56 protein-coding genes and 1 tRNA gene (1 of these 57 running past the window's edge) are annotated in these 57,671 nt (G+C 34.6%); 39 read left to right on the top strand and 18 right to left on the bottom strand.

The window, feature by feature from the left end; translation table 11 throughout:
• The 3 genes from GTR01_RS04665 to GTR01_RS04655 form a co-directional block, all read left to right on the top strand.
• On the top strand, positions 1 to 861 hold the end of the coding sequence (locus GTR01_RS04665) for a cation:proton antiporter (RefSeq protein ID WP_160136706.1). Its footprint begins 1,422 nt before the window's first position; 861 of the gene's 2,283 nt are visible here — the last part of the coding sequence; its start codon lies beyond the left edge, outside the window; it ends in the stop codon at positions 859 to 861.
• A 94-nt stretch (positions 862 to 955) separates the two neighbouring features.
• A complete protein-coding gene (locus GTR01_RS04660) occupies positions 956 to 1,432 on the top strand; it encodes a hypothetical protein (RefSeq protein WP_160136705.1) in 477 nt (158 codons plus the stop codon).
• A gap of 44 nt (positions 1,433 to 1,476) precedes the next feature.
• Positions 1,477 to 1,998 carry a hypothetical protein gene (locus GTR01_RS04655; protein WP_228452160.1) on the top strand — a complete coding sequence of 174 codons (522 nt, stop codon included), beginning with the start codon at positions 1,477 to 1,479 and terminating at the stop codon, positions 1,996 to 1,998.
• 128 nt (positions 1,999 to 2,126) lie between these two features.
• Here GTR01_RS04655 and GTR01_RS04650 read toward each other — a convergent pair whose 3' ends face one another.
• A complete protein-coding gene (locus GTR01_RS04650; protein WP_160136703.1) occupies positions 2,127 to 2,777 on the bottom strand; it encodes a hypothetical protein in 651 nt (216 codons plus the stop codon).
• 198 nt (positions 2,778 to 2,975) lie between these two features.
• Between GTR01_RS04650 and GTR01_RS04645 the strand changes: the two genes are divergently transcribed.
• The 18 genes from GTR01_RS04645 (at position 2,976) to GTR01_RS04560 (ending at position 19,653) form a co-directional block, all read left to right on the top strand.
• Complete coding sequence (locus tag GTR01_RS04645) at positions 2,976 to 4,001, top strand: LysM peptidoglycan-binding domain-containing protein (protein ID WP_160136702.1); 1,026 nt, start codon at positions 2,976 to 2,978, stop codon at positions 3,999 to 4,001.
• A gap of 1 nt (position 4,002) precedes the next feature.
• Positions 4,003 to 4,848 (top strand): PAAR-like protein, encoded by an 846-nt coding sequence (locus GTR01_RS04640; RefSeq protein WP_160136701.1) that lies wholly within the window; start codon positions 4,003 to 4,005, stop codon positions 4,846 to 4,848.
• 18 nt (positions 4,849 to 4,866) lie between these two features.
• Positions 4,867 to 7,956, top strand: a complete 3,090-nt coding sequence (locus tag GTR01_RS04635) for a hypothetical protein (protein ID WP_160136700.1) — start codon at positions 4,867 to 4,869, stop codon at positions 7,954 to 7,956.
• 2 nt (positions 7,957 to 7,958) lie between these two features.
• Entirely contained in the window at positions 7,959 to 8,921 is a 963-nt protein-coding gene (locus GTR01_RS04630) for a tetratricopeptide repeat protein (RefSeq protein ID WP_160136699.1), read from the top strand.
• A gap of 23 nt (positions 8,922 to 8,944) precedes the next feature.
• Positions 8,945 to 9,550, top strand: a complete 606-nt coding sequence (locus tag GTR01_RS04625) for a hypothetical protein (RefSeq protein ID WP_160136698.1) — start codon at positions 8,945 to 8,947, stop codon at positions 9,548 to 9,550.
• Positions 9,551 to 9,640: 90 nt separating this feature from the next.
• Complete coding sequence (locus GTR01_RS04620; RefSeq protein WP_160136697.1) at positions 9,641 to 10,243, top strand: TIGR02594 family protein; 603 nt, start codon at positions 9,641 to 9,643, stop codon at positions 10,241 to 10,243.
• Entirely contained in the window at positions 10,218 to 11,444 is a 1,227-nt protein-coding gene (locus GTR01_RS04615; RefSeq protein ID WP_160136696.1) for a hypothetical protein, read from the top strand. The genes GTR01_RS04620 and GTR01_RS04615 overlap by 26 nt, the downstream gene beginning before the upstream one ends.
• A gap of 43 nt (positions 11,445 to 11,487) precedes the next feature.
• Complete coding sequence (locus tag GTR01_RS04610; protein ID WP_160136695.1) at positions 11,488 to 11,940, top strand: hypothetical protein; 453 nt, start codon at positions 11,488 to 11,490, stop codon at positions 11,938 to 11,940.
• A gap of 24 nt (positions 11,941 to 11,964) precedes the next feature.
• A complete protein-coding gene (locus GTR01_RS04605) occupies positions 11,965 to 13,101 on the top strand; it encodes an SH3 domain-containing protein (RefSeq protein ID WP_160136694.1) in 1,137 nt (378 codons plus the stop codon).
• Between the two features lie 13 nt (positions 13,102 to 13,114).
• Entirely contained in the window at positions 13,115 to 13,753 is a 639-nt protein-coding gene (locus GTR01_RS04600; RefSeq protein WP_160136693.1) for a hypothetical protein, read from the top strand.
• Between the two features lie 14 nt (positions 13,754 to 13,767).
• On the top strand, positions 13,768 to 14,376 hold the full coding sequence (locus tag GTR01_RS04595; RefSeq protein ID WP_160136692.1) for a hypothetical protein: 609 nt from the start codon (positions 13,768 to 13,770) through the stop codon (positions 14,374 to 14,376).
• A 110-nt stretch (positions 14,377 to 14,486) separates the two neighbouring features.
• The gene (locus GTR01_RS04590; protein WP_160136691.1) at positions 14,487 to 15,629 is read left to right on the top strand and encodes a hypothetical protein; all 1,143 of its coding nucleotides are present in this window, start codon (positions 14,487 to 14,489) and stop codon (positions 15,627 to 15,629) included.
• Between the two features lie 24 nt (positions 15,630 to 15,653).
• Positions 15,654 to 16,298, top strand: a complete 645-nt coding sequence (locus tag GTR01_RS04585) for a hypothetical protein (RefSeq protein ID WP_160136690.1) — start codon at positions 15,654 to 15,656, stop codon at positions 16,296 to 16,298.
• 201 nt (positions 16,299 to 16,499) lie between these two features.
• Positions 16,500 to 17,207: a hypothetical protein gene (locus GTR01_RS04580; protein WP_160136689.1), complete on the top strand. Its 708-nt coding sequence runs from the start codon at positions 16,500 to 16,502 to the stop codon at positions 17,205 to 17,207.
• Positions 17,152 to 17,667: a hypothetical protein gene (locus tag GTR01_RS04575; protein ID WP_160136688.1), complete on the top strand. Its 516-nt coding sequence runs from the start codon at positions 17,152 to 17,154 to the stop codon at positions 17,665 to 17,667. The genes GTR01_RS04580 and GTR01_RS04575 overlap by 56 nt, the downstream gene beginning before the upstream one ends.
• A gap of 38 nt (positions 17,668 to 17,705) precedes the next feature.
• The gene (locus GTR01_RS04570) at positions 17,706 to 18,185 is read left to right on the top strand and encodes a hypothetical protein (RefSeq protein WP_160136687.1); all 480 of its coding nucleotides are present in this window, start codon (positions 17,706 to 17,708) and stop codon (positions 18,183 to 18,185) included.
• 14 nt (positions 18,186 to 18,199) lie between these two features.
• On the top strand, positions 18,200 to 18,643 hold the full coding sequence (locus GTR01_RS04565) for a DUF5991 domain-containing protein (RefSeq protein ID WP_160136686.1): 444 nt from the start codon (positions 18,200 to 18,202) through the stop codon (positions 18,641 to 18,643).
• Between the two features lie 167 nt (positions 18,644 to 18,810).
• Positions 18,811 to 19,653, top strand: coding sequence for a prephenate dehydrogenase (locus GTR01_RS04560; RefSeq protein ID WP_160136685.1), 843 nt, complete (start codon positions 18,811 to 18,813; stop codon positions 19,651 to 19,653).
• 148 nt (positions 19,654 to 19,801) lie between these two features.
• On the opposite strand, the gene GTR01_RS04555 is transcribed toward GTR01_RS04560, so the two are convergent.
• Positions 19,802 to 20,479, bottom strand: a complete 678-nt coding sequence (locus tag GTR01_RS04555; RefSeq protein WP_160136684.1) for a hypothetical protein — start codon at positions 20,477 to 20,479, stop codon at positions 19,802 to 19,804.
• A gap of 169 nt (positions 20,480 to 20,648) precedes the next feature.
• On the opposite strand from GTR01_RS04555, the gene GTR01_RS04550 reads away from it, so the two are divergent.
• From GTR01_RS04550 to GTR01_RS04540, 3 genes are read left to right on the top strand one after another with little or no spacing between them, the layout of a single operon-like run.
• Positions 20,649 to 20,921: a DUF2089 family protein gene (locus GTR01_RS04550; protein ID WP_160136683.1), complete on the top strand. Its 273-nt coding sequence runs from the start codon at positions 20,649 to 20,651 to the stop codon at positions 20,919 to 20,921.
• Positions 20,922 to 20,947: 26 nt separating this feature from the next.
• Positions 20,948 to 21,529 (top strand): YIP1 family protein, encoded by a 582-nt coding sequence (locus tag GTR01_RS04545; protein WP_160136682.1) that lies wholly within the window; start codon positions 20,948 to 20,950, stop codon positions 21,527 to 21,529.
• A gap of 6 nt (positions 21,530 to 21,535) precedes the next feature.
• Positions 21,536 to 23,188 (top strand): serine hydrolase domain-containing protein, encoded by a 1,653-nt coding sequence (locus tag GTR01_RS04540; RefSeq protein WP_160136681.1) that lies wholly within the window; start codon positions 21,536 to 21,538, stop codon positions 23,186 to 23,188.
• 128 nt (positions 23,189 to 23,316) lie between these two features.
• Here the strand turns inward: GTR01_RS04540 and GTR01_RS04535 are convergent, their stop codons facing one another.
• The 7 genes from GTR01_RS04535 to GTR01_RS04505 form a co-directional block, all read right to left on the bottom strand.
• Complete coding sequence (locus GTR01_RS04535; RefSeq protein WP_160136680.1) at positions 23,317 to 24,735, bottom strand: L-serine ammonia-lyase; 1,419 nt, start codon at positions 24,733 to 24,735, stop codon at positions 23,317 to 23,319.
• A gap of 176 nt (positions 24,736 to 24,911) precedes the next feature.
• Positions 24,912 to 26,255 (bottom strand): ammonium transporter, encoded by a 1,344-nt coding sequence (locus GTR01_RS04530; RefSeq protein WP_160136679.1) that lies wholly within the window; start codon positions 26,253 to 26,255, stop codon positions 24,912 to 24,914.
• A 102-nt stretch (positions 26,256 to 26,357) separates the two neighbouring features.
• Complete coding sequence (locus tag GTR01_RS04525) at positions 26,358 to 27,005, bottom strand: alpha/beta hydrolase (RefSeq protein WP_160136678.1); 648 nt, start codon at positions 27,003 to 27,005, stop codon at positions 26,358 to 26,360.
• A gap of 203 nt (positions 27,006 to 27,208) precedes the next feature.
• Complete coding sequence (locus tag GTR01_RS04520; protein ID WP_160136677.1) at positions 27,209 to 27,835, bottom strand: YceI family protein; 627 nt, start codon at positions 27,833 to 27,835, stop codon at positions 27,209 to 27,211.
• A gap of 78 nt (positions 27,836 to 27,913) precedes the next feature.
• Positions 27,914 to 28,480, bottom strand: a complete 567-nt coding sequence (locus tag GTR01_RS04515; RefSeq protein ID WP_160136676.1) for a YceI family protein — start codon at positions 28,478 to 28,480, stop codon at positions 27,914 to 27,916.
• Between the two features lie 142 nt (positions 28,481 to 28,622).
• Positions 28,623 to 29,672, bottom strand: coding sequence for a glucokinase (locus tag GTR01_RS04510; RefSeq protein WP_160136675.1), 1,050 nt, complete (start codon positions 29,670 to 29,672; stop codon positions 28,623 to 28,625).
• A 116-nt stretch (positions 29,673 to 29,788) separates the two neighbouring features.
• Positions 29,789 to 30,352 (bottom strand): hypothetical protein, encoded by a 564-nt coding sequence (locus GTR01_RS04505; protein WP_160136674.1) that lies wholly within the window; start codon positions 30,350 to 30,352, stop codon positions 29,789 to 29,791.
• 557 nt (positions 30,353 to 30,909) lie between these two features.
• On the opposite strand from GTR01_RS04505, the gene GTR01_RS04500 reads away from it, so the two are divergent.
• Complete coding sequence (locus tag GTR01_RS04500; protein ID WP_160136673.1) at positions 30,910 to 32,289, top strand: DUF1800 family protein; 1,380 nt, start codon at positions 30,910 to 30,912, stop codon at positions 32,287 to 32,289.
• Between the two features lie 38 nt (positions 32,290 to 32,327).
• Positions 32,328 to 33,512, top strand: coding sequence for a DUF1501 domain-containing protein (locus tag GTR01_RS04495; RefSeq protein ID WP_160136672.1), 1,185 nt, complete (start codon positions 32,328 to 32,330; stop codon positions 33,510 to 33,512).
• A 299-nt stretch (positions 33,513 to 33,811) separates the two neighbouring features.
• Here GTR01_RS04495 and GTR01_RS24490 read toward each other — a convergent pair whose 3' ends face one another.
• From GTR01_RS24490 to GTR01_RS04485, 3 genes are all read right to left on the bottom strand, one after another.
• Positions 33,812 to 33,949: a hypothetical protein gene (locus GTR01_RS24490; protein WP_185155091.1), complete on the bottom strand. Its 138-nt coding sequence runs from the start codon at positions 33,947 to 33,949 to the stop codon at positions 33,812 to 33,814.
• Between the two features lie 128 nt (positions 33,950 to 34,077).
• The gene (locus tag GTR01_RS04490) at positions 34,078 to 35,097 is read right to left on the bottom strand and encodes a helix-turn-helix transcriptional regulator (protein ID WP_160136671.1); all 1,020 of its coding nucleotides are present in this window, start codon (positions 35,095 to 35,097) and stop codon (positions 34,078 to 34,080) included.
• A 23-nt stretch (positions 35,098 to 35,120) separates the two neighbouring features.
• Positions 35,121 to 35,456 carry a HopJ type III effector protein gene (locus tag GTR01_RS04485; protein ID WP_185155090.1) on the bottom strand — a complete coding sequence of 112 codons (336 nt, stop codon included), beginning with the start codon at positions 35,454 to 35,456 and terminating at the stop codon, positions 35,121 to 35,123.
• A 163-nt stretch (positions 35,457 to 35,619) separates the two neighbouring features.
• Between GTR01_RS04485 and GTR01_RS04480 the strand changes: the two genes are divergently transcribed.
• The 3 genes from GTR01_RS04480 to GTR01_RS04470 all read left to right on the top strand — a co-directional run bounded on the left by GTR01_RS04480 (position 35,620) and on the right by GTR01_RS04470 (position 39,177).
• Complete coding sequence (locus GTR01_RS04480) at positions 35,620 to 37,002, top strand: RtcB family protein (RefSeq protein WP_160136670.1); 1,383 nt, start codon at positions 35,620 to 35,622, stop codon at positions 37,000 to 37,002.
• Positions 37,003 to 37,115: 113 nt separating this feature from the next.
• Positions 37,116 to 37,228 (top strand) — tRNA-OTHER (locus GTR01_RS04475).
• Positions 37,229 to 37,422: 194 nt separating this feature from the next.
• The gene (locus GTR01_RS04470) at positions 37,423 to 39,177 is read left to right on the top strand and encodes a hypothetical protein (protein ID WP_160136669.1); all 1,755 of its coding nucleotides are present in this window, start codon (positions 37,423 to 37,425) and stop codon (positions 39,175 to 39,177) included.
• 107 nt (positions 39,178 to 39,284) lie between these two features.
• On the opposite strand, the gene cobC is transcribed toward GTR01_RS04470, so the two are convergent.
• From cobC to cobT, 3 genes are read right to left on the bottom strand one after another with little or no spacing between them, the layout of a single operon-like run.
• Complete coding sequence (cobC, locus tag GTR01_RS04465) at positions 39,285 to 39,839, bottom strand: alpha-ribazole phosphatase family protein (RefSeq protein WP_160136668.1); 555 nt, start codon at positions 39,837 to 39,839, stop codon at positions 39,285 to 39,287.
• Positions 39,824 to 40,606, bottom strand: coding sequence for an adenosylcobinamide-GDP ribazoletransferase (locus tag GTR01_RS04460; protein ID WP_160136667.1), 783 nt, complete (start codon positions 40,604 to 40,606; stop codon positions 39,824 to 39,826). Before GTR01_RS04460 ends, cobC begins: the two co-directional genes overlap by 16 nt.
• The gene (gene cobT / locus GTR01_RS04455) at positions 40,607 to 41,629 is read right to left on the bottom strand and encodes a nicotinate-nucleotide--dimethylbenzimidazole phosphoribosyltransferase (RefSeq protein ID WP_228452167.1); all 1,023 of its coding nucleotides are present in this window, start codon (positions 41,627 to 41,629) and stop codon (positions 40,607 to 40,609) included. It lies immediately after the preceding gene.
• A 238-nt stretch (positions 41,630 to 41,867) separates the two neighbouring features.
• On the opposite strand from cobT, the gene GTR01_RS04450 reads away from it, so the two are divergent.
• The 3 genes from GTR01_RS04450 to GTR01_RS04440 all read left to right on the top strand — a co-directional run bounded on the left by GTR01_RS04450 (position 41,868) and on the right by GTR01_RS04440 (position 44,496).
• Complete coding sequence (locus GTR01_RS04450) at positions 41,868 to 42,617, top strand: DNA polymerase beta superfamily protein (protein ID WP_160136665.1); 750 nt, start codon at positions 41,868 to 41,870, stop codon at positions 42,615 to 42,617.
• Positions 42,618 to 42,626: 9 nt separating this feature from the next.
• Positions 42,627 to 43,256, top strand: a complete 630-nt coding sequence (locus tag GTR01_RS04445) for a hypothetical protein (protein WP_160136664.1) — start codon at positions 42,627 to 42,629, stop codon at positions 43,254 to 43,256.
• A 169-nt stretch (positions 43,257 to 43,425) separates the two neighbouring features.
• Complete coding sequence (locus GTR01_RS04440) at positions 43,426 to 44,496, top strand: DNA polymerase beta superfamily protein (RefSeq protein WP_160136663.1); 1,071 nt, start codon at positions 43,426 to 43,428, stop codon at positions 44,494 to 44,496.
• A gap of 97 nt (positions 44,497 to 44,593) precedes the next feature.
• Here GTR01_RS04440 and GTR01_RS04435 read toward each other — a convergent pair whose 3' ends face one another.
• The gene (locus GTR01_RS04435; RefSeq protein ID WP_160136662.1) at positions 44,594 to 44,938 is read right to left on the bottom strand and encodes a TfoX/Sxy family protein; all 345 of its coding nucleotides are present in this window, start codon (positions 44,936 to 44,938) and stop codon (positions 44,594 to 44,596) included.
• 143 nt (positions 44,939 to 45,081) lie between these two features.
• Here GTR01_RS04435 and GTR01_RS04430 point away from each other — a divergent pair, with 143 nt between their 5' ends.
• From GTR01_RS04430 to GTR01_RS04405, 6 genes are all read left to right on the top strand, one after another.
• The gene (locus tag GTR01_RS04430) at positions 45,082 to 45,600 is read left to right on the top strand and encodes a DUF2975 domain-containing protein (RefSeq protein WP_160136661.1); all 519 of its coding nucleotides are present in this window, start codon (positions 45,082 to 45,084) and stop codon (positions 45,598 to 45,600) included.
• Positions 45,601 to 45,602: 2 nt separating this feature from the next.
• Positions 45,603 to 45,806: a helix-turn-helix domain-containing protein gene (locus tag GTR01_RS04425; RefSeq protein WP_045494476.1), complete on the top strand. Its 204-nt coding sequence runs from the start codon at positions 45,603 to 45,605 to the stop codon at positions 45,804 to 45,806.
• 198 nt (positions 45,807 to 46,004) lie between these two features.
• Positions 46,005 to 46,877, top strand: coding sequence for an ABC transporter ATP-binding protein (locus GTR01_RS04420; RefSeq protein ID WP_160136660.1), 873 nt, complete (start codon positions 46,005 to 46,007; stop codon positions 46,875 to 46,877).
• A 2-nt stretch (positions 46,878 to 46,879) separates the two neighbouring features.
• Positions 46,880 to 50,047 (top strand): ABC transporter permease/M1 family aminopeptidase, encoded by a 3,168-nt coding sequence (locus GTR01_RS04415; RefSeq protein ID WP_160136659.1) that lies wholly within the window; start codon positions 46,880 to 46,882, stop codon positions 50,045 to 50,047.
• A gap of 170 nt (positions 50,048 to 50,217) precedes the next feature.
• Positions 50,218 to 50,658 (top strand): MarR family winged helix-turn-helix transcriptional regulator, encoded by a 441-nt coding sequence (locus tag GTR01_RS04410; protein WP_160136658.1) that lies wholly within the window; start codon positions 50,218 to 50,220, stop codon positions 50,656 to 50,658.
• Between the two features lie 5 nt (positions 50,659 to 50,663).
• Entirely contained in the window at positions 50,664 to 53,078 is a 2,415-nt protein-coding gene (locus GTR01_RS04405) for an outer membrane beta-barrel family protein (protein WP_160136657.1), read from the top strand.
• Positions 53,079 to 53,292: 214 nt separating this feature from the next.
• Here the strand turns inward: GTR01_RS04405 and GTR01_RS04400 are convergent, their stop codons facing one another.
• Positions 53,293 to 55,551 carry a polyribonucleotide nucleotidyltransferase gene (locus GTR01_RS04400; RefSeq protein ID WP_160136656.1) on the bottom strand — a complete coding sequence of 753 codons (2,259 nt, stop codon included), beginning with the start codon at positions 55,549 to 55,551 and terminating at the stop codon, positions 53,293 to 53,295.
• 441 nt (positions 55,552 to 55,992) lie between these two features.
• Between GTR01_RS04400 and GTR01_RS04395 the strand changes: the two genes are divergently transcribed.
• On the top strand, positions 55,993 to 57,408 hold the full coding sequence (locus GTR01_RS04395; protein ID WP_228452159.1) for a sugar MFS transporter: 1,416 nt from the start codon (positions 55,993 to 55,995) through the stop codon (positions 57,406 to 57,408).
• Between the two features lie 45 nt (positions 57,409 to 57,453).
• Here the strand turns inward: GTR01_RS04395 and GTR01_RS04390 are convergent.
• A partial coding sequence (locus GTR01_RS04390) for an integrase core domain-containing protein (protein ID WP_160136654.1) occupies positions 57,454 to 57,671 on the bottom strand: 218 nt, incomplete at its 5' end.

The raw sequence follows: 57,671 nt of genomic DNA, 5'->3' as shown, positions 1-57,671 counted from the left end.
GCAGATCCGGCCAACGATTCAAAATATCGGGTATTGCTTTCTTTTGATAACCCTGAATCCGGAAGCACTTTATTAAAATTGGCTCACGATTTCACCCATAAAATGAATGGCAACAAAAGCATCACCGCCATGAATATTGCTCCTGTAGATGAAATACATGCCTATGATATTGACGAGTATGAAGAGTCTCAATTCCAGAACGTCATTGAAAAATCACATGAGCTGAATCTTGAAATCACCACTCTTTTTAAAGCCTCTACAGATATAGAAAACGATCTGACCAGTATTACCAACAAAGGGCATTATGATCTTTTGCTCATCATGCTTGGAAAATCGATGTATGAAGGAAGTTTATTAGGCAGACTGTTAGGTTTCACCACCAAGATCATTAACCCTGAAAAGCTTTTAAATACAGTAAAAGGTAAAGGAAATATTTTCAACAATTCTCCTTTTGACGATTTTACACTCCAGATTCTTGATAAAACCAATATTCCTGTAGGAGTTTTGGTAGAAAAGGACTTTAGTGCTGCAGATAAGGTATTTGTTCCGATCTTCAACCTGAGTGATTTTTATCTTCTTGAATATGCGAAAAGGCTGATTAACAATAATAATTCTCAGATTATCATTCTGGATGCAGCAGGACAGATCCGCAACAATATCGAAGTAAAAGAACTCATCAGAAGCATTGAGCAAGTGGCTCCTAATCACATTACTTTGTATAACGAGAAAAAAATTGAAAAAGAGTTCCTTAATTCTCAGGATCTGATGCTCATCAGCAGCAAAAGCTGGAAAAACCTGATCGATACGAAGAGTCTTTGGCTCTCCGATATTCCATCAACATTAATTATATCAAATCCGTAACACCGATATTTTCTATTTCTACTAGAAGCTGTAAATATTATTCGTTGTCTGTAAAGAAAAAACGGGTATATTTATAGCTTCAATTTTTTTGAATATGCTGATTAATAATGAAAATGGCACCCTGGAATTGAATGATTTCAACACTCAAATAAGTAGAAAAATGCCGCTGGATCAGCTGAAACAGACTGATTTTTATAAGGAAAAATATCAGAATATGTGGGATGTAAAAACCGGATATTTTTGGTATTATTTCAAAGCTATAGAAATTGAAAGCTACCAACTTTCTTTCAGTCTTTGCTTTTTGGGAGATCAGCTGCATAGTATTCAAATGAATACATGGGAAAGTTCTGATGCCAAAGATTGGAATGAATGGACAGAAGAAAAGGAAATGCAGGTATTTCACCGGAATAATAAATTTCTATCCTTAATTTTAGGCATACCACCCACCCGGAAAAAGAAAACACCTTATCCAAGCTGTACGTTTAATTTTCCTTGGGGAAATGTATGGTCGGTCTATGATCCGAGAAGTGCCAGCAGTTTTATGGGAATCAGCTATGAAGAGAAAAAATAATTAATAACGATAAAAACAAAAGATTAACTATGTGCCGATATGCCATGATGGTTTATAAATGTCATTATGCTTGTTTCAACTGTCAAAAAACATTCAAACGTCGCGTTTTAAAAGATGTAGACAGAGATGCTCAGATCTCCGTGGAAGCCAAATGCCCCGAATGTGGGAATCTTATGGCCAATATGGGTCTTGACTTTGAATCGCCAGCAAAAAATGATCATAAACAATGGGCACATATCCGTGATCTCTATACTGTAGGGATTACCTTTCACTCTTGTGGATGTTCCGGGCCGGGATATATTCCGCAGGATCGTAAAGCCATTATCTCTTATCTTGAAAAAATCCGTGCAGAATATATGCACTCACTGGTGTATTGGAGATACCGTATAGAGCCGGAAACAAAAAGGGAACGTGAAATTGAGTATCAAAAAAACAGATCTGAACTATGGATCGTGAACCGCAATGCATTTAAAGAAACTGTAACAAACCAGGAAGGAATTAATTACTGGATCAGTAAGATCAAAGAGGTTGAGGAACGCCTTAGCCTTATTAAAGACATGAAATAAGGATGGAAGCTGGAGGTTACTTTTTGTCTTACCATTACTTGAAGTCATATACATCAACTTGCTTTCAGAGTACTTATTTTTAATCTATGTAGTAAAAATAAAATACCCCATAAATCTACCTAAAATATTTAATTTTCTTTCTCCAACTTTAAAAGTCTTTTAAAATCATCTTTTAAACTTTTATCCTGTTCTGTCATATAATCTCCACTGAAGGGAGCTCCACAATCCTGACTATCTACAATATGCAGCAATGATCCGTTTTCAAAATAGTTTCTGGTTTCCGTAATCTCTGATTTTTTCAAATCAAAAGCTTCCGTATCATTGTTTTCCTTCATTACCTTTTCATTGTAGAAAAGCGGACGATTGTATTTATAATCTTTTTCAAAAACAAAAGATAGCTGCCCATTCAAGAGATAATATTCTATCAAAACCTGCCCCATTTCTCCATAATGTCTGGCTATAATCTTTTCCAGACGCTTATTTTTATAATAATACGCAGCTTCTCCTCCTTCGGCTGATTCCCCTTCAATATCTTTCTTTTTAATGGCTGTCCATTGAGTGATAGAATTGATTCGCTTAAAATTAGCCTGAATAGGTTTCAAACGGTCTTTCAAATATTCATTGGCTTCAATATCTTCTTCATTGTGGCTTTCTTTAATTCTTGTAGTATCCTGTTGGCTTACTGAAAATGCTGGCATCTTAGGAAGATAATTTCCAGCATATCCAAAATGGAAGGTTACCAATAGCATAAAAAGACTTTGTAAATATTTATTTTTCATAGGATTAGATCTTGTATTAAGTGGTGGAAAACCGTATTCCTGATGGGTATTTTTACAAAATTAGTAAATCTTCTTTTGGATTTACCTCAAAATCTCAGTATTCTCTTGTCGTAGTTTTACTACAATTTTTAAAATTTAACCTTAAAAATTAATTTCAAATTTAGTTTTTTAATAGTTTTATAGTATAATTCACTTACGATGGAAATTGGTTTTTTAGAATATAAGGTTCGAAATGGAGATTCCCTGAGCTCCATTGCTTCCCGGTTGGGTATTACCGGAGAAGATCTCAAGTTATTTCACAACTCTCATTGCCAAAGAATGGATAGAATCTGGTTTGATCATTTAAATGAGGTGAAAAGTGTTTTTGTTCCGCTTCATATTCAAACTGAAAAACAGAAAGATCAGAAAAGAAAAGAGATCCTTCCTCTTCTTCAGATTTCTGATTCATTTTTCGAAAAAACATATAAGATCTCCGAGACTTTTGAAAGTCCGTTTCAACCTTCTTTAACGGTAGATTACGATGTAAATCTTGAGGTTCATAAAGACAGAAACACGGCACATTATAAGGTCTCATACAGTCAGGATCATTTTATAGCCAATGGAAATCTTCCGGATGATAAAATGAGCGATCTGTCTATTTCCTGTATGAAAAGCATTATGCCTATTGATTTTGTTCTCAATGAACAAGGTAGAATCATAGGGTTCGCAGACCATAAAAAGATCATTACAACATTTACTGATAAGCGTAGAGATCTTGATGAATTCTTCATTGGAGAAATCTCTAAAAAATATCTGGATACTTTTGAAAAAAATATTGCTGAAGAATCATTTTTTCTGCAACAATTTCAGGGTACCCTACTCTTTCAAACCTTATTTCCTAAAATGGATTGGTTTCATAAGAAAACTGATTGGACAGAATCATTTTACTTTTTACAAAACTCCTTTTCTGTACAATGTCAAATGGAAATTGAGCAAAAAAATGAGGATCAAGATCATATTACAACTATTTTAACGGGAAACAGTACAGAATTTTACAGTTTACAGGAATTGCAAACCGGAACAAAATATAATATTCCTGCTGAAGATCCTGTTACAGGACATATCATTATTGAATACACCACTCATAAAAAAAATAAAAACCTTCTTCAAGCCACAGCCAGTATCAACCTTTGGCGTGGAGAAGAATTCATTCAACAACACACCATCACGATAACACAAGGATAATATGAAAAATTATGTCATACAGCAGGGCGATACCTTCAGCTCGCTGGCTCAGCAATTTAAACTGAAAAATGAGGGTATTTTAAAGACCTATCACAATCTCCATTGCTCAGAGGAGGATATTATGCAGGAACCTATTCCCGGAAAGAAAATCATCATTCCGGACGATCCACAGCTTATGGCTGAAGAAGAAAACTCGCCTGCCACTCCTGTGGATTCTTCTCAGGAAGCAACAACCGATGAAGGAACTGGGGAAGACTCTCCTTCAGATCAGTCAGCCTCTGAAAATCAGCCCTCTGAAAAAAGCGAGGAAAAACAAGAGAAAGAAAAAAAAGAAAATAAGGACAGTGGCAGTAGCTCAGGCCCTCATGAAGGAAAATATTTTGTCATCCAGAAAGGAACCGTACAATGTAATCAGGGTTTCAAGTTTCCTAAGTTCACAGTAACCAGTCACCAGAAGCATTATTGGAATGACAAGGAAGGGCAGGCAGATTATCTTGCCGTAACAGAAGATGATCTACAATTCGATCCTCCTGCGCAACCTTTTGGACAATGTAAGCTTAAACCGACTTCCGGAGGATACCTTCCCTGTGCTTATGCTGCTGCAGGAAAATGGCAAAAACCTTATGAAAAAGTAAAGGTTATGGGAAAGAGCTGCCTGACAGAAATATCTGAACTGATGTGTACCACAGGTGGTAAAATAACGATCTTAAAACATGGCCAGCAAAGTGAAGCGGGTAAAAACCAGGTTAATAAAGCAGATACAAAGGAACAGCAGGTTTATAATCCTATTGTTAATTTTGACCAATTCAAAGCAGAAACTGATGAACAGGAGGCAGAAGCCTGGTAACCCTAAAAACTAAAGATCATGGCAAAAAAAGGCGTTTTAAGAATCACCGGAAATACGTCTCCTAAAACAGGAGAAAAAGCATTATATAAAGTAACGGAATGGTATCCCGCCACTCCGCTTAATGAAAGAAAAGAGTCACTTGTCACTTGGGAATTGTTTAGAAAAAGACCGGATGGCAAGTTCACTCCTACTACGATCAAGAAAAAAACTGGCGAATTTACTTTTCGTGAAGATGCCTGGCAATACACCTACAGAGTGGAAGCTTATCTTCACAGCCCTGAGGGTAAAGAACCTATGTCTATTATCGTACAGCCTCAAAAGAATGAACAGCAGCCTTCAGCAGAAAAAAATATCCTTAATGTAAAACTCACTTTTCAGGATGGCACTCCTGTTAATAAGAAATTAAGCTATCAAGATCGTCTTTGGGCAATCGCTAAATGCCAGGGTATGGAAGGTGAACATATTATTTTCACCCTCTGGGAAGATGATGAAAGAGGTGATGGCCACAATAAAAAGAATCAATCTATCGTAAAATCTCCTCCTGTCCTGGTAGACAGTCAGGGCAATGCCCGCTGGAATTTTGCATTGCTCAACACTTATATTGCGATCGCCAACCAAAGGGAGGACGATAAAAAGCAGCATGAATATTATGTTACGGCAGAGTACAATGGGAAATTAAAAGCCTCAGATAATGCCAATGCTAATAATCCTGAGTATAAAGCTCCTCCTGCCCCACCTAAAAAGCCAGCAGGAAGTACTGGTGGAACATCACAGCCCAAACCTGCTCCACCCAAACCTCAACCCAATTCCCCAAAAGGTTCTACAAGACCTCATTCACCTAATAATCAACCGGATAAAAAAGGAGAAATTACCCTAGTAAAACTGACCGATAAAAATGGTAAAGAGTTTACTAAAAATCCTAAATTTGGAGAAACCATAATTGTTCATATAGAATCTAAAAACCTTATAGGCAAAAAATACACCCTTAAAATATGGGAGCATGACTCGATTGGAAAAGATGACCTTTTATATAGCCATGAACACACATTCTTAGGGGATAAAATAAATCTTTCTATGCCCTTAACTGCCGCCATGCAAAAAACCGGAGAAATAGGAAAGGACCCTAAAAATCCGGATAGTGGCGAATATTATTGGAAAGGAGGCCAACAGGAAATCTTTGCGGAAGTTATTTATATAGATATCTCTGCCAAATCAAAAATTATTGATGTGGGTATTATGGAAACTCCCAAGCCACAGAATAATGGGAAAACGGCGACTGGGGTGAAGAATGAGCCGAAAACTAAAACTAAAAATTGTGGAGGCAAATATTGTATTGATAAAAGCACTCCTCCAAGTGAACTGATTAGAGAAATTAATATTCGCCTAGCAGGATTTGGAGGGAATGTACCAACGGATAAATTTACAGACAGGACGGAGAAAATGGTTAAGCAGTTTCAGAAAGACTATATGAAAGTTCCTGAAACGGGTAAAGTATGTGGGAATGTATTAAGGGCTATTGACGAGTTTTCTAAAAATTTTGATATTAGTACAACATTCTGGAACCAAATGAAATGTGACTGTTCTACAAAAGGTAAAAAAGCAACCAGTGCTTTAAGGGGTATTCAAGAAACCAATAGTTGTGGTGGGTTTGGAGATGGAACCGGAAAAGGTACATATAAAAGCGCCAGTAAAGTTGAAGCCTATCATAAATATGAATATCCGGGAATTCACAGATCTCTTTTATTTGGATTCAAAGCGTTGCAATTCTATTTTAGTAAACAAACTACTTATAAAATAGATCATTTCACCTCAGGATATAGGTGTAGATTCAAAAACTATACAACCACCAACCACCAAGGAAAGGCTATTGATATGCAGTTCAGTAAAGGTAGTTGGGCTATTAGAGGTGAAAACAAAAAGAACCTTGTGGAATTAAGAAGTATGAGGGATAACATATTTGTTAAATATCTGGGTGCTCAAAAAGAATGGCCTAATACCAATCTGTTTTCAATAGAACCTATTGACTTACTATACAACAGCAAAGGGAAAGTAAGGTTCGATCATACTTTCAGCTGGATTCACATGGATGTAAGGCAGTTTGATGCTCAATACCTGGAAGATAAATATTTCTGTAAGAGCTTAACCGCTTTAAATGGAAAAAATATTGTTCAATTAGCTATTGAAGCAGGCTATGCCAATACCTGCAGCTGTTATTCAAGCTATCAAAGTCAAGTAGCACCAACACAAGCTACTGGAAAGTGTTCATGTAATATTGATTTAACCAAAGAGCAATTAAAAGGTATTGCTATTACTGCAACTCAAGCCAATATTGATAAATATTTTGATGGATTTAATCAAACATTTAAGAAATTTAATATTAATTCATGCTTACAAAAAATACATTTCTTGGCTCAGGTTAACAAAGAGTCCGAAGGTTTCAAATATAATATTGAGCTAGGAGATGCCGATTATCTTGCCCCATACAAAGGCTGGCATGGAAGAGGTCTAATTCAGTTAACAGGTAAAGAAAATTATGAAGCCTTTCAAGCTGCAATTGGAGAAGATGTAACATCAAGTGCAGCTGCAAGAGATAAAGTTGCTCAATCTCCTTATGCTACCCACTCAGCAGGTTGGTTCTGGGACAAAAGGGCTGTTCTCAACGGCCATGCCAACAATAATGATTTTATTTACATTTGCTATCGTGTAAATGGAGGATTTAACCATATTGACAACAGACTTGCTAGCGTAAAAAAAGGATTTGAATTATTATATTCTAAATGTACCACAAGTAAAGGAAAGACTACAGATTATAAATTTAAAGATAGTAAAGCTTATGATGATCAAAAAGCAGCTTTTGCATGGGGACTATGGCATGATCCAATATTTAAAAAGAAAGGTTGTACAAAAGATAAGCAACTAGCCATTGAGGGCTATCAAAGGTTTATTGATTTAACAAAGGATGCTGACACAACAACAAACTATTATGCAATTCAACAATTAAGTTATTTTTCTGATTTAGTGTATACAAAAGTCATAAAAGACAAAACATACAAATATGTAAACGTAAGAAAAGCAGCTTTAAAAAGATTAAACGATTTAAAAAAATAAAAATGATTAAACCTATTTTATTTTTAACAGTGATTACTCAGTTTGTTTTTTGTAAACAGGCAGATAACAAACATATACAAAATAATAATTTATCCTCTAGAAAAGAGGGTAAAAATCATCAGCTTCTAAAAGATACTGTGAGAGGAGATTTTAATAAGGATAATAAAATTGATTATATTCAAATTCTGAATAAATCACCAGAAGAAAAACATGTTAAAATCTTCTTACAAAGGGAGAATAATAAGTTTTCAGAATCGAAATCTTTTATTATTAATGATGAGTACTTCACTGAAGTAGAAAACCCCGTAAGTAATTTATTTATTTCAAAGGGAAGACCTGGTGAAATAATAATTGGAACTTCTTGTTGTGGAAACTTTAAGACAACTGAAATCTATTACTATAAATTTATCAAAGATAACTGGTATTTATATAAAACTTCAACCTCAACAATTGATGATGATTTTATCCCTAAAGTTAAGATAGATATGAATAGTTTATCCAACAGTATTGATAATAAAACCGTTGATAATAAAAATATTTACAATAAAGAAATCCAAGAGTTAAAAGAGAGCTCATTATCAAACTTCACTAAATCTTTGGTATTATTGAAATCAGCAAATAAAACCAATACCTTAAGTAAGCAAAATACTGTAGGTTTGGAAACAGTTGCTGAATGGCTATATTTCAATCCACTTAATGAGAATAATTTAAATGATTATAACGATATTGCCTATTACAATTCTTACACAAAAGGTGGAAATATTACCAGTATCTTTTTGTTAAAAGAAATTATTGAAAAGCATCCGAATAGAGTTGTAGCCTATCTAAATTTAGGAGATTCTTATTGGAATGCTGACAATAAAGAAAAAGCAAAAGAAGCATATCTTAAATATATTGAGTTGATGAAAAGTCAGAAAAAAGATATTTCAAAAATTCCTCAAAAAGTTTACGATCGAACTAAATAAATTATTAAATAATATACTATTATATGAATAAATTAATATTGCCATTTGTATTTTTTGCATTGATATCATGTAAAAAAGTTCCAGAACCCAATAATACCAATCATAATTCTTTAAAAGCACAAGCTACCTTATTATCACCGAAACCTGATATTAAAACAACTGAGCCAACAGGTAGCAGTTCAACCAACAGCCAATATGTTTCCCTTCCTTTTGATTATGAAAAATATAAGAAGACTTGTATTCAGGAACCCTCATCGGACTGTTCAAAAATGTATCCTGTTTTAGATCAAGCAGAATCTGCTCGAATAATTAAAATTATGGGTATTACAGAAAGCAACCCAGAATCTATTTTTCAAATACAACCTGCATCTGGAAGTAATATCGATATATATGTCCTGAACTTTGAAGGGGATTCTAATTCACAAGAAATTGTTACAGTACACAATAATAAAGTAATTAGTCGTCAATCAATTGGTTATGCAATGCCTGAAGAGGACACCTATGAAGCATTTATCATCAATCCTGATATGACAATTGACATCTATGAAATCAGTTTTACAAACAGTTCAAAAAAGAAAAAAAAGGAGAAATATAAGATATTAGCTATTGGTACTATTTCAAAAATATAACGGAAATATTATAAGAAATGTTGAAAGCAAAAATCTTGTGAAGATAAACCAGAAGAGAAAAAAACATTTACAGGAAAACGTGCTCCATGGATGGAAATAGTATTGGAAGAAGCAAAAAATTATGGTGGTTACAAAGAAGGTAAGGATCCTCTAGTAACACGAATTAAAAGTGAATATTTTTCGATACCCAATGAATATACAACTAGTAAAACAGACCCAACATCTGTATCTTGGTGTGCTGCCTTTGCTAGTTGGTGTCTTGCAAAAGCTGGTTATGCAAACCCTAGCACCTGTAGAGCCTTGGAATTTAATCCAAGTTATTTACATGATGGAGCTAGCAAACCCGATAGACCTTCACATATGAGAAGAATTTCAAAACCTGTATATGGTTGTATTATTGTCTGGAAAAATATTTCTGGAGGAGGTGGGCATGTTGCTTTTCATTATGGCTATGAAAGTAATGGAAATATTGTTCCTATAGGTGGAAATCAGGGAAGTAGTCTACAATTTAGTAGCAGAAGCCCATCAGGGGACTATGAACAAAAAATTGTAGGATATTTTCTTCCCGAAGATTATGAAGACAATAAGGAAGATGAATTTAAACCAGAAGAACTCAAGCTAGACCCTAAAGCACTAAACAAAAGCAATTTACTAAAAAAATCAAGTAATGAAATCAGTGGCAAAACAACATAAAGGATTTATGAGAAAAAAAACAATTCTTATCTGCACATTTATTAGTCTTTTTGCTTCTTGTCAAAAAGAAGATAAAAAATTAAATAATACAGAAAATAAAGTCATAATGAATAATGAAATTAATATACTTGAAGAACAGTTAAAAAAAGGGTTAAAAGCAACAATCGGTAATGCTGTTGATTTTCAAACCCAATACAACGAAGAAGACTTAGATATTGAAAATCAAACACTTGATAAAATATTAAAAAATAATGGATATAGACAACTCTCTATTGATGAATTCAAAAAAAAGGTCAAATTAGTATTCCAAAGAGATTTAGATTATTCATCTACAAAAAATTATATTTATGTTAACTTTTTCAATCCATGTAATAGGGAAAGTATCTACTATCAGAATAATACAATAGATTATAATGGCTATTTCTTATTTAAAAATAGCGGCTTCATTGCTCCTTTATATACAATCCCTGAAATTATTGATTATCAAAAAAAATTTCCTGAGGTTATTGAATTTGAAAAAAAACTCTCTAACAGTTATAAAAACAATAAGGGAGAAGAAATTACAATCAACAAATGGATGAATGAACCTAATCTGCTGCAAAAAAGAAACCAGAATATCCAACGTATTACCGCTCAAAATAAATATTTATTCAATGATAGTAAAGCTGATCTTGTATGGTTAAAATTTAATGATAAAATGTTTCTTGAAACACTGGTTAAAGATTTTGGCTATGTAAAAGATAAGGATCTTTTAGAATGGTATATCAAAGGAAACGGAATTGAGAAATACAGCAAAGACAAAGAAACATATTTGAAAGTATTTTACACTAAAAATTGTGATAATAGCTTTAATATTCACTCCGAAACTTTTGCATACATGGATTCTGACCCTGAAAAATATTCAAAAGAAATAGTATCTGTTTTAGAAGATATCAGGACGGATAGAGTAAAATTAGAAAATTTGTCATTTGAACAGAAATCTAGACTTATAGCCCATCTATTATATTTTGGAGAAAAACATAAAGAAAAAACAGGTATGACCTTTTCATTTATGGGAACATTTTATGAGCATTCACAAGAGGATTTACAAAAGAAATATGATGAAGAATTTAAAAAACAAAAATATTACGGATTACCTTTTTTTGAAAAATATTGGAATGATGCAAAGATTGAAGGAGATGGAATTGGATTGGATATGTAAGTAAAAACAACATTCATCATGTTATCAGTTATATAAAATAGAAATGAATACACCATTAAAATTTCCAGCCCTATTCCTTGTAATTATATTACTTAGCTGCAAGGATAATAAGGATCATCATATGTCCAATATAAGTGTTCTGAACAAAAGTGATTCATCAACAAAACAACAGATATTTATCCCATCAGGAGAATATTTTGCAACCAATGAGCAATTGGACAATTATGGAATTTCATTGAAAATAGAGAAAGACTCTATCATTTATACCGAGTCTGGAAACATGGGGAAAATATATAATCAATATCTACTTAAAGTAGATAAAACTGTTGATGGAATTTTTTTTCTAAAATATTCACAACTGATTAATGGTTATACAGGTTATGCAGATAAGCCGTTTTATTTTGGTAATCTCAAGTATAACCAAGGTAAATTATTATTTGAGAGTGAATACATGCAGAAAAAATATGGATTAAAAAATGTAACACTAAAAAAATGATTTTTTAATTACTAATACTACAAAATGATGAAAACCCTTTCCTTACTTTTTGCCTTCATATTACTTTCATGTAACGGAAAAGAAGGTAAAGATCGACTACAGAATAACAAAGAAATAACCACTTTAAAAACCGCTCCATACAATATTACAGATGAAGGCGATGGAACAAAATCAAACTATGATGATCTATCTCCTGAATTTATAAAGACAGCAAAAAAAATATTAGCGCAAAGAAAATTTCAATTTCCGGATGAAGATACTTTCAATCACAAAGTTTCAGAAATCTTTTCCATTAATGTAAAAGAATATTCAAATCCTATTATTGCCTTACGCCTTTCAATGTTTCCTGAAGTGGCTATTAGGGAAGATCAATTTATCTTCATACAGGATGTCAACACCAATGAACCTGAATTTATAAATCCTGATTTATTATATCACTTTAATTCCTATGTATTTTATAATACACCTGTCTCTTATGTTTGGTTACAATCTAATAGCCCTAATCTTCTATATGATTTAGTCGTTCATTACGGATATAATAAAGATAAAAAACTTGTAGAATCAATATTTAAAAAATTTGATTTTAATAGCCTTTCTGAGATGGAAGAATTAATCTTTATAGACTCTGGCACTCAAAAAAAATTAAAAAAACAAATATTTGACGATATAGAAACTATGATCTATAAAGGTAAAGTTGAAGACTTTTCTTATGCAAAAGAGGGAAATGGATATCTTAGAATAGGTGAAATTATCAATACAATTTCAGCCTCTCCAAAGGAATATGATGAACCAGAACAAACAATATCTTATTTATTTGAGCGAGAACTAAGAGTGGGAATCCAAGGTGATATTGAAAGCTATCTTAATAAAAATTCAAAATACCAATCTGACCTGGAAAAAAATAATTTCTATGATTTACATACTTTAAAAAAATATGTGAAATATATCTACCAAAAAGAAAGTAATGCCATCTTTATAGTACAGGATGCTGATGGATATACTAACCTCAGAAAGGATAAGAACTCTTCTTCTCAAATCCTACAAAAAATAAACACAGGTGAACAGATTGATGTATTAGATCAAAGTGGAGACTGGTGGTTAGTAGTATCAAAAGAAGGAAAAAAGGGATATGTTCACAAAAGTAGAATAAAGACGGAATAAATCTATTAACACAATGATGAAAAACTTTTTAATCCTAGTACTTTTTATTTCAGTTTCATGCTCAAAGGATAAGAAAAATGAAGAACACCATGAAACACAAAACAATAGCACTAATCAATCCATAAACAACCATGGTAAAGAGGTTGAAGATAAACATACTCAATTATCAAAATTAGATCAGCTTATTCAATCAAAAAGTGTTACTGACAGTCTTATTTTGAAGAAAGATTGTGACCTAAACATGGATACTATTAAAGATAAAATACTTGTTTTCACCCCTAGAAAAGCAAATACAGAAAATAGATTTTCAACGATTTACATCCTAATCTATAAGAAAAGTGGGGAGTTTACTGAATATAGCAATAGTAAAATTATAAACTCATACAATCCTAATTCTTACGCGGAAGGATTCCATGATATAGCTATTAAAAATAATTATTTTACCGTAGAAGAGAATATTTCATCACAACCTATACAAAATAAGTATACTACGTTCATTTTTGATAAAAAAAATAATGCTATCTATTTACATAAACTAGGATTTTCAACAATATATCCTGATGCAAATCAAGACAAGGATGTGGTATATTCTACTAAAGATTTTGGCATAAATACCTTCGAGAATTATAATTCAGAAACAATAAAATATTAGTATTTCGAATAAATATGAAAAAAATATATAGTTCATCTGCTTTATTACTGATAATATTGGTGAGTGTTTGCTGCAAAAAAACAGTGGACAATTCATCAAAAAATGCTGGGCACAATAAAAATTATTTTTCTGGAGATTCTATTATTGCAAGCCCAAATTACTTTAATTCTCTGAAGAACAAAAAAGAAGATTTGGTCTTAAAACAACAAAATGATGAATATTTAAAAAAATATACATTATCAGAAAACAATGAATCCTATTTTCCTTTAAAAGATAATGTTTTCATTAAGCTTGTAAAAGAAAAACAAACTGATAGAAGTATTATAAAAGTAAACCTCTTTACTTACGTCAACAATAAAAAAACAGATTCAATACAATTTTACAGAAATATTTCAGGGGATGGTTTTGGAAACTACAATTGTCTGTCTTATTTTAATACAAAGACAAATAAAATTTGGCAAATAAAGTATTTCCCCTTAAATCCCTTAAGAGGAAATTCAGCAGGTATTGTTTCTTACACAGAAAACAGCATAAGTGCTGATGGTACAATCAAATCTGATTCTCTACATTATCTGGACGAGTCTTTAGATGTTGAAATGGAGAAATATAATCTTTATTATTAAATGCCATAAGAAGCATACATCAAATATACTTTCATCGAGAGTTAATTAAATGATATGTCTGGAGTAACACAAAGAATTAAAAACAGAATGAAGTAAAAACCAAAACACAAATGAAAAAATTATTAATTCTAATACTCTTTATTTCAGTTTCATGCTCAAAACATAAGAAAAATGAAGAACACCATGAAACTCAAAACATTAGTACTATTCAAATAAAAAATATTCTTGATAAGCAAGCTTATTTGGAAAAGGAAGAAACTGAAGACAACTATACTTTATCGAAAATAGACTTGGATGTACTTTCAGATTTGATTAGTAAAGATCTAAAAAGTAAAGGTTATGAAGCACCCACTAAAGAAGATTTTTCACAAAAAATAAACTCTATTTTTGGTTTGGATAGCAAATGTATTCGGCAGGAACAAATTGATACGAGGTATATTGTATATCATGGTAATCTTCTGGATGGATCACAAAGTACATTAGAAGATAATTTATTTGAATCATACGCTGAAACAGGAAATATATTTTTTGATCAAAAAAATAAATTATTGACCCCTTTTATGTTGTTAAAAAATATTGTCACAATTAATGGACAAAACTACTCTACTCATATTCCTCAAAACATTATTGCTCAAAATAAATATTTGTTCAATAACAGTAAAGCCGACCTAACGTGGCTATTGGCTAATGATAAAGAATTTTTAAAAACATTACTGATAACTTTTGGTTACGATAAAGAGGAAAAAATAAATGAATTTACACTCAACGAACTCTATGACGAATATTCTAAGGAGACACCAGAATCGACTCAAAAAATAGGAAATCTTTTATTTGTAAAAAACTGTGATGGAAAACTAAACATTAGAAAAAAATTACTCAAATATATTGAGAAAAGTACTTCTAAAAATAATGACAAATATATTTCCGCTTTATCAAAATATGTGATTGCTATACTGTATAATGACGATATCAAATCTCAGTTTTCACCGGAAGAAAAAGCTGAAATTGTTGCCTATATTTCAAATATTGAAATTCCAGCATTGAATAAATATAAAGGTCAAAGTACAGATTCTTGGAATTCTCAAGCCTCTACTCTTTTCTATGTACAAAGTGCAAATGCAATGAATCACCCTGAAGTATTAGATATTCTTAAAAAACACAATTATTTTGGATTTCCATTTTTGAAAAAATATATTGAAAGTGGAGACTTACAAAATGAAAACCCTTCTTCCCCGCAAGATGATGAACAATAAGCTCAATAATTAGGATAAAAGCACATGATGAAATATTATTTAATTTTACTCATCTCTATTTTACTTTCTTGCTCAGACAAACAGAAAGAAAAACCGTTCTCTTCCCCTGAAACAGAGCATTTAAGATCGGTAGACAAAAGCGTTCAATCGACGAAAGTTGAAGAAAAAAAACACATTGAGGCTGAAATAGACACAGCCTATTCAATTATCACTCAAAAACAAGCCGATATCAACCAGGATGGAAAACCTGATCAAATAACAGTTTATGGTACGGAATGGAATAAAGAAATTAAACCCACTGATTGTAGGCTTTTCAGAGTCGTTGTTATAGTAAGCAATAATAAAAATAAGTTGATAACCTTAACCAATGACAGCATCATCAGACCTTATTATCCTGAAAATGTTGCTGCCGGCTTTTCTGATCTTAAAATTAAAGACAATTACTTTACTATTGAACAGTCTAATGGTGGTGGTGGTATTATTGAAACAGGCTTCACGACCTTTAAATATGATAAAACTAAAAAAGGAATTTACCTACACAGATACACAACCTTGACCAGTGAAATGTCATCTGGGGATGAAAAAGAATATAAAACAGAACTGACTACAAAAAATTTCGGAGTTATTCCGTTTGAGAGCTTCAATGTTAAAACAATCAATTCTAAATAATACCTTTTTAAAAATCAAAAGAAGTCATCATTCAATATTTAAGAAAAGCAGAATACAACTCAGATAAACAAAACAGTCTGTAGAAAAGCCAATGACTCGGCGGGAATAGCTTAACCTTAAACTCATATCATAAGGCTACCAGTGAAAAAATCCCCATAAACAGTGAAAACGCTGTACACAATAAAGAGGTATATTCACCCCATGAAAAAGATGATTTCATTTTGTGTTTTATTACTGATCGTGGGATGCAAAAAAACTTCTGAAACCAATAGAAAGGAATCTATACCTCCGGCTACTTCTTCCGAACAAAAAGTAGTGCATACTCCTGTGGAGGCAAATCCATCAACAGTAGAATTTCAGGATGAAAATATCGATTTTATCAACTATCCTGTTGATGACCTGGAAGGCATCACAAGCACAGGTACAGCAGGAGTTTACCGTAATTTTGATTTCAATTACAAAAATGGAGAAACCACGTTTATCCTTGTCCCTAAAATTGGAGCCGAAAAATGGTATACCCAACAAACAAAGCAATATAAAAATCAGGATGCTGATACCATGATTGATAAAAAACTCAGTCAGCAATCGTTCAAAGACCTTAGTAAAGAATTTAATATTTTCATCTTCCATATTCCCAAAAAGTATTTAAAGCATACTCCCGATAGAGATGCACCATACACGCCACAAATTCCAAGAACTATATTTCTATATAAGTATAACAGTGACGACAATAGCTGGAATATAATTGAAGATTTTATAGTAAGAAATGAAGGCAAGGAAGCAAAAGCCAATGAATGGAGACAAGATAGAACTTACAAGATAAGTACAGATAAACCTTTGAAAACACGTTCCTATGAAGATAAAAACGGAAGTACTTTTACTCACCATGTTAAGTGTGATTTCCTGTAACAGATCCATGGAAAATAAACCTTTGACACTGGAGGAAAAAATCAACACCCGTGACAGTGCTGCTGTTCAAGGATATTTCCATCGGTTAGCTAATGATCTTATTAAAGATACAATCCGTGGAACTTGGGAGGCAATAAAGACGAATCAATATGAAGTATTCGAAATTAAGTTAGAAAACATTAAAAATAGTGACAGTATAAAAGGAACCTACCGATTTACTGCAGAAGGGAAATCAGAGGAAGGAATGATTTCCGGAGTCATAACGGCTGGAAGTATAATAGCAGAACTTTACACTCCCCCTCCCAATACTCATAAAATAAAAGCAAAACTTTCAAACTGGGATAAAAAATACAATACCGTCTGGTGGCGGTTACAATCCTCCGAACAGCTTCCCATTCCTGAGGTATGTCTTTTCTACAGAGATACTCGACACCAACCAAAAGACACGTTTCTTAGATAATATTCAATAATTAATTATATAAAATCAACTCTTTATACATGAAAAAGATAAGCTTCATCGCTCTTACCCTATTCATTGTTACAGGCTGTAAAAACGATTCTAAACAAACCGTACATGAAAAAGAACCAATAAAGAAAGACAGTATTGTTGCAAAAGCTCCTACCGCAGAAAAACCTGTTGAAGAAAGTAAAGAAATTCCTACATTAAAAGAATGTACAGAAAAAACCGTTGAATATGAAACGCAGCTGGAATGTATTTTCCCTAAAAGTAAAATGGAAGATATTTACCAGAGAACCATCAAAGAAAAAGAAGTGGAAAAAGCTGAACTTCTCCTTTCTGAACTGCCTAAACAAAGCAGTGAAAAAGAAATTCATCAGGATGGACTGGAAACAATCAGCTACAAAGTATCTCCCAATAAAGTTGAAATTGAATTCTTATTTGCAGGCGGTGTAACGACTCTTGAATTGGAACAAAAAGGGGAAAATGTAAAAAGAACCATCATCCACAGCGCTGATTAGGATCAATTTAATACATGAAAAAAACACTTTTTATCCTTACAGCTCTTAGTATCATTTCTTGTAAAAGCCTGCCGGAAGAAGCTGCTAAAAATTCCGAAGTCACCCTTCATCAACAATGGAAAGGAAGTTATTCCCTCTCTCATGATTTTGGAAAACTGGATGAAAACGCAGAAATGACATTGGATTATGCCCTCACCATCACTAAAGACAGTTGTACTTTTGGCGGACTTGGCTATAAAACCTTTTTTACAGACGTATGCAGCATCACCGGAAATGAACAACAGATCATTGTAAGATACATCCAAGAAATAGAAGGTAATCCCATGACTAACCACTCTCCTATCGACACCCTGGCTGTGGTCTTCAGGAGAAATGGAAAATATTTTCTTCAAAGTAAAATCGTTCCCAACAAGCATTGGCAGTACAATACCCCAATTCCTGTTAAAAAGAAATCATAAAAAGTAACCAACTTTAAAAAATATTTTATAATTTCGCTTTGTGAATTTTAACAACGGAACATATTATTATAGAATTTTTAACTCAGATCTGGGATAGGGATTCTTATGAACATAACTTAAAACCTCGTCCTAGGACGAGGTTTTTTTATTTTAAAAAATTTAAAAAGATGAAAATAAGTATTATTGGAGTAGGATTAATCGGAGGTTCAATGGCTCTGAAATTAAGAGAAAAAAACATCGCCAGCTTCATCTACGGAATCGATAACAGCCAACAGCATATCAACGAGGCATTAGACTTAAAAATAATTGATGCCGGGGCAGATCTGGAACAGGGAGTCAAAGATTCAGACCTTATCATCCTTGCCATTCCGGTAGATGCTGCCAGAAAATTATTGCCAAGCGTTCTGGATCTTGTCTCGGATCATCAGACCGTTATGGATGCAGGTTCTACTAAAGCAGGAATTGTAGGAGCCGTTAAAGACCATCCCAAACGTTCAAGATTCGTAGCCTTTCACCCTATGTGGGGTACTGAAAACAATGGCCCTAAGTCTGCTGTGGCGGAAAGTTTTGCAGGCAAGGCCGGAGTAATTTGTAACAAAGAAGAATCTGCAGGAGATGCATTGAATGTTGTTGAAAGCATCGTTAATGCCCTTGAAATGCATACCATCTATATGGATGCCCAAGATCATGATATCCATACGGCTTATATTTCCCATATCTCTCACATTACATCCTATGCCCTTGCTAATACCGTTCTGGAAAAAGAACGTGAAGAAGAAACCATCTTCCAGCTTGCCAGTTCCGGATTCTCAAGTACCGTGCGTCTTGCAAAATCCCATCCTGAAATGTGGGTTCCGATCTTTAAACAAAACAAAGAAAATGTATTAGATGTACTGAATGAGCATATTACTCAGCTCAGAAAATTCAAATCTGCTTTAGAAAAAGAAAATTATGAATACCTGGAAGAGTTGATTACCAATGCGAATAGAATCAGAGGAATTTTAAGATAAAACGATTCTATCGGCTCTGTTTTTAAAAACAATATATATTCAAGAGAAAAAGTCATAAAACTTTACTACTAAGGTTTTATGACTTTTATTATTAAGAAACTTTCTAAAAAGCAGGATTCATAATGATAAAAACTGACTCTTCCCTACTTTAAAACTTCATCATCATTCCCAGTCCATTCCTGTCATTAAGTACATAATAAGCAGGCTTAAACCTTTTGATATCGGCAGTACTGTAATCATTGATAGCGTTTTTCATCTGTGAATGTCCTACCAACTTAAGAACAACACCAGCACCAGCGCCTATCAGCCCAATAACAAGCGGTACTGAAGAACCACGACTTTCACCATTCTTTAATCCACTAGTAGCATCTGTGTCTGACTTTGATAAATTCAATATTCCTCCTATCACGAAACATGCCGCACCTCCGGCAACAAGAGCTGTTCCAATATTATTGATGGTTCTTCCTTGTCTATACTGCACATTATTAGTCTGAATCAAATATTCTTTGATCTCTTTTTTAGAGGTCAGTTTAGGAGCCTCAGTATTTGTAACAGTCCCGGTAAGGTGTTCTTCAGATACATTTCCTACCACATTCTTACCATCTTCCCGGATTCCTTTTATAGAATTGTCATAAAGAAACTCCTCCGCTCCATTCTGAGCATTGGTATAAGTAACCTTTCCCTTGCTATAGGTTAATTTAGTATAAAATATCTTCTGATTATCCTGGGTAATAATGATTCCTTTTGCTGAAGATTCCGGAATATTGATCTGTGAATATGCAGCCAATGATGATACAATAAACAGAAGGATTAAGACTTTTCTCATGTTAATTAGTTTTCGGCAAAAGTATTTGATTTTGTTTTAATAGCCAACACTTTTATTCACCTTAATAAGGAATTAATATACGTTTCATTTTTATAAATATTTTTAATAAAATTAAAAAACATTTTAACTTTATTAAAAAAAACATTACTTTAGTAAAAAAATAAATTCAATGAAGTTACCGATAGTCTGTCCAAGCTGTGATAACACTCTTAATGTAAGCCAGATGAAATGCCCAAGTTGTAAAACGGAAGTAAGTGGAGATTATGAACTACCTGTTCTGCTTAAGCTCAATCGTGATGAGCAGGATTTTGTACTCAATTTCTTTCTTTCTAGTGGAAGCATTAAAGAAATGGCTAAACAAGCAGGTCTATCCTATCCCACCATGAGAAATAAAATGGATGACCTCATCACAAAGGTGGAACAATTGAAAAATAAACTATAAATAACAACCTGTAAACTCAATTCATAATGAACTGGAAAACCATTTTCAATCCGTTTGAAAGATTCGATGAAAAACATTTACTTCTTGTCGGAATTCTTGCCGTTGCTCTTTCTATAGTTGCAGGATATTGGACAGGAAGTACCTTCACGAGTATATACAAAATCAGCTCTGTAGAAAATGCATCATTTCAGACTATTGTAATCTCTACTTTATTAAGCTTTATAACGGCCATTATGGTTCTTTTTATTTTAGGTAAAATTCTAAATAGCAAAACAAGGATCATTGATATTGTCAATACTGTTTTAATTTCTCAGCTTGTTCTGATCCTTTTTCAATGCATCGGGAAAATATCATCCATTAAGATGGCAGGAAAAAATATAATCAAGTATCAGTCTGATCCTTCGGGAGTATTTCCCTTTCTGGATTTTATAATTATGATTTGCATGATGGTTCTTTCCATTACCACACTTATCTATAGCATTACTCTTTTTTATAATGGATTTAAAACAGCAACCAATATTAAAAAATGGCAGCATATTGTACTCTTTTGTATTGTTTCATTGATCAGCACTTTAGTCTGCCAAATTCTCATTAATAAAATCATTTAAAATACCATGAAAATCAAACTATTATTCGTGCTGGCATGCCTGGCACAGATTTGTCACGCCCAAATTGAAGGAATCTGGAATGGTGAATTAGACACTCAGGCCATGAAATTACCTGTTATTTTTAAAATATCAAAAAGTACAAAAGGATATACTACAACCCTGATAAGTCCTAAACAAAGTTCTAAGGAAATTCCTACAGATAAAACAGATTTCAATAATAACGAACTCAATCTGGAGATAGGAAGCATCAATGCCGGTTATAAAGGAATCTACAAAACCGATCATTTTGAAGGAAATCTTATTCAAAACGGTAAAAATATGGTGCTCAACCTTTACAGAGAGAGTAAGCCTGAAAGCACTGAAATTCCTTTTCTCAACGGAAAGGCCATCAATACACAGAAGATTGATGATTTTTTAAACTATATGGTTCAGAATAACCAGGAAATCGGAAGTGTAGCCATTTTCAGAAACGGAATCTCCATCTATAAGAAAGACTTCGGTCAAAATCTTTTACCAGCAAACACTACTTATAATCAAAACACAGGTTATCAAATAGGCTCCATCAGTAAACTGATGACTGCAGTGATGCTTTTTCAGCTTATAGAAAAGGGAAAATTAAATCTTTCCGATCCCCTTTCCAAATTCTATCCTGAAATTCCGAATGCCAAAAACATTACTATCCAAACCATGCTGAATCATACCAGCGGATTGGGAGATTATGCAGGTGAATCTATTAAAGACAACTGGCTTTTTGGAAAAGCAGTAGGCGATAAAGCCATTATCGAAGTCATTAAAAAAGAAGGGGTAAAATCTAAACCCGGAGAAAAACTGAGATATTCCAACTCTGCCTATTTCCTATTAAGCAGAATACTTGAAAAAATTCATAACAAGCCTTATAACGAAATTTTAAAGGAAAATATTCTGAACAAAACTTCAATGCCCAACACATTTTCTGTTCTCGACAACCCAAAGAATATTTTTAAATCGTATGAATTAAAAAAAGATGCTTGGACAGAAGTAAAAGATTTTGATTTTCATAATTGTATTGGCCTGGGAGACATCACCTCTACTCCTGAAGACCTGAATACCTTTATCAATGCGCTATTCAACGGTAAGTTTATCAAGAAAGAAACAGTTGACATGATGATTTCCAATCCAAAAGAAAAAGTATTTGGTTCAGGAATCATGAAAGTTCCGTTCTACAATATAATTTCCTACGGACATGGCGGTGATACGGCAGGAAGTCATTCCATAGTAACCTTCGAACCAACAGATCAATTATCTTACGCTGTAACCATTAATGGTCAAAACTTTTCTCATAACAATTTCTATATTGGCCTTATGAACCTTATATATGGCAAAGATTATCAATATCCGGTATTTAATACGGCTAAAACACCTGTTGCTGGTCTTGAAAAATATACAGGTGATTACACTTCAAAAGATATTGCTCTAGGCTTAAAAGTATTCATTAAAGATGGTGCATTATATGCCCAGGGAACCAATCAGCCAGAATTTCCGCTCACTGCGGCAGAAAAAGATCAGTTCACTTTTGAAAAAGCAGGTATAAAGCTTAATTTCATCCCTGAACACAACCAACTTAATCTGATACAAGGCGGAAAAACATTTTTGTTCAGTAAAACGATTTCTGACCAATAGCTTTTCACTGATATTACAGTTGAAAACGTAATCATTTCTCTCTCTCTTTGAGGAATAGCAAAACGCGAAAAACAAAAAAATCCTTAGACAGCATCTAAGGATTTTTATATTATAAATATTATTGAAAACTAGCATTCCGGAACATTCACCGCAATCGCTAAGCCTCCTTCAGAAGTTTCTTTAAAACGGTCACTCATAGAAAGCGCTGTTTCCCACATGGTTTGAATAACTTCATCCAAAGTTACTTTCGCTTTGGTTGGGTCGCTTTCTAATGCAATATTAGCTGCAGTGATCGCTTTCATCGCTCCCATTGTATTTCTTTCAATACATGGAATCTGCACAAGTCCTCTGATAGGATCACAAGTTAGCCCAAGGTGATGCTCCATTGCAATTTCTGCAGCCATCAATACTTGTCCCACACTTCCCCCTAAGATTTCAGTAAGTCCTGCTGCGGCCATCGCTGATGACACTCCAATTTCGGCCTGACATCCACCCATTGCTGCAGAAATAGTAGCATTTTTCTTGAATAAAGTTCCAATTTCTCCCGCCACTAATAAGAAGCGGATGATATCATCATCACTGATAGAGTCTGTAAACGCCTGAGAATACATCAAAACTGCCGGAATTACACCACTTGCCCCATTGGTAGGTGCTGTAATAATTCTACCAAAGCTTGCATTTTCTTCATTCACGGCCAATGCAAAACACGCAATCCATTTATTGATGTTGGTAAAGTTTTCTTCGGCATCTACAACCTGCTGAAACCATTCATCTTTATTTTTATAGATTTTATCGCCTAATAATTTTCTATTGATTCCGGCTGCTCTTCGGGAAACATTCAGTCCACCCGGAAGAACTCCTTCTTTATTTACCCCTTTGTAGATACATTCTTTGATCTGCTTCCAGATATAAAGAGCCTCTTCTCTTGTCTCTTCCTGAGTTCTCCAGCTTTCTTCATTAATAAAAATAAGGTCTGAGATCTTATTAAGTCCCAGTTTCTCACAGTATCTTGCAATATCTGAAGCTTTATGGCAAGGATATATCGTACGTACACATTGCTTTTGAATGGAATTTTTTTCCTGGCTGGCAATAAATCCACCTCCTACAGAATAGAAATCCTGAACAAGTTCAGTTCCATCTTCAAAAACAGCTCTGAAGATCATTCCATTGGGATGAAAATCAAGAGATTTCTTCATATTAAGAATCAAATGATGCCCATAAATAAACGGAATTACCTTTTCACCACCCAGATTAATGGTTTGAGTACTCTTGATATAGTCAATTTTTTGGTCAATTTTTGTGGTATCAATCGTTTTATAATCTTCACCGTTCAGACCCAGCATTCCTGCGATATCCGTTCCGTGTCCGATTCCCGTTTTGGCCAGTGAACCAAAAAATTCAAGAAAGACTTCTTTAACTTCTTCTATTGATCTTTCTCTTTTTATAATTCTAATAAATGCAGATGCAGCATTCCATGGCCCCATCGTATGCGAACTGGACGGGCCTATCCCTACTTTAATAATCTCAAAAACCGATATTGATTCCATAAATGATTCTTCATTTTCCTCAAAAGCAAAGATACAGGATAAATCTTATAATAAGCATAGTAAAATCTTACAATTAATAGCCCTTCATCATGAATATAACAAATGGATAAGGTGAAGTCTTTGAAAATTCAAAAAATGAAATCTTCAGAGCCATTCAATCTATTGAATAAGATGTATCAGCTAAAACGCTCCTGATGTTGGGAAAGATCCAGTCCCATATTTTCGGATTCTTCCGAGACTCTTAATGTAATCATCATATTGGTCACTTTATACAGCAGTAAAGATCCGAAAAAAGTAAATAGGGATACCAGGAATAAGGCAGCCAGATGATGCAGGAATACGTCAATTCCACCATGAAGAAGGCTAGCTTTTTCACCATGGGCAAAAACAGCGGTCAGGATCATTCCCATAATACCGCCTACCCCATGACAGGCAAAAACATCCAAGGTATCATCTATTTTCTTTAACCTTCTCCAGTTGACCAGCATATTTGAAACGATGGCAGAAATAAACCCTATGAAAAGACTCTCCTGGATACTCACAAATCCGCATCCTGGAGTAATTGCGACAAGACCTACTACTGCACCAATACAGGCTCCCAAAGCAGATACGCTTCTCCCATTAATCCTGTCGAAGAAAATCCAGGTCATCATAGCCGAGGCCGAAGCAATAGTGGTAGTTCCAAAAGCAGTTGCTGCAGAAGCAGAAGCACTCAAAGCAGATCCTGCATTGAACCCAAACCATCCAAACCACAACATCCCTGTTCCCAGAAGTACATAAGGAATGTTGGAAGGCTCATGATGCGGATTTTTTCGTTTTCCTAATACCAAAGCTCCGGCAAGTGCAGCAAAACCGGCACTCATGTGTACAACGGTTCCGCCTGCAAAATCTTTTACTCCAAAATATTTATTTAAAAGACCATCAGGATGCCAAACCATGTGGCATAACGGAGTATAAATACAAATACTGAACAGAACCATAAATAAAAGGTAAGAAATAAAGCGAACCCTCTCTGCAAAAGATCCTGTAATAATTGCAGGAGTAATCACGGCAAACTTCATCTGAAATAAAGCAAACAGAATAAAAGGAATAGTGGGGGCCATCATTTTATGAGGCAGACTCCCTACTCCATTAAAAAAGCGAAAGCTTAATGGATTTCCAATAATTCCGTAATGTTTTCCGGCAATGGTAATCCCTAAAGATTCACCAAAGGATAATGAAAACCCAACCACAACCCATACGATAGAGATCACACCTAAAGCGATAAAGCTTTGAAGCATTGTGGAAATTACATTTTTCTTCCCTACCATTCCTCCATAAAAGAAGGATAATCCCGGTGTCATCAACAATACAAGTCCTGCTGCAGCCAAAATCCAGGCTACATCGGCTCCTACAATTTTATCTTCAGTTAAAAATACCCCATGATCAGAAACATCTGTAATGGGAGTCCAGAACAATCCTCCAATGGCAACCAATGCAATGATAGAGAATGAAACGATCCATTTAAAACCTATTTTCATGAAATTTATATTTAACCCCTATCAAAATTACATATAAATCTTTCAAAAAATACATTTATTTAGAAAATACCCCTAAAAAAAATTATTCAACCAATAATATAATTAGTTTTTACTAAATACTTCATTCAGGATTTTAGAAACTTCTTTGGCTTTAGTTGCCGGAAACAAATGGGTTCCGCCTTTAATAACATAATCAGGTTTTGAATTTCGGATAGGAAAAACAATATCCTTATCTCCTAAGATCTGAATCACTTTTGAATTTTCTTCAAACTTCCATTCAGCCACCTTTTCTACAGACCATTTCAGATAATAAGGATCTTTTACCCTGAAATATTGAAGGAGTCTTGGGTTTTTAGGATCAAACAATTTTCTGAGCACCGCATATACATTAGCAGCCTTAGCATTGAATAGCCCTACAGGTAATATTCGTGGAATTTTAGTTACCTCTCCCGTTTTAATAAATCGTGATTTTTCTTTATCAGATTTAATACTTCCCAAAATGACCACTTTTTCTGCCGGCTTCAGTTGATTGATCTCCTGAACCATAATTCCTCCAAAAGAATACCCTAACAGGCAGAATGGTTCGGAAGTATCAACTTTCTCTGCCATTCTCTCAACATAGGAATGAAAAGGTTCGTTTTTTTGAGGAATAAGCCAGTCTATAAAAATGAGTTCACAACCTTCAGGAAACTGTAGTCTTTCAAGTACCTTAAAGTCTGCTCCAAGACCGCTTACAATATAAATTTTCATACTACTAATTTATAAAAAATGCTGAAAAATTACAGTTTAGATTTTAAAAACTTGAATGATAAATATTCAACCTTCTAAAACCATCTTTGAAAGTAAATTCACAGCAAAGCAAAAGAGTTTGCCCCAGATCTTCACAGCTCAAAATCATCCACAAAAAAAGCAGCTCCTAAGAACTGCTCATTTTATCAACATTACATTTAATTTTATTTCTTCTTTACAGGAACTCTATTTTCATTATCCAGTTTTTCAGTAGATACTTTAAACTGAATATCCATTTCGTTCTTGATGAAGTAATCTTTTAGTGAAGACTGATAGAATACTTTAAAATCTCTTCTGTTCAAAGAGAATTTCGCAGACTCAATCACTACGGTAAACTGAGTAACATACACGTTTGCCGGGAAAGTAATGGTCTTTCTTACTCCTTTAAGGGTAAGATCTCCGTATACGGTAGAATTATACTCACTGTTTGCTAAAGGAATAATCTTCGTCAAGTGGAACTTGGCAACCGGGAATTTCTTCACTTCAAAGAAGTTGGTACTTTTCAGGTCATTGGTAAGCTTGATCTGATCTTCATCAGAAACATCACCCGCCATCATACTTCTCATATCGATTACAAATTCACCATCTACCAACACCGTATGATCGAAATTGAATTTTCCACTTTTTAATTTTATCGTTCCTGAATGGGAGGAAGCCTCAGTTTTTACAACCTTATATCCCCACCATCTGATCTCTGATGAAGTCACTTTCGAAACCTTATCAAATTTTCTTTGGGCAGAAACAAATGATATACTTGCGCACACCATAGCAAACAATAGTATTCTTTTCATTCTTTTTTATTTACAATTCAACAAAAATAAAAAAAAGTGTAGAACTTCTACACTTTTAACAATCTTTTTTTGATTAATTTATTGAGCAGTTACCTTTACAAGCATATCAATATCATCTTTCAAAAATACATCTTGCATAGAAGACTTATAGCTTACATCAAACTTCTGTCTGTCGAAAGAGAATTTATTGGATACTAAACTTACTACACCTTTGCTGTAAGCAATCTTTGCAGGGAAAGTAATCGCGTTCGTTTTTCCTTTTACAGTAAGGTTTCCGGTTACTAAAGAGTTATAAATTTTATCGTTATTTTTCTTTACTCCTGTAATTGTGAAACTAGCAGTAGGGAATTTTTCAACCTCAAAGAAGTCACCATTTTTAAGGTGCCCGTTCAATTTCTGTTGAGAATCACCTGAAACGTCAGTAGCATTGATTGAAGTCATATCCAAAACAAAGCTTCCTCCTACAAGCTGGTTTCCTTTCATTACCATATCTCCTGATTTTACTTTTACCGTTCCATCATGAGAGCTTGCTTCAGATTTTGCTACTTTATATCCCCACCAGTGAACATCAGATGCTACTACTTTTTTAGATTGTCCGAATGCCAAACCACCGGCTAATACTGCTAACAAGAATATTTTTTTCATTGTTTAGAATTATTTTAATTAAGTTTAGCACAAAGGTAGCCATCTTATTTGATAGATTTCGTTGATGTATATCAAGAATCTCAATTATTTTTATGAATAATATCAGTCCATAAAAAAACTCCGAATTTCTTCGGAGCTTTTTTTATTCTTGATAGTAGGCGGTATAAAGTGCCATACCTTTTAATGCCGTGTGATTTTGCTTAACCAGATAGATCGGAATATTTTTAAGCATTCCCTCCATTTTATCACTGATCTTGAATTTTTCGTAGAACTTATCTTTATCAATATATTCTCTTACCATCTGCGGGATGTCTCCTGCAATCAGTAATCCTCCAATAGCTTTTAGTTTCAATGTCAAGTTATTGGCTTCTCTTGCCAGGAACTCAAGGAAAGTATCTAAAGCAATTCTACAGATTAGTACATTATCCTCTACTGCTGCTTTATAAAGTTCTTCAACGAAATTACCGTTAGCAAGACGTTCTCCTAACCATTCAGGTTCAGGATGTCTTTTTACATCTCTTAAGAAACGATAAATATTAAATAATCCTGATTTGGATAATACATTTTCCCAGCTTACAATCCCATAGATATTATTAAGGAACTGATAGAACTCAACTTCTACATTTGTTCTTGGTGAAAATTCAGAATGACCACCTTCTGTTGCAAAAGGTCTTAAATTTTTCCCGTCAAAGAAATACCCTGCTTCTCCTAGTCCGTTTCCTGGAGCAAGGATGGCTACGTTTCCTTTTTCAAGATGTCCGCTGGTATAGATCGCTTCAAGATCATCATCTTCAAGAAGAGCCATTCCATAAGCAGAAGCTTCCAGGTCATTCAGCATTTCTACTTTTTCAAACCCGAAATCTCTTTTATATTCTTCAACATCTAAGTTCCAGCCCAATCTTGCAGGGCTACTCTTTCCGTCGATTACAGGGCCTGGCACTGCCATTCCCAGACGTTTTACATTTTCCAGTTGATTATCCTGAATAAACTTCTTTAAGATATCACTGAAAGAAGGATATTGCTTAGTAGAATATGTATTTTGTACTTTAATCTCAAGACCTCCGTTACCGGAAACAAAATAGCCTAAGATTGTTATATCTTCACGAAGACTTGCTCCAATGATAGAAACATTATCATTATTACTGTTCTCTACTCCTGGTAAATAAAGTGGAAATTTTGGATTCAGAATCATAACCTCAAATTTTACCAAATATAATAATTGTTTTCGTAAATCCTGCACAGAACAAAAAAACCTTTCCACTTTCGTGAAAAGGTTTTGGTTAATAATTGTTTATATATTAAATCTAACTACTTTCCTAATGGAATATTATAACCGAATCCTACTCCGATATTCCCCACATTATAGTCCTGACCAGCTAAATCTCCTTTAGTTCCTACAAAAACCTTCTGGTATTGTACGAAGAAGTTCCAGTCTCTGTTGTGGTATCCAATCTCCGGTTTGATATAGAAACCTCCGTTTGCTCTTTCCACATTCGTGTTAGAAGCTACCGTTTTGTCTCCTACTAAAAATCCGTATCCTAAGTCAGTTCCGAAATAGAAACCTGTTTGCTTTGGATAAATTCTTACTAAAGCTGCTACAGGAATTACCCCTACATCATTATTTTTATAACCGTTGTTATCTTTACCAAAATAGTGAGTATATCCTGATGCGATACCTAATCCAAATCCAGGAGTGATCAGGTTTTGATAAGCTACATCTACACCTACTGCAGCAGAAAGGTTATCTGCGGGTACTGCTAAACCAACATTTGCGCCCACTTTGATCATGTTATTCATTTTTGAACTTTGTGCGCTTGCTATACCTGCTGTTAAAATTCCAGCTAGCAATATTGCTTGTTTAAACATTTTCATAACTCTAATTTTTAAATTTTACTAAACAAGAGGATGTAAAAATCGTGCCAAGCAGCGTTAACTCTTATTTTTTAACACCAAACAAAAACACAACAAAATGATTATCAACAACTTATTTTATGTTAAAATTCAAATGTTTGTTTAACAATTTTTATAAAAAACCGCCCCTAAAATGTGAAATAAAGTATAAAAAGTTAAAAAATTGAAGAATAAAAAATGTATTACTCTGATACAAAACAAATTTTATTGTTGGAAAACGCAAGGACGCAAGGATATTTAAATATAATGTTGTTTTTAAGGCGCAAGAAAATCTAAAATTTTCAGCAAGGAAACTGCTTTATTTTTTTCCACGATTACAGGTCTACAATTTTATCGCAGATAAAATCCTTGCGCCTTACAACAGAAAGTCGGTCAAAAATCTTTGCATCTTTGCGTTTTCCAACAATCCTACGATCCACACCTATTACCTATTACTCATGATAATATTAACAAACCTTAACCCGTTATCATTTTAACCTTTTTTCTTCAAACACATCAAAAAAATAAATGCTCTCACCATGGCTGATTCATTATTAAAAAACAAACATCTTCTTTGGCGCGCAGGCTTTGGAGTTGGAATTAATCAAATTGATGATTTGAAAAATAAAAACACAAAAGCGTTGATTAATGAATTATTTAAAGAAGAAAACTTTACAGAGATTAATTACGAAACATCGGATATAGCTCCCACTACGGACTATATGAGCAGTACCGCGCCTGCTGACCAGAAAAAAGAAATGCAGCGAGTCAATAGGATACAGAACGAAGAATTGAATCTTAATTTCCTGGATAAAATGGTGAACAGTAAAGAGCAGATGAGAGAAAAGATGGCTTTTTTCTGGCATGGGCATTTTGCATCAAGGGTTCAAAATCCAAAATTCAACAGACAGCTATTAAATACTATCCGAAAAAATGCACTGGGAAATTTCAAAGATCTCCTTTTTGAGGTAAGTCAGTCTCCGGCTATGCTCAACTTCTTAAATAACCAGCAAAATAAAAAGGATCATCCGAATGAAAATTTTGCCCGTGAAGTTATGGAGCTTTTTACCATGGGAAGAGGAAATTATACGGAAAAGGATGTAAGAGAAGGAGCCAGAGCCTTTACAGGATGGAGCTATGATAAAGACGGAGGTTTTAAGGAAAGAAAGAATCAGCATGACGAAAACACTAAAACTTTTCTTGGAAAAACAGGTAATTTCGATGGAAATGATGCTTTAAACATTATTCTGGAGCAAAAGGCAACAGCTCAATTTATCACCGCTAAGATTTACAAATTCTTTGTCAATGAAAATATTGACAAAGACCTTGTCAATAAACTCAGTACCGGTTTTTATAATTCCGGTTATGATATTAAAAAACTGATGACAGACATCTTTTCGAGCTCATGGTTTTATGATCAGAAAAATATCGGAAACAGGATAAAATCTCCTATTGAGCTAATGGCAGGTATGATGCGAATGCTCCCAATGCATATTCAGAATCCTGAAAACCTCATCGTATACCAAAAACTGTTAGGTCAAATGCTTCTCTATCCACCTAATGTAGCAGGATGGCCTAATGGAAGATCCTGGATCGACAGTTCTACTCTGATGTTGAGACTTCAGGTACCCCAAATATGGTCTGGACTCCGGCCTCTGGAATACAGTCCACGACAGGATGATGATATTGATATGGGAATGAAATCAAGGGAGACAGCTTTGAACAAAAGCTTTAAAAACCCTAGTATCACCATAGACTGGAACCGTGTGGATCAAGTTTTTGTCCATAAAAATTGTGAAGATTATCTGATTCAAAATCCGCAAAGCCTGGACATGAATACGGTAAATAGCTTTTCTGATAAAAGCACGAAAATGACCATTATTAATTTAATGTCAACACCGGAATATCAATTAATGTAAGATCTTCATCTTATAACCTCATCTAAATCCAACACACTATGTTAATCAAAAGAAGAGAATTTCTCAAAATAAGTTCACTGGCAACCGCTTCTCTGTTAATGCCTAATTTTCTAAAGGCTATGACACTGGATGAAGCTCTAACTCCCAATCAGAATATTTTGGTTGTCCTACAGTTTACAGGGGGGAACGATGGTTTAAACACGATCATTCCAGCAAAAAATGATATTTATTTTAGAGAAAGAAAAACACTCGCCATTTCGGATTCATTGTCTCTTACGGATGAGGCCGGCATCAATCCTTCCCTCTCCTATTTTAAAGAACTTTTCGATAATGGGGAACTTTCCGTCATGAACAATGTTGGATATCCCAATCCTGATAAATCCCATTTCCGAAGTATGGATATCTGGCAATCGGCAAGCAGAAGTGATGAATTTCTGGATACCGGATGGCTTGGCCGCTTTCTTGATGAAGAATGTTACCGTTGTGAACATCCTACTCAGGCTCTCGAAGTAGATGACATGCTCAGCCTTGCCTTAAAAGGAGAAAACAATAAAGCTTTTGCATTTAAAGATCCTAAAAGACTTTACCAAACCAGCCAGGAGAAATATTTTCAATCTCTTTATGACCATCATCACGATGACGAAACGGTTTCTTACCTTTATCAGACTTTAGGTTCTACCATCAATAATGCGGGTTATATCTTCGATAAAAGCAAAGCCAAAAAAACAGAACAAACTTATCCCAATTCTCAATTGGGAAAGGATTTCAAAACAGTGGCCTCATTAATCAAATCAGATATTAATACTCAGGTTTACTATCTTTCTATCGGAAGTTTTGACACCCATGTAAACCAAAATGACAGGCAAAAAAAGCTATTTAGTGACATTAATGAAGCCGTAAAATCCTTTGTTGCTGATATGAAAAGCAATGGTTTATTCAATAATATTCTTTTGATGACCTTTTCTGAATTTGGACGACGCGTAGCTCAAAATGCAAGCAACGGGACGGATCATGGAACCGCCAACCAAATGTTTTTCATTAGCGGGAACCTTAAAAAGAAAGGATTATTGAATAGTCTTCCCAATTTGCAACAGCTGAATGAAGGGGATCTGATCTACACTGAGGATTTCAGAAAAGTATATGCTACTATTTTGAAAAACTGGCTAAAGGCCGATTCTTCTAAAGTTTTGGGATGGAAAAACGGGGTTTATGATTTTATATAAATCAACTGGGAGTATTTCAACCATAAAAGATACAAAATTTTTGTAACACTTAAGTGATTATTAAGTGACAAGCTTATGTATAAAAAGTACACTTAAGCTTTGAAAACCGAAGATTTCCCTTGAATATCATAATGAATATTTCAATCTTAGGGCTTTACATTCCCTTCCTCCGGAAGCGTGGCAAAAATTGTCTGAATTATTGACGGGGTGATTATCATCTTCTCTTATCTCCATAAAAAAGAGACTATCAATACTGACAGCCTCTTTTCGATAATTTTAAATTTAAACTACTTTTACGTTTACGCAGTAATCTGCTTAGGGTCATTCTCTTTCTGATCTCCTTTTTTATCAAGTTTCTCAGATATTTTTTTAACGATATACTCTATCGCAATAGGTGCTATAATGGCAATAAGTGCTTTAAATATTCTTGATTTCATAGTGTGATTTTGTACCTAAACACTACAATTTCCAAGCCAAGATAAAAATCTGGAAGAAAATAAACCTATATTTCACTCCTGAGTACCATAGATATATCCAGGTTTTTGCATTATAATTCTGAATAGAACTACTTTTCATCAGGGATAATCAGCTCTTGATAATTTCTATTTCCGGCTCTGAATTTATCTTCCATTCTTACCCTTAGTCTTCTCGGTTTATGGACAATCAGAGAGTCTCCAAAGCCTAACAACAACCTTTCCAACTCAAAATTGATCTGAACACAGATTTTAAAAAGAGTTCCCTCTTTCGTTTCACTGATCACTTCCTGGCTTTTATGTAAGGGTTTTGTTTTAATATAGGGTGCATTTGCCGAATCTACAAAGAACACAACATTTCTGGGAACCATAGATTCTGCAACAGTAACCCCTACAATGTCTTTGAAGTATTCATCACCATCCAGTTCCTTATCAATATAGGGAAGATTTTCATCGGTTTCAATAGTTTCCATTCTGTCCAGAGCCAAATTATACATCTTTTGTTTATGCAAACAGATCAGAAACCAGCGGTTGTTAAATTCCTTCAACAGTTGCGGATGAACGGTATACACACTGGATTCTCTTGCTGTAAAGCTTTTATATAAAATTTTCAGCACTTTTTTATTGAGAATACTTTCATACAGAATATCAATATGTTCCAATCCTTTTAACTGTTCATTTTTATCCAGATGAATAATTGATTTCTGATTGGTAGAATGAATAGAGTCTTCCAATTTCTGAATAACACCATTCATCTCTTTAAACATAGAGAAATCTTTGAACTGTTTCAGGATCTGAACTGCATTGTTCATCGCTTTCAGGTCGCTTTCGTTCACTGAAATATTATGAATGCTGTAATCCGGATCGCTGTAACGGTAATATTTTCTTTCATATACCTCAATAGGAGCTTCATAACCGAACTTTTCACTTCGCATATTCTGAAGATCCAACTGGATGGTTCTCTTGCTTACATAAGATTCTTTGCCTTCAAATTCAAATAACGCTTCGGAACATTCATCAATAAGATCCTCCAAAGTATATTTTCGATATTTATTTTTGAGGCATTTATCTAATGTTTTATAGCGGATTAGAGCATTTTTATTAGACGACATGATTGTTATTTTTAGCTAAGAATCTATTTCTCGGTCAACGGGTTTCCTTCAAAAATTAATCCATCCCATCCGAATTCCATGAAGTTCCTGATGTTCTGGTGATCTGTACCGTTAGGATTTTTAAGGACATCTTCTCTGTAAAACTCTCCGAAAAGTGGAAGGGTTTCTTCTTTGGTCAGTCCATAATAAGAGGCAAAACCGAATATTTTGCATGAACCGTTATTCTGCCCTTCTTCATTTCTTGTATTCCCATTTTTGAATGCTGTAGGCGTAAAATTATAATGCGCATCAATATAGGCTATCACATCAGGGAATTGAATGGTTTCGGGAAAATGTTTTAATTGTTCTAATAATATCATAGTTGTAAGTTTAATTTTTATTATAAAAAGCCAATACTCTAATTTTCAAATCAGTGAATTCACTCTTTTTTAAATTTTTGTAAAAATAATCAAAAATTTTTTATCTACGCAAAACTATTGCGCAATAAGTATATTACTTTGCAACATCAAAATAACAAAACAAATGGAATTTAATGGAAATCACTTAATCGAATTAGGATATAGACCAGCTAAATGGTTTAAAGATGCCATTGCTTATATCAACGAAAATCATTTGGATGAAATTCAAATCAAAGAATATCTGGAACAGTTCAAACAACCGGAACTTATTCCTCTTCATGAGACTACGCCTGAGTTTATCATCAACATCAGAGCTGAGCATGAAAGTGAAAATGATAATGTAGAAAAAGTAATCAAAACGATGAAGGTTCTGATGAAAACACCTACACTGATTGATGGAGCTTTAATGCCTGATGCTTGTCCTACTGGCCCTGAAGGTCAGATTCCGGTAGGTGGTGTAGTGGTTGCCAAAAATGCCATTCATCCCGGATTCCATAGTGCAGATATCTGTTGTTCCGTAATGCTGACAGATTTTGGGAAGGCCAATCCTAAAGATATTCTGGATGCGGCTCATTCTGTAACACACTTCGGATATGGAGGAAGACCAAGAGGTGAACAGATGCCTATGTCTCAGGAATTGATGGATGCTTTTAGAGAAAATGAATTCTTAAATGACGAAAAACTGATCAGTATTGCCCGTTCTCATATGGGAACACAAGGAGACGGAAACCATTTCCTATTCGTAGGAGTGTCTAAAAATACAGGAAATACCATGATGGTCACTCACCACGGATCCAGAGCTCCGGGCGCTGCATTGTACGATAAAGGAATGAAGGTTGCCAATCGTTTCAGACAGGATATTTCTCCTGAAACATTGAAAGAAAATGCATGGATTCCTTACGATACTGAAGAAGGAAAATCTTATTGGGAAGCGCTTCAATTGATAAGAACATGGACAAAAGAAAACCATACTTCCATTCACGATGCAGTACTGAACAAACTGGGAATGGAGAAAGAAAACAGATATTGGAATGAACATAATTTTGTTTTCAAAGATGGTGATCTGTTCTACCATGCTAAAGGAGCGACTCCATTGGATGATAAGTTCATGCCTGATATCACAGGGCCAAGACTGATTCCGTTGAATATGGCTGAACCGGTATTGATTGTTCAGGGAAAAACAAATGAAAGAAACCTTGGTTTTGCCCCTCATGGAGCAGGAAGAAATTTCAGCAGAAGTCAGCATAAAAGATCATTGGCTCATAAAACTACTGAGGAGATCTTTAATGAGGAAACTACAGGATTGGATATCCGATTCTATTCCAATGAAATTGATATTTCTGAACTGCCAAGTGCCTATAAAAGTGCAGCCAATGTAAGAGCACAGATTGAAGAATATGGTCTTTGTGAAGTATTGGATGAAGTGATGCCTTATGGATGTATTATGGCAGGGGACGTTCAGAAGAATGCGCCATGGAAGAATAAGAAAAAATTCAGAAAAGCATAATTTGTTTTATATGATTTCATATTTAAACCTAATAGGTTACTAAGAAAACTAATAACCAAACCTTGCAGGTATAGGAGCCTGTAAGGTTCATGAAAACTTTTATGATAATGGTAGGGGCAGTAGCTCAGATGGTAGAGCAACAAAAAGCTACTTTTCGCTTCAGGCAAATAAAGTTCCTATAAATCACCAGGTTTGTGGGTCACAGGTTCGAGTCCTGTCTGCTCCTCAACATAATTTCAGGCAAAGAAAGTTCCTATAAGTTAGAAATACTTTCCGCCTTTTTACAAATCATAAGGCAAAGGGAGTTCCTATATATTTGGTCATTACTCCCCGCTTTATAAAACTATAGGTAAAAGGAGTTCCTATAACACTTCACTTTTAATGAACCTACTCCTCACTTATTTTTTTAAAATTAAAACAATGAAAACATTACAATTATTCAACGCTGTACTGGCCAAAGAATCAAATGCAGAGCCATTTATTTCTAATGACGGTTTTATTATTGAACCTGATGCAGTTTGGGCAAAAAAAGAGATTATTTCCTATTATTCAAAAGAGAAACTGAATGGAAATGATTTGAATAAAACGTTCCATAAATCCTGGGAGAAAATAAAAAATACATCCAGAATTGACTTATTTTTTGAACAGATCCAACACTATATTTCAACCTATGGAAGTAATTTTCAGAGTGAGATCTATATTCCTCAAGAAGTATTGAATGTTCCTGATATGAAGTTGATTTTTAAAGTTATAAAAGCTTATACCGTAGAAGAAATGCAGGAAAAATGCCTTTCTCTTCTGCAATCCGGAATCGCTTTGAAAGAAGAAACGATTGACGATTTGCTGTATATTCTGCATACAGAACTGGAATATGATTTTACAGGAAAAGAAAATATCAGAAATAAGGAAGCCATTATAAAAATAGCAGATCGATACGATGCTTATCCTGAAAATCCTGTTGAATTTTTCCGTTATGTGATCTATAAGACCACCCAAACGACGCTATTAATCAAAAATGATGAATTGATTGATTTAATTAAGCAAAGTAAATTTAACCCAACTTATCTGTTTGAAAGCTTTGGTATGGAAAGATTAGCAGAAATTTTCAACAGATTTAAGCCGTTATTCCTTGCTTATAAAAACAGAGCTCCAAAAGCGATTAATAAGATCTCAAAGTTATCTAAGGTCAATCATAAGCCATTAGTATCCAACCCATTGAATAATGCTACCAATACATTACTGGAAAACAGCGATTGGCATTGGATGGAAAATGCAACACCATTTGCATTATTTAAAGCATTATCAGCGTGTTACTCAAGAATGTATGGTCAGGATACTTTTGTCTACAGAGTCAGAAACGGTAAATCATGGGTTAAAAAAGGTAAGGAAACTAATGTAAATCTATTCAACTATGAGTTTATTTTAGACTTTCTGAAACTGAAGTATGAACATATTTCCGGAAAGAAGTTCTATTTTCCTAAGAATATAGAATTTGCCCTCCCAACTTCTGAAAAAATGTTTGTGGGTAACATTCCTACCGGAACCCGTTTTTATGGAGAAAGATTAGCCGTTGGTATCTATTGGGAAGACCAATGGGGTGCTCGTGACCTTGATCTTTCAGGATTAAATATCGCCGGAAAAATAGGTTGGAATGCCGCTTATAATTATGCTGACGGACAATTGATGTATTCCGGAGATATGACTTCTGCACCTAACGGTGCTGTTGAATATCTTTACGCTAATAAAGCCCTGAGTACTCCAACGCTTGTGATGAACAACGTTTTCAGCGGAGATGCCAACTGTGGATATAAAATCGTCATAGGTAAAGGAGATAACATTTCCTACGACTATATGATGAATCCGAACCAACTCTTTGCAGAAGTCAGATGTAGTTCTGTGCAGAAGCAAATGATTCTGGGAATGTTACTTCCAAAAAACGAAAAACAATGTTTCATACTGTTGAATTTCGGAGCGGGTCATTCTCATGTTTCTGGAAATACGGAAGTATCTGTGATGGCAACCAGTGCATTGTATCAACAATGGTATGAAGCAATGTCCTTCAATGAGCTTATCAAAGAACTTGGTGCAGAGATTACGACAGAAAAAGCGGAAGCTGATTTTGATTTTTCTCTGGAAAGCCTGGAAAAAGATAGCTTTATAAAAGTTTTTAAATAAAAATGCGCTGTTCAAAAATTTTGAATGGCGTTTTTGCTTTTAGCAGATGATTTTATCTCTCGCAGATTTTGCAGATAACGCAGATTTATTTTTAAATTAAGTGTTTATTATACATTTACTTTTTTGATGGAAAAATAGCCCTCTTTAGCTTCAATGATTACTTTTTTTCCATAATCAATCTGAATATTGAACATGTTTTCTAATGGAAACTGCAGTACATTTTGAAGAATAAGACGAATTACACCTGCGTGGGCAATAATCAGAACTTTCTCAATATCTTTTTTGAGAATGAGTTCATTCCAGAAATGAAATACCCGAGTCTGCATTTCAATAAGACTTTCACCACCTGAAGCTTTTATATTAATAAAATCTTTATACCATGGGTTGATTTCCTCTTTTGGTATCTCCGTCCATTTCTTCAGTTCCCAGTCTCCGAAATTCATTTCCCGAAGTCTTTCATCGGTTGAATAATTAAACTTAAAATGTTCTGCTAAAAGACAGCAACGTTGTGCCGGACTTGAAATGACAAGCTCAAAACCTTCCTCCAGATCCAAGTTTTCAAAATCTTTCTGATACTCTTTCCGTAAAGGCATTTCGGCAAATCCATAACAAAGATTTTCCGGATTATCTACAGCAGTATGTCGGATCAGATGAATTTCCATACGATCATTGTTCCTAAGTAAAATAGCACTTCTGTAACCTGTTGAACAGCTCCTAAGCAATCTCCGGTATAACCACCAATATGTTTTTTAAAATACCACCCCATACAAATCTTTCCTAAATAAGCCAATGCAAAAACCAATATCAACCGCCAGTCAGGAATCAAGGCAAAAGAAAGTAAAACACTTATAAATCCTATTAATAAAGCCATTCCATCCAAAGGTTTATTGGCTAAAGGTTTCGATTTGCTTACATCAATATCCGTCACATATTGGTACGTATAGATCATCGTTCCGGAAATAAAACGGCTTGATGTGTGTGCCAGAATAACAATTCCCATCGTTTTCATCAAATTAATATTTCCCAACGCCTGAATACTGAAGAATTTTAAAGCAAACAATAAAATGATGCCAATAGTTCCATAGGCTCCTACTCTACTATCTTTCATAATGGTGAGAATTTTTTCTTTTCCATATCCGCCTCCAAAACTGTCACACATATCTGTAAAACCATCTTCATGAAAAGCTCCGGTTAGAAGAACACTTCCGATCATCATCAAAACGATTCCTATTTCCAGATTAAAAAGCTGTGAAAAAACATATAAAATTCCAGCATTAATGAGTCCTACCAATAAGCCAATCCACGCAAAATACTTTTGAGATTTATTCATAATCTCACTGGAATACGGAATGGTAAACGGAACCGGGATTCTGGTGAAGAACATCAGTGCCGTTGCAAAGTAGATCAATTCATTCTTTATAGCTTTCATTTATTCTTTATTTGAAACATGAGCATCTTCAAAACTGGACATTTCATTCAGGAAATTTACTGCACTTTGAATCAGTGGATAAGCTAGTGCACAACCAGTTCCTTCTCCCAGACGTAAATTCAGATTCAGTAAAGCTTTCTGTCCCAATAGCTCAAGAAGCTGAAGGTGTGCGTTCTCATCACTTACATGACAAAATATACAATTTTTCAAAATATCAGGGTTCTTTTTCCAGGCAGTGGCTACGGCAACAGTAGCGATAAATCCGTCCACCATAATCAACATATTCTGACGGAAGGCTTCTTCCATCGCTCCGATCATCTGTGCGATTTCCAGCCCTCCAAAAGTCTGCGCAATTTCGTCCGGAGTTTTGATATTCGGATATTTCTCTATTGCTGATGACAAAATATTGATCTTATTCTGCAGCTGATCATCGTTCAATCCAGTTCCACGTCCGATACAGCTTACAATGGGAAGGTCAAACAGCTGGCTCATCATTAGTGAAGAAGCGGATGTATTTCCAATTCCCATTTCACCAAATCCGATAATATTACTGCCTGTTTCAGCAATCTCAGCTACTACTAGGCTTCCATTTTTCAAAGCTTGTCCATATTCTTCAGAGGTCATAGCCGGTTCTTCCAGAATATTGCGGCTGGATTTTCTGACTTTATGATTGATTAAATCCAACCCTTCAGGGAAATCAAAATTGACCCCCGCATCTACAATTTTAATATTAATTCCATTCTGCCTGCAGAATACATTGATGGCCGCTCCACCACCTAAGAAATTCATCACCATCTGATAAGTTACTTCCTGAGGATAGGCACTTACTCCAGCTCTTGCAATTCCATGATCAGCAGCAAAAACTATCATATGAGGATTTGAAAGCTGTAGAGAAGTGGTATTTTGAACCATTCCTATTTTGTGGGCAAGATGTTCCAGATGTCCTAATGCTCCTAAAGGTTTTGTTTTGAAATCAATTTTATGCTGTAAATCAGTTGTCAACATGGTTGTAAAAGTAGTTATGTTAAATAGAGAAAGTGCAATATTAGTGAAATAAGGGGTATTGTGGGTAATGTTTGTACAATGGATGGAAAGAAAATAGATAATAGACGAAGAGATGAGAGAGAAGATAAACTGAAAAGGAATATCGGATCCAATATTAAAAGGTTGACAATATTAAACCTTAAACTTAGAACTTCAAACATCTACGTAATAACATTGCGTACTACTCTGTTTACTTTGCATTATAAAATTGAACACAATGACACCGAAAATAGTAGAAAAAATAAAAGAAGTGGAGGCCGCAAAAGGTGTAGAAGTCCTTCTAGCTGTTGAATCCGGAAGCAGAGCCTGGGGCTTTGCCTCTCCTGATAGTGATTATGATATACGTTTTATATACCGCCATGAAAAGGACTGGTACCTTTCACCTTGGGATAAAGATGAAACGATAGAGTTTATGACAGAAGATGATTTGGATGGTTCCGGATGGGATCTTCGCAAGACTTTTCATCTTTTGCTGAAATCGAATGCCGCTTTACTGAGTTGGTTCTATTCCCCTATCGTTTATACAGAAAATACGAAATTTATGGAGCTTTTCAGACCATTGGCAGATGCGTGTTTTTCTCCGGTAGCAGTCTCGTATCATTATTTAAGCATGAGCAAAAAATATCTGGAAGCTTGCAGAACTGATGAAGTAAAATTAAAAAGTTATTTTTATTGTCTGCGAACAACACTCACTGGAAAATGGATCGTAGAAAAAGGAACCGTTCCTCCCGTATTGTTCAGCGAATTGCTTGTTTTAGTGAATGCTGAAACCAGAACAAAAATAGAAAATCTTATAGCTTTAAAGGCCACCAAAGGAGAAGGTTATTACCATCCGAATGACTGGGAATTGTTTGAGTTTTTGGAGAAAACGATAGCTTACAATGAAGAGAAATCAAAGGATTTAAGAGGGGGAAATGCAGATAAAAAGGAGATGGAGAGGGTTTTTAGGGAGATATTGAAATTGTAAAAAAACAAAATGAAAATATTTAATTTTTTCAAAAAGAAGGACACTCAGATTCCTCAAAAACAAACTAAAAAAGCAACTTATCAAGAGGAAACACATGAGTTTGTTGAAAGATGTCGATTTTTAAAAGAAGAGATGGGACTTGAAGTTCCTTTATCAGTCATTGAAACTTTCAAAAGGTATCACCTTCCAAAACACAATTATTTTTATAGTGTTTTTTGGCATGTAGATGATGATAGCTTTATCATTTTTTATACGGAAGCTTTCATTGAGTTAGTTGTTTGCCGATACAAAGAAATTTATGGGGCAGATGTAGATTTAACTGAATTATCAGAACAGCTTAATGAAGCCATTTATGAGTATCGTATGAAAGAGAAATGTTTTGACAGAACAAATTCTGATTTTGAGTTTATCAATAGATGTTATGAAGAGTTCAGAAAGTCCGGGCAAGAATTAATCATCACTATGGATCTCGGACATTATGATCATCTGGTTCTCAATCATGAAGAAAAAGGTAATGTAGCAGACTGCATATCATCTTACCAAACAACAAAAGGAATAAGATATAAAGTTCTTACACAATTTAGGCCGTTACATGAAGTTCTCATAGAGACCTTAAAAGGTCAAGAACAATACCTCTAAAAAAAAATATGTTTCAGATTATATTAATTCTTCCTTTTTGAATCAATGTCTTTACGAATTTAAACCCTTCTCGGATATCTTGCAAGCCGTTCACAGGATGATATTGAAGGGGATACCATCATCACTTACCAAAAAAAAATTATAAAAAACTGTTATTTGAATAATTAATATGACCATCCAAGACCTCAAAAATAAAAACCTCCTCCTTTTCGAAGCCATCTCCGGAAGCCGCGCTTTCGGACTGGCTACGGAAACTTCGGATACGGATATCCGTGGAGTGTATTATCTGCCAAAGGATGATTTCTTTGGGCTGAACTATATTCCACAGATCTCCAATGAAACGAATGACATTACTTATTATGAAATCGGAAGATTTGTGGAGCTGCTGCAGAAAAACAATCCTAATATACTGGAGGTTCTGGCAACTCCTGAGGACTGTATCCTTTATAAAGATTCGTTGATGGATCTGCTGAAACCGGAAGACTTTCTTTCTAAGTTATGTAAAGATACCTTTGCAGGATATGCCATTTCTCAGATCAAAAAGGCAAAAGGCCTTAATAAAAAGATACTGAACCCAATCGACAAGGAAAGAAAATCTGTTCTTGACTTTTGTTTTATTCTGAATGGACAAGGTTCTGTTCCTCTGAAAAAATGGCTGTTGGAAAACGAAAAAACTCAGGAAAAATGTGGGTTGACGGCTATTGATCATACCAAAGGAATGTTTGCTTTATTTTACGATAATTCCCAAACATTGGGGTATAAAGGAATCATTCAGCATGAAGAAGCGAATCAGGTTTCGGTATCCTCTGTTCCAAAGAATGAAAAACCTGATGCTTATCTGTTCTGTAATCTGGATACCTACTCCACTTACTGTAAAGATTACAGAGCGTATTGGAAATGGGTAGAAGAACGCAATGAAGATCGGTACAACGTCAACAAAACTCATGGGCAGAACTATGACAGCAAAAATATGATGCACACCATCCGCTTATTGCAGTCATGCGAACAGATATTTTTCACCCAAACCCTTCAGATCCGTGTAGACAACCGGGATGAACTGCTGGATATCAAAGCCGGAAACTGGTCATACGAAGCAGTAATGCAAAAAGCTGAAGATTTGATTACCTCCATAGAGCATCGTCATTCTATCTCTGATCTCCCCAATTCTCCTGATTTGGAGAAAACAACCAAAATCCTGATCGAAATAAGAGAAAAATTATACAGAGATCATAAACAATAAGTAATCAATAATAAGTAATCAATAATGAGTAATAATAGTGGGAAACTACACCAGTAACCTCCCACTCTAATACTCTAGCACTGAAAAACCTTCAAACCTACTTCTTCTTGGAGGCTTTAGCAATTTTGTTATACTCCAGGCAGATCTTCATCCAATATTCAAAATCTTCAGCTTTCTGAAATCCTATAGGTTCTACATAACAGTATTCTTTAAGCTGTTTTCCTCTCATAATCATGGGAAGAAATCCTGTTTTTTCGGCGACTTCTTCTTCCTTTTCAGGATTATAGCGGCACATCAAATTGTCGTGACTGATATTGATACACATTTTGTCATTCACCAAAAATGCCAGTCCGCCAAACATTTTCTTTTCTTCAATTGTAATATCATTCACATTGGCCAGCCATTCACGAACTCTGTCTGCTAATTCAATATTATAAGCCATGATGATTATATTTTACCTAAAGATAAGGATTAATACAATTCAGTTTGTGTGGTAACCATATTTAAAAATAAAATTTTATTTAAATTAATTATTGTTTTACGATAATTAATTATACATTTGCAATACTAATTAATGATCGTGACATGAACCAGACCAAAATCATTTCCCGTATTTTATTTTATATCTGTACTCTATTATCGGCCGGATATCTAATAATTGTATTGTATTCCCTGTTCTGTCTGGCTACAGGTTTTTCTGTAGTACCTTATGGAAACAGCAGGCAATATCTTCACATCAATTATCCGTTCACTGAGCAGCCATTTTTGAATATAGAAGATAATTATCCCTATATCATTTTTTCATTCCTGTTGGTTTTAACTTTCTATGGAGTGTTTTTCTTGCTTTCAGCAAAAGTTTTCAAGGTGTTTTTCCAGCCAAAGCTTTTTACAAAAGAACATATCTTACAACTTAAGAGATTTTACCTGTATAATATTTTCATGCCTCTTCCGCTGGTGATTATCGCGAGTTTCTTTGTGGAAGTAGAAAGTATGATATGGGGACTGGTGTTTATTCACTTTATGCTTGGAATTTTCTGTCTGTTTCTTGCAAATATCTTTAAGCAAGGACTACATTTGCAAAACGAACAAGACCTATTTATTTAAAAATGCCAATTATAGTCAACTTAGATGTCATGTTAGCCAAAAGAAAAATGCAAAGTAAAGAATTGGCAGAAAAATTGGGAATCACTCCCGTCAACTTATCCATCCTCAAAACCGGAAAAGCTAAAGGCGTACGCTTCGATACCCTGGAAGCCATCTGCAAAATCCTGGAATGCCAGCCGGGAGATATTCTGGAGTATAAAGAATAAGAGTTTAAAGCTCATCGTTTAAGATTATCATTCTTTCAATCATTTAGTGTTTGAAAGCTGGAAGTCTTATACTTTGTTCTCCACCCTTATCTCTTATCTCTACGTCTATCATCTCTTCGTCTATTATCTATCCGTCTCTTGAAAAAGCAGTAGTCCCCAACCGGATTACCTACACTTCTATTACCCAAACGCACTATTATGAATACCTTATCCATCAACAACCTCAATCTTACTTACAAAAATGGTTTTCAAGCCATTAATAACATTTCCTTAGAGATCAATAATGGGATGTTCGGACTCCTGGGACCTAACGGAGCCGGAAAATCATCCCTGATGAAAACAATTGTGGGATTGCAAAACCCAACTTCCGGAAGTATTATTTTTAATGATATCGACATTGTTAAAAATCCGGAATATATCAAACAAAATCTCGGATTTCTACCTCAGGATTTTGGAGTATATCCTAAAGTTTCAGCCTATGATCTTTTAGAACACATTGCTGTACTGAAAGGAATTTCAGATAAAACACAACGTAAAAATCAGATTGTAAACCTATTGGAAAAAGTAAATCTTTTGGATTTTCAGAACAAAGAAGTCCATACTTTTTCTGGTGGAATGAAACAACGTTTTGGGGTAGCTCAGGCACTCTTGGGAAATCCTAAAATTATTATTGTAGATGAACCCACAGCAGGATTAGATCCGGAAGAAAGAAACCGCTTCAACATCCTGTTAAACGAAATTAGCCAGGAAGTGATCGTCATTCTTTCTACTCACCTCGTGGAAGATGTGAGAAATCTTTGTTCAGAAATAGCCGTTATGAACCATGGGCAGATACTCAGAAAAGGTACACCTCAAAAACTCATGGCCGAACTGGAAAATAAAATATGGTCAAAATCTTTCGAAAAAAATGAAACGGAGGCCCCATATTCAAAGTATGAAATTATTAGCAGACAATTGATAGAAAGAAAACTTCATCTTACTGTTTTTGCAGAAGAACCATCTTTAGATTTTACTCCTGTAACTCCTTTACTTGAGCATTTTTACTTCTATACTTTAACTCAAAAAGCTTAACTATGAATGTCTTACTTTCTTTTGAAATCCAACGCAATACAAAGCATTGGTTGACTTATCTTATGACTATAATCCTGATAGTTTCTGGCATTTTTTGTGGCAATCAATTCAACCTTTCTGTGGGAGAAGGAATCTATTTAAATTCACCTTATACGATTGGGTTTATGACTGGAATGCTAAGCCTTTCTATCATATTTTTAGCAACAATTTTTGCCTTACAGATTTTATTCAAAGAGCGTGATTCAAAATTTGATATCCTACTTTTTTCATATCCGCTTTCCCAACAAACCTATCTAAAGGGGAAATTCCTGATGTATTTTTTACAGACCTTTTTAAGCTTTTCTTTTTTAATGATCGGATTTATGCTTGGCCAAAACTTTCGTTCAGGAAGTGAGATGCAACCTGATTTCAATTTGGAGTATTACCTCTACCCTTTACTGATTTTTGGACTGGTCAACAGCGTTTTAATCTGTAGTTTTCTTTTTCTGATTTCAATGGTTATCAGAAAAAAGCTTTTAGTGGTAGTAGGTGGATTGATGCTTTATGTTTTTTATATGATTATTTTGCTGTTTTCCAATTCTCCCTTTATGGCAGGAAGTCTGCCACAGTCATTAGAAGCTCAGCAATTTTCAGCCATAGCTGATCCTTTCGGGCTATCCTCATTTTTTCAGGAATCCAGATTATTAACTGCAACACATAAAAACACCCATATTACTCCTTTTACAGGTTATTTGCTATTGAACAGAGTCTTTTATCTGATCTTATCAGCTGGATTTTTGATTCTTTGTCTGAAGCAATTTTCCTTTTCCGGTATTTCAGGACAAAGACCTAAAAAGGTAACTTTTAAAACCTATGACCAGCCAAAGATTTTAAAATCTGAATATGCTGCACTATTGCCTGACTATGGAACATTTTCTTCCTTACGATCAATATTATCCTTTGCAAAAATCGACTTAATATATCTATTCAAAAGTATTACTGTTCCTGCTGTTTCCATACTCCTGATATTTTCTGTAGGAATGGAAATGTATGCTGAAATTGAAAAAGGAATTCGTATTCCTCAAAAATATGCCAGTTCAGGGCTTATGGCTACTACCATTTCAGAGAACTTTCACTTATTGGGATTATTGATTATCGTTTATTTTCTCAATGATCTGTATTGGAGATCCCGATCTTCAGGCTTTTCCCTAATTGAAAACAGCACTTTTTTTTCCAAAAACAAATTAACAGGGCATTTTCTCTCCATCGGTCTTCTTCTATTTTTCTTTACAGTGATTTTAATTCTTGAAGGAATTATTTTTCAGGCTGCTTATCATTATTTTCATATTGATTGGTATGCTTACCTCACGGTTTTTCTTTTCAATACATTTCCTTTGCTCTTATTTTCTGGTTTTATTTTACTGATCAATGATAGACTCCCTCATAAATTTGTGGCACTCGGACTCTCGGTTTTTGCTTTTCTCATCCTTGCGAGTCCAATTTCAAATAAAGTTCTTTCTTATCCTCTTTTTAGAATATTCTCAGATTTTAAAGGAAGTTACAGTGATTTTAACGCGTATGGAAGCTATACAAAAGCTTTTGGAGAAAGGCTTTTATTTGGAACAGGAATAATAGCTTTTTTATGGACACTTAATGAGTGGGTTAAACGTAGAAAGCTTCCTATAACGATCTCTATAACCTGTATAGTTTTGCTTATTTTCGGGGTCACAGCCGGTAGTCATTTTATAACAGGATATATTTCTAAAGATCATGAAACAGATATTCTGAATTCTGTTCAATATGAAAAACGTTTTCTAAAGTATAAAAACACTCCACAACCTGATATCACAGACGTTAAGACAGAAATACAGCTGAATCCTATCGAAAATTCTTACGTCATCACCGGAACTTATACCCTGAAAAATCAGACTGAAAAGCCTATCCATAAAATCCTGATCAATTTTCACCCTGACCTTACATTGGAGTCTGCTGCTTTCAATACCGGAACAGAAGTGATAAGGCTCAATCAAAATACGTCTGAAGTTTCATTAAAAAGAGCTTTACAATCCAATGATACTGCTATTCTGCATTTTAAAATATCTTATCAATGGTATCCTGTGAATGGGCACCAGCCTTTCAATGCTATCATACAAAATGGGTCTTTCATGAGGATCAGCAGATATTACCCTACCATTGGCTATCAAAAGGATTATGAAATTCAGGATCAACAAACACGGAATCAGTATAAGCTAGGAAAACGAGATGAGCTGAAAAAACCTGAAGCTCCTGAAATATTGAAAAAAGATTTCATTAATCTGGACATGATTATTTCAACACAACAGAATCAAACTGCTATAGGAACAGGTGATCTTGTCAAAAAATGGAAAAAATCCAATCGAAACTATTTTCAATATAAAGCACCAAATATTCCTTTCCGTTTTGCTGTTTCTTCCGCTGAATATAAAGTTAGAAGCATTTATTATAAAGGAATATCTATAAATATCTTTTATCATAAAAATCATTTTGAAAATGTAGACCATCTCCTTAAAAATGCCCAGCTTACTTTGGATTATTGTCAGCAAAATTATGGGCAATATCCATTTAAAAGTATCAATTTCACCGAAATATCCTCTTTTACCAAAGGCTTTGCAGCTACAGTTTATCCTTCCGCGATCTTTATGCCTGAAGATATGATTTTCCATGCTAATATTCATGCTGATCAAAAACAGGATGTTATCAATGAGCTGGCCGGTCATGAGCTTTCTCATCTATGGTGGGGGAACAGTCAAATAGATCCTGATCCCAGAGAAGGTTCTGTAATGCTTACTGAAACGTTGGCCATGTATACGGAAATGATGCTCTACAAAAAGATGCATGGAAACGTGAAAATGAAAGAAAGGCTACAAGTACACCAGCAAATTTATGATAATGAAAAAGGGCTTTCTGAAGATCTTCCAATTTACAGAGCGACAGGAGATGTACCGCATATTTCTTATTCTAAAGGAGCTGTGGCCATGGTAAAATTAAGTGAACTTATTGGTGAAGACAGACTGAATGCAGCCCTAAAGAATTTTCTGAATCATCATCCATATCCTAAAAAACCAACCTCTATCGATCTGATGAATGAATTTTATAAGGTCTCTCCTCCTAACAAAAAAGAAAAAATCGATCAGCTTTTAAAAAATGAATGATCATAAATAACTTAATGTAAAACACTTCTGCAAAAGGAAAAAATGCTAAACCCAATCTTAGGTTTGGCATTTTTAATAAAATTATTTTCAGGAAGTTGTAACAAAGTAAATATTGTTTCAACAAATTAATTGATATATCAATAATTGATAAGTCATTATAATATTTAAGTATGGAAAAATTAAATTCAATCATATTCTACAACATCGACAAAGCGATCAGAGCTTATAGAAACTATGCACAACGCCAATTGAAAGCTAATGGTTTTACCATAACCATTGATCAGTGGCTTATCATCAAAGCTATTCTGGAAAACCCGGGAATTACCCAGAACGAAATTGGTGATCTTGTTTTTAAGGACAATGCGTCTGTGACGAGAATTATTGATTTAATGGTAAAATCCGAATATATCACAAGACATATTCATCCTGATGATCGCAGAAAAGCCAATCTGGAAGTAACAGATTCCGGAAAGAAGGTGATCAAGGAGGTTCAGAATATTGTTGAAAACAACCGTGAGATTGCTTTAAAAGGGGTCTCAAAGGAAGAACTAGAAATGATGTATTCAGCTTTACTGAAAATTTCAGAAAACTGTCTAACTTCTAAAACGTAAACACTATGGCCAGAATATTTTCACTCATTTTACTCTGGATACTGATGCTTTTTACCAGCTTTTTATCAGCCCAGACCACACAGAATCTTTCTTTATCAGGAAGTATTACATCCGAGAAAGCGGAACAAATGGAAATTAACCTTTTGGACGCTGATCATAAATTGATTAAAACAGAAATTGCCGATTCCAATGGAAAATTCGGTTTCAATGATCTTAAAGGCGGAACTTATCATCTAAAAATCAATAGAAATGGAACTGAAGTATATCATTCTGATCCTATTTCATTGGCTGTAAATACAAGCCTTCCTTCCATTGATCTCAATACAAAATCTATTCAAGGGATCACCATTACCAAAGCCAAGCCCATGATCGAAAGACAGGATGGAAAAATGATTATGAATGTAGAAAACAGTATTGCAAGTACAGGAAATTCTGCCTTTGAAGTTTTAGAGAAAGCACCTGGAATCAGCATTGACAATAATGATAATATCAGCCTCCGTGGAAAGGGTAATCTTTTGATTCAGATTGATGGTAAAAACACACCCATGACCGGAAGTGATCTGGCCAATTATCTTAAAGGAATTCCCTCATCAACGATAGATAAAATAGAATTCATTACCAATCCATCATCAAAATATGATGCAGCAGGTTCTTCTATTATTAATATTAAACTTAAAAAGGAACAGAGAAAAGGAACAAACGGAAGTATTTCCACCTCTTTGGGAACAGGGAAATATATAAAAAACAACAATAGCTTCAGCATCAACCACAGAAATAAAAAGATCAATATTTTTGGAAACTACAGCTTTGCCTATAGAGAAGCTTATAATGGTTTGGTACTGGATCGTAATTTCTATGAAAACAACAATTTCAAGAAAGCTTATATTCAGGATAACTACCTAAAATTCAGATTCAACAATCATATAGCCAAAGCAGGAATGGATTATTATGTGAATGATAAAAATGTTCTGGGATTCTCTGTAGGATTGGTATCCAACAAATTCAATGTGAACGGCGATAATTCCAACCTTACATTAGGTAGTAATCGTCTTCCGGAAAGCACATTTACAACCGTGAATACTTCTAATGACCGCTGGACTAATCTTTCATTCAATCTTAACCATAAATACACGATTGATTCTTTAGGCTCAGAAATCTCTACCGATTTTGACTACATTAATTATGCAAATTCTTCGTTACAAAGCTTTGATACAAGAACACACGAAATTGCTGCCCAAACTGATAATCTGGACATCATAAAAGGAGACATGGACGGGAAGCTGAATATCTATTCCCTAAAATCGGATCTGAATAAAAATTTTAAAAATGAATGGAAGCTGGAAACGGGAATTAAAACCAGTTTTGTAAAAACAGATAATGATCTAAAGTTTTTCAATGCTACTTCCGGTATATTGATCCCGGATCTTTCCAAAACCAATCATTTTATTTACGAGGAAAATATTAATGCTGTATATGGAAATGTGTCTAAAAAATGGGAAAAGTTCAAGGCTACAGCTGGTTTAAGAATGGAAAATACCAATGTAAAAGGGACACAGCTTACCACCAATCAGGTCAACAAAAGAAATTATACACAATTGTTTCCAAGTGCTGTTTTTTCTTATGACCTTACTGATAAAAGTAATCTTGAAGTCAATTTCAGCAGAAGAATTACAAGACCCAGCTACAATCAGTTGAACCCATTTAAGTTTTATCTTGACCCAACCACATTGAAGGCTGGAAACCCTGATCTGAATGCACAAACCACCATGAATTATGAGTTGACATACAGCCTTAGCAACAAATATTTTGCAACACTAAGTTATAGCAAAACCTCCAATAATATTACAGACATCCTTAAACCTGTAATCGAAAACGGGCAAGTAGTAACTGTACAAACTATTGAAAACCTAGACTCCGTATCTTATCTTGGTCTATATCTTATTGCTCCTGTAAAAGTGACTCAATGGTGGGATATGAATAACAGTGCCAATTTCTACTACGGTTCCTACACAGGAAATGTTTCCGGAACACAGATCAACAACAAAGGGAATTTCACATTCAATATCAATAGCATCAATTCATTCAAATTAGGAAACGGATATACAGCAGAATTAACAGGAAATTATAAAGCCCGAGAAGTGTATGCTTACCTGAATGTCAGCCCCAATTGGTATATAAATATCGGTGCTCAGAAGAAATTTAAAAACAACAGCACCTTAAAATTCTCTTTCACAGATATGTTCTTTACAAGTAATATAAAGGGGCAAACTGTTTACAATGATTATTTAGAAAATTTTGCTGTAAAGAGAGATTCGCGGGTGGTAACACTTTCTTATACTTATAATTTCGGTTCTTCGAAAAATGGACAACCGAGAAAAACGGGTGGTGCTGATGATCTTAAACAGCGAGTAGGAAATTAGATATTGAAAGCTTGTTGGAAAACGCTAAAGCGCGCTAAGATTTTTGATAGGCTTCATGTTGTAAGGCGCGAGGATTTTATCTTTGATAAAATTGAATGCTGTTGATCTCTCGCTGATTTTGCAGATAACGCAGATGATATTAAAGGTGTACAAAATCATACAAAACAAGAAATCCCTCAAAATTGAGGGATTTCTTTATATCTAAGAATAATTCTTATGCTTCAGTAGAAGGCTCCTGGTTACCTGCAGGTTTTTCATCTTGTGGTTTTTGACCTTCAGGTCTTCTTTGTCCGTCTGGTCTTCTTTGTCCATCAGGTCTTCCTTGCCCTTCTGGTCTAGCTTGTCCTTCTGGTCTTGGAGGTCTTGGTAAAAGAACTTTACGGGAAAGCTTCATTTTCTTACGATCATCGTAACCCATAAATTTAACTTCTACTTCATCACCTTCAGCATAAGGAACTTTGTCTAAACGAGCCCATTCAATTTCTGAAATGTGAAGTAGACCTTCTGTTCCTTTAGCAATAGCAACGAAAGCTCCGAAATCCATTACTTTCACTACTTTACCTTTGTAAACTTCACCTACAACCGGTACAAAAGTAATTTCATTGATCTTAGCAATAGCAGCATTGATTTTCTCTCTGTCTGTTCCTGCAATTTCGATACGTCCGATTTCTCCGATCTCTTCGATAGCGATAACCGTTTCAGTATCTTTTTGTAATTGTTGGATAATTTTTCCACCAGGCCCGATTACTGCGCCAATGAAGTCTTTAGAGATCTCCATTACTACCATTTTCGGTGCGTGAGGTTTCACGTCTGCTCTTGGTGTAGCAATTGTTTCAGTGATTTTGTTTAGGATGTGTAATCTTCCGTCTTTAGCCTGCATCAAAGCTTTCTCCATGATGTCCATAGAAAGTCCCTGAATTTTGATATCCATCTGACAAGCAGTGATACCATCAGCAGTACCTGTTACTTTGAAGTCCATATCTCCAAGGTGATCTTCATCTCCTAAGATATCAGAAAGTACGGTAAATTTCCCTGATTTTTTATCAGTAATTAGTCCCATTGCAATACCAGAAACTGGTTTTGTAATCTGAACCCCAGCATCCATTAGTGCTAATGTACCTGCACAAACAGTTGCCATTGAAGAAGAACCGTTAGATTCAAGGATATCAGAAACGATTCTGATTGTATAAGGGTTTTCTGCAGGGATAACTGCTGTTAAAGCTCTTTGAGCTAAGTTTCCGTGTCCTACTTCTCTTCTTGAAGTACCTCTTAAAGGTCTAGCTTCACCTGTTGAGAATGGAGGGAAGTTATAGTGTAGGAAGAATCTTTCGTCGTGTTGCGTAATTACGCTGTCGATCATGTTTGCATCCTTTACAGAACCTAGAGTTACAGCTGTTAAAGACTGAGTCTCTCCTCTTGTGAACACAGCTGAACCGTGAGCTCCCGGAAGGTAATCAATTTCTGACCAGATCGGACGGATCGTTTGTGGATCACGACCATCAAGACGGATATTGTCTTCAAGGATCATCTGACGCATAGCTTCTTTCTCTACGTCATGATAATATACTTTAACAAAAGGAGTTACTCTTGCCAATTCTTCTTCGTTCTCTGCATATTGAGCTAAAAACTCTTCACGGATTGCTTTGAATTTATCTCCTCTTTCTTCTTTATTGGATGGAGTTTTTGCTACTTCATATACTTTGTCATAACACTCTTTCCATACTTTCTCACGAATTTCTTCGTCATGGTCTTCGTGGCTGTATTCTCTCTTAGGGAAAGCTCTACCTACTTTAGCAGCTAATCTTTCCTGAGCTTCAATCTGTTTTTTGATCTCTACGTGAGCGAAGTTAATCGCTTCGATCATTTCCTGCTCAGAAATCTCCTTCATCTCTCCTTCTACCATTACGATGGAGTCTTTAGTAGCTCCAACCATGATATCGATATCTGCTTTTAATAAGTTTTCATAGCTTGGGTTAACGGATAGTTGTCCGTCGATTCTTACTACTCTCGCTTCAGACATTGGCCCATCAAAAGGAATATCTGTAATCGCGATCGCTGCAGAAGCTGCTAAACCTGCTAATGCTTCAGGCATAACTTCTTTATCGTAAGAAATTAATGAGATCATCACCTGAACTTCAGCGTGGAAATCTTCAGGGAAAAGAGGACGCAATACTCTGTCCACCAATCTCATTGTAAGCACTTCATCATCAGATGGTTTTGCTTCTCTACGGAAGAAATTTCCAGGAATTCTTCCACCTGCATAAAACTTTTCTCTGTAATCTACTGTTAAAGGTAAAAAGTCTACACCAGGATTTGCTTCTTTGTTGGCTACAACAGTTGCTAATAGCATTGTTCCGCCACATTTCACCACTACAGATCCGTCAGCCTGCTTAGCCAGCTTTCCCGTTTCAATAGTGATTTCCCTTCCGTCTGCAAGGGTAATCGTTTCTGTAAACGCTTGAGGTATACTCATATAATTTGCTTCTTTATACTCCGTATTGAGTATGATTAATATTTAAACTCTTTAAATTTTCGTTTGCAAAGGTACTATATAATAATGATATATTAAATTTTTCAATTGCATAAATAGGCTGTCAAAATACAAAAATTTGGCTATCAGTTTTATGAATGTCTCAAAAATTAACATGAGTCTTTCAAAGACCCTTATTATTTCTGAAAAGAAAATACAATTTTTCACGATATTGTATTGAAAAACCAGGCTGTTTTTGTATTATTGTCTCAAAAAATGAAAATAATATTTTAACCTAAAAAAAGGTATACATTTCATTATAAAAAACAATAAAACCATTGCAAAACCATAGGCTGATCCCTATATTTGCCCAACTTCACCAAATACAATGCTGTAGACAAAAAGCTAAGGAAGATTTCTTCCTTTTACAATAAATAAATGTTTATGAATAATAAAGAAGTACCATCTCAAAGCAGGAATTATACGGTTCCACTGATTACCATCACCCTGCTCTTTTTTATGTGGGGGTTCATCACCTGTATGAATGACATCCTGATTCCCTATCTGAAACAACTTTTTAAACTCACCTTTTTCGAATCCATGCTGGTACAGTTCTGTTTCTTTGGAGCTTACTTTATCGGATCTTTGATTTATTTTTTGATTTCCATTTCCAAAGGAGATCCCATCAACAAAGTGGGTTACAAAAAAGGAATTTTGTTCGGAATCGGTTTGGCAGCATTAGGCTGTATCCTGTTTTATCCGGCAGCAACATTCTCTTACTATCCTCTATTTCTGGGAGCTTTATTCATTCTAGGGTTAGGATTCACCGTATTACAAATCACTGCCAATGCATACGTTTCATTACTTGGTTCAGAAGATTCTGCATCCAGCCGATTGAATATGACTCAGGCTTTCAATGCTTTCGGAACAACGATTGCTCCGGTGTTGGGTGGACATTTAATTTTTGAACTATTTTCCGAACCGGACGGAACTTTCAGTGCAGTAGCCACCAGAATACCTTATTTGATCTTTGCTGCAATTCTTCTATTAGTAGGATTATTAATTTCAAGAGTAAAATTACCTTCATTTCAAATGGAAACCGAAGAAACTGTACAAGGTTGGGGTGCTTTGAAATTCAACCACTTAAAATTCGGGGTTTTTGCTATGTTTTGCTATGTAGGTGGTGAAGTAGCAGTAGGAAGTTTTATCATCAGTTTCCTTGAAGAAACTATGAAATTTAATGAAGCGATCAGTAAAAATTACTTGTCCTTATATTGGGGAGGTGCTATGATAGGACGTTTTCTGGGAGCGATTTCACTAAACCATTCTATCAGCCAGGCTAAAAAAGCCCTATTTATGTTAGGAGCTGCAGCAGTTGTCTTCCTTGTTATCTTCAGTATAGTTAATCTTACTTTTGACCAGATCAGCTTTTTCTTAGTATTTATCTTACTGAATTTCGCAGCCTTTTTTGTGGGTAAAGCAGCTCCGGCAAGAACACTTTCTATCTTTGCAGCTATCAATGTTATCTTATTAATTTCAACGATGGTAAATCATGGTGAAATGGCAATGTACAGTGTTTTAGGAATCGGGATTTTCAACTCCATTATGTTCTCTAATATCTACACTTTAGCCATTTCAGGGTTAGGAAAATATACCAGTCAAGGTTCATCACTTGTAGTTATGGCAATTTTAGGAGGAGCTATTGTTCCTATTTTCCAGGGACTTTTAGCAGATCAGTTTGGAGTACAGCACTCATTTATCATTCCTGTTTTCTGTTATCTGATTATTTTAATTTTCGGAGCATATTGCACGAAATATCTTAGCCATGTAGAAAGCGCTGAAGCGAAATCTGGGCATTAAAAATATTTAAACAAACTGAGTCGTCCTAAAATAGGTTGACATAAATTAAACAATATTTAATCCGGAGAGATATTTTATTTCTTCGGATTTTTTATGCACTTTATCTGGCGTTTCCATATTAAGACTTAAATGTGGTCTTTTAGTATTATAAAGATAAATACTTTCTTTTACTAATAAGTTTAGATCTTGAATATTCTTTGTTTTAGAAAAAAGGAATTCTTGTTTCAATATTCCATTAACCCTTTCTGCTAGCGCATTTTGAT

The organism is Chryseobacterium sp. c4a (genome assembly GCF_009900745.1).
Classification (GTDB): Bacteria; Bacteroidota; Bacteroidia; order Flavobacteriales; family Weeksellaceae; genus Chryseobacterium.
Note: the sequence above shows the minus strand (reverse complement) of the source record. Positions and strands in the feature narration are given on the sequence as shown.

Bases quoted from the DNA above. Each gene is read 5' to 3' on its own strand.
- GTR01_RS04660 (WP_160136705.1), top strand. From the start codon at position 956: ATGCTGATTAATAATGAAAATGGCACCCTGGAATTGAATGATTTCAAC.
- GTR01_RS04655 (WP_228452160.1), top strand. From the start codon at position 1,477: ATGATGGTTTATAAATGTCATTATGCTTGTTTCAACTGTCAAAAAACA.
- GTR01_RS04650 (WP_160136703.1), bottom strand. From the start codon at position 2,777: ATGAAAAATAAATATTTACAAAGTCTTTTTATGCTATTGGTAACCTTC.
- GTR01_RS04645 (WP_160136702.1), top strand. From the start codon at position 2,976: ATGGAAATTGGTTTTTTAGAATATAAGGTTCGAAATGGAGATTCCCTG.
- GTR01_RS04640 (WP_160136701.1), top strand. From the start codon at position 4,003: ATGAAAAATTATGTCATACAGCAGGGCGATACCTTCAGCTCGCTGGCT.
- GTR01_RS04635 (WP_160136700.1), top strand. From the start codon at position 4,867: ATGGCAAAAAAAGGCGTTTTAAGAATCACCGGAAATACGTCTCCTAAA.
- GTR01_RS04630 (WP_160136699.1), top strand. From the start codon at position 7,959: ATGATTAAACCTATTTTATTTTTAACAGTGATTACTCAGTTTGTTTTT.
- GTR01_RS04625 (WP_160136698.1), top strand. From the start codon at position 8,945: ATGAATAAATTAATATTGCCATTTGTATTTTTTGCATTGATATCATGT.
- GTR01_RS04620 (WP_160136697.1), top strand. From the start codon at position 9,641: ATGGAAATAGTATTGGAAGAAGCAAAAAATTATGGTGGTTACAAAGAA.
- GTR01_RS04615 (WP_160136696.1), top strand. From the start codon at position 10,218: ATGAAATCAGTGGCAAAACAACATAAAGGATTTATGAGAAAAAAAACA.
- GTR01_RS04610 (WP_160136695.1), top strand. From the start codon at position 11,488: ATGAATACACCATTAAAATTTCCAGCCCTATTCCTTGTAATTATATTA.
- GTR01_RS04605 (WP_160136694.1), top strand. From the start codon at position 11,965: ATGATGAAAACCCTTTCCTTACTTTTTGCCTTCATATTACTTTCATGT.
- GTR01_RS04600 (WP_160136693.1), top strand. From the start codon at position 13,115: ATGATGAAAAACTTTTTAATCCTAGTACTTTTTATTTCAGTTTCATGC.
- GTR01_RS04595 (WP_160136692.1), top strand. From the start codon at position 13,768: ATGAAAAAAATATATAGTTCATCTGCTTTATTACTGATAATATTGGTG.
- GTR01_RS04590 (WP_160136691.1), top strand. From the start codon at position 14,487: ATGAAAAAATTATTAATTCTAATACTCTTTATTTCAGTTTCATGCTCA.
- GTR01_RS04585 (WP_160136690.1), top strand. From the start codon at position 15,654: ATGATGAAATATTATTTAATTTTACTCATCTCTATTTTACTTTCTTGC.
- GTR01_RS04580 (WP_160136689.1), top strand. From the start codon at position 16,500: ATGAAAAAGATGATTTCATTTTGTGTTTTATTACTGATCGTGGGATGC.
- GTR01_RS04575 (WP_160136688.1), top strand. From the start codon at position 17,152: ATGAAGATAAAAACGGAAGTACTTTTACTCACCATGTTAAGTGTGATT.
- GTR01_RS04570 (WP_160136687.1), top strand. From the start codon at position 17,706: ATGAAAAAGATAAGCTTCATCGCTCTTACCCTATTCATTGTTACAGGC.
- GTR01_RS04565 (WP_160136686.1), top strand. From the start codon at position 18,200: ATGAAAAAAACACTTTTTATCCTTACAGCTCTTAGTATCATTTCTTGT.
- GTR01_RS04560 (WP_160136685.1), top strand. From the start codon at position 18,811: ATGAAAATAAGTATTATTGGAGTAGGATTAATCGGAGGTTCAATGGCT.
- GTR01_RS04555 (WP_160136684.1), bottom strand. From the start codon at position 20,479: ATGAGAAAAGTCTTAATCCTTCTGTTTATTGTATCATCATTGGCTGCA.
- GTR01_RS04550 (WP_160136683.1), top strand. From the start codon at position 20,649: ATGAAGTTACCGATAGTCTGTCCAAGCTGTGATAACACTCTTAATGTA.
- GTR01_RS04545 (WP_160136682.1), top strand. From the start codon at position 20,948: ATGAACTGGAAAACCATTTTCAATCCGTTTGAAAGATTCGATGAAAAA.
- GTR01_RS04540 (WP_160136681.1), top strand. From the start codon at position 21,536: ATGAAAATCAAACTATTATTCGTGCTGGCATGCCTGGCACAGATTTGT.
- GTR01_RS04535 (WP_160136680.1), bottom strand. From the start codon at position 24,735: ATGGAATCAATATCGGTTTTTGAGATTATTAAAGTAGGGATAGGCCCG.
- GTR01_RS04530 (WP_160136679.1), bottom strand. From the start codon at position 26,255: ATGAAAATAGGTTTTAAATGGATCGTTTCATTCTCTATCATTGCATTG.
- GTR01_RS04525 (WP_160136678.1), bottom strand. From the start codon at position 27,005: ATGAAAATTTATATTGTAAGCGGTCTTGGAGCAGACTTTAAGGTACTT.
- GTR01_RS04520 (WP_160136677.1), bottom strand. From the start codon at position 27,835: ATGAAAAGAATACTATTGTTTGCTATGGTGTGCGCAAGTATATCATTT.
- GTR01_RS04515 (WP_160136676.1), bottom strand. From the start codon at position 28,480: ATGAAAAAAATATTCTTGTTAGCAGTATTAGCCGGTGGTTTGGCATTC.
- GTR01_RS04510 (WP_160136675.1), bottom strand. From the start codon at position 29,672: ATGATTCTGAATCCAAAATTTCCACTTTATTTACCAGGAGTAGAGAAC.
- GTR01_RS04505 (WP_160136674.1), bottom strand. From the start codon at position 30,352: ATGAAAATGTTTAAACAAGCAATATTGCTAGCTGGAATTTTAACAGCA.
- GTR01_RS04500 (WP_160136673.1), top strand. From the start codon at position 30,910: ATGGCTGATTCATTATTAAAAAACAAACATCTTCTTTGGCGCGCAGGC.
- GTR01_RS04495 (WP_160136672.1), top strand. From the start codon at position 32,328: ATGTTAATCAAAAGAAGAGAATTTCTCAAAATAAGTTCACTGGCAACC.
- GTR01_RS24490 (WP_185155091.1), bottom strand. From the start codon at position 33,949: ATGAAATCAAGAATATTTAAAGCACTTATTGCCATTATAGCACCTATT.
- GTR01_RS04490 (WP_160136671.1), bottom strand. From the start codon at position 35,097: ATGTCGTCTAATAAAAATGCTCTAATCCGCTATAAAACATTAGATAAA.
- GTR01_RS04485 (WP_185155090.1), bottom strand. From the start codon at position 35,456: ATGATATTATTAGAACAATTAAAACATTTTCCCGAAACCATTCAATTC.
- GTR01_RS04480 (WP_160136670.1), top strand. From the start codon at position 35,620: ATGGAATTTAATGGAAATCACTTAATCGAATTAGGATATAGACCAGCT.
- GTR01_RS04470 (WP_160136669.1), top strand. From the start codon at position 37,423: ATGAAAACATTACAATTATTCAACGCTGTACTGGCCAAAGAATCAAAT.
- cobC (WP_160136668.1), bottom strand. From the start codon at position 39,839: ATGGAAATTCATCTGATCCGACATACTGCTGTAGATAATCCGGAAAAT.
- GTR01_RS04460 (WP_160136667.1), bottom strand. From the start codon at position 40,606: ATGAAAGCTATAAAGAATGAATTGATCTACTTTGCAACGGCACTGATG.
- GTR01_RS04450 (WP_160136665.1), top strand. From the start codon at position 41,868: ATGACACCGAAAATAGTAGAAAAAATAAAAGAAGTGGAGGCCGCAAAA.
- GTR01_RS04445 (WP_160136664.1), top strand. From the start codon at position 42,627: ATGAAAATATTTAATTTTTTCAAAAAGAAGGACACTCAGATTCCTCAA.
- GTR01_RS04440 (WP_160136663.1), top strand. From the start codon at position 43,426: ATGACCATCCAAGACCTCAAAAATAAAAACCTCCTCCTTTTCGAAGCC.
- GTR01_RS04435 (WP_160136662.1), bottom strand. From the start codon at position 44,938: ATGGCTTATAATATTGAATTAGCAGACAGAGTTCGTGAATGGCTGGCC.
- GTR01_RS04430 (WP_160136661.1), top strand. From the start codon at position 45,082: ATGAACCAGACCAAAATCATTTCCCGTATTTTATTTTATATCTGTACT.
- GTR01_RS04425 (WP_045494476.1), top strand. From the start codon at position 45,603: ATGCCAATTATAGTCAACTTAGATGTCATGTTAGCCAAAAGAAAAATG.
- GTR01_RS04420 (WP_160136660.1), top strand. From the start codon at position 46,005: ATGAATACCTTATCCATCAACAACCTCAATCTTACTTACAAAAATGGT.
- GTR01_RS04415 (WP_160136659.1), top strand. From the start codon at position 46,880: ATGAATGTCTTACTTTCTTTTGAAATCCAACGCAATACAAAGCATTGG.
- GTR01_RS04410 (WP_160136658.1), top strand. From the start codon at position 50,218: ATGGAAAAATTAAATTCAATCATATTCTACAACATCGACAAAGCGATC.
- GTR01_RS04405 (WP_160136657.1), top strand. From the start codon at position 50,664: ATGGCCAGAATATTTTCACTCATTTTACTCTGGATACTGATGCTTTTT.
- GTR01_RS04400 (WP_160136656.1), bottom strand. From the start codon at position 55,551: ATGAGTATACCTCAAGCGTTTACAGAAACGATTACCCTTGCAGACGGA.
- GTR01_RS04395 (WP_228452159.1), top strand. From the start codon at position 55,993: ATGAATAATAAAGAAGTACCATCTCAAAGCAGGAATTATACGGTTCCA.